The 55,003-nt window shown below is 70.5% G+C and carries 38 protein-coding genes; 24 read left to right on the top strand and 14 right to left on the bottom strand.

Annotation, left to right across the window (positions count from 1 at the left end):
- The 6 genes from ACN469_RS17985 to ACN469_RS17960 form a co-directional block, all read left to right on the top strand.
- Positions 1 to 208 (top strand): hypothetical protein (locus ACN469_RS17985; protein ID WP_498769518.1); only part of this gene is annotated, 208 nt, incomplete at its 5' end.
- 96 nt (positions 209 to 304) lie between these two features.
- Positions 305 to 1,177: a S1 family peptidase gene (locus tag ACN469_RS17980; RefSeq protein ID WP_498769516.1), complete on the top strand. Its 873-nt coding sequence runs from the start codon at positions 305 to 307 to the stop codon at positions 1,175 to 1,177.
- Positions 1,178 to 1,240: 63 nt separating this feature from the next.
- A complete protein-coding gene (locus ACN469_RS17975) occupies positions 1,241 to 1,693 on the top strand; it encodes a deoxycytidylate deaminase (RefSeq protein ID WP_498769514.1) in 453 nt (150 codons plus the stop codon).
- 260 nt (positions 1,694 to 1,953) lie between these two features.
- Positions 1,954 to 2,574, top strand: coding sequence for a sensor histidine kinase (locus ACN469_RS17970; RefSeq protein ID WP_498769513.1), 621 nt, complete (start codon positions 1,954 to 1,956; stop codon positions 2,572 to 2,574).
- 78 nt (positions 2,575 to 2,652) lie between these two features.
- A complete protein-coding gene (gene nla6 / locus ACN469_RS17965; protein WP_498769511.1) occupies positions 2,653 to 4,080 on the top strand; it encodes an enhancer binding protein Nla6 in 1,428 nt (475 codons plus the stop codon).
- Between the two features lie 289 nt (positions 4,081 to 4,369).
- A complete protein-coding gene (locus tag ACN469_RS17960) occupies positions 4,370 to 6,337 on the top strand; it encodes an ArsA family ATPase (protein WP_498769509.1) in 1,968 nt (655 codons plus the stop codon).
- A gap of 201 nt (positions 6,338 to 6,538) precedes the next feature.
- On the opposite strand, the gene ACN469_RS17955 is transcribed toward ACN469_RS17960, so the two are convergent.
- Positions 6,539 to 7,234, bottom strand: coding sequence for a tetratricopeptide repeat protein (locus ACN469_RS17955; RefSeq protein WP_498769507.1), 696 nt, complete (start codon positions 7,232 to 7,234; stop codon positions 6,539 to 6,541).
- A 101-nt stretch (positions 7,235 to 7,335) separates the two neighbouring features.
- On the opposite strand from ACN469_RS17955, the gene ACN469_RS17950 reads away from it, so the two are divergent.
- From ACN469_RS17950 to cmk, 3 genes are read left to right on the top strand one after another with little or no spacing between them, the layout of a single operon-like run.
- A complete protein-coding gene (locus ACN469_RS17950; protein ID WP_498769506.1) occupies positions 7,336 to 8,304 on the top strand; it encodes an acetyl-CoA carboxylase carboxyltransferase subunit alpha in 969 nt (322 codons plus the stop codon).
- 26 nt (positions 8,305 to 8,330) lie between these two features.
- The gene (gene hisC, locus ACN469_RS17945; protein WP_498769504.1) at positions 8,331 to 9,422 is read left to right on the top strand and encodes a histidinol-phosphate transaminase; all 1,092 of its coding nucleotides are present in this window, start codon (positions 8,331 to 8,333) and stop codon (positions 9,420 to 9,422) included.
- On the top strand, positions 9,419 to 10,111 hold the full coding sequence (cmk, locus tag ACN469_RS17940) for a (d)CMP kinase (protein WP_498769502.1): 693 nt from the start codon (positions 9,419 to 9,421) through the stop codon (positions 10,109 to 10,111). The genes hisC and cmk overlap by 4 nt, the downstream gene beginning before the upstream one ends.
- Before the next feature lie 37 nt (positions 10,112 to 10,148).
- Here cmk and ACN469_RS17935 read toward each other — a convergent pair whose 3' ends face one another.
- A complete protein-coding gene (locus ACN469_RS17935; RefSeq protein ID WP_498769500.1) occupies positions 10,149 to 12,287 on the bottom strand; it encodes a lytic transglycosylase domain-containing protein in 2,139 nt (712 codons plus the stop codon).
- A 353-nt stretch (positions 12,288 to 12,640) separates the two neighbouring features.
- Here ACN469_RS17935 and ACN469_RS17930 point away from each other — a divergent pair, with 353 nt between their 5' ends.
- On the top strand, positions 12,641 to 12,874 hold the full coding sequence (locus tag ACN469_RS17930; RefSeq protein WP_141648765.1) for a hypothetical protein: 234 nt from the start codon (positions 12,641 to 12,643) through the stop codon (positions 12,872 to 12,874).
- A 79-nt stretch (positions 12,875 to 12,953) separates the two neighbouring features.
- Here the strand turns inward: ACN469_RS17930 and ACN469_RS17925 are convergent, their stop codons facing one another.
- A complete protein-coding gene (locus ACN469_RS17925) occupies positions 12,954 to 14,552 on the bottom strand; it encodes a CAP domain-containing protein (RefSeq protein WP_498769498.1) in 1,599 nt (532 codons plus the stop codon).
- Positions 14,549 to 14,845, bottom strand: coding sequence for a DciA family protein (locus ACN469_RS17920; RefSeq protein ID WP_498769496.1), 297 nt, complete (start codon positions 14,843 to 14,845; stop codon positions 14,549 to 14,551). The genes ACN469_RS17925 and ACN469_RS17920 overlap by 4 nt, the downstream gene beginning before the upstream one ends.
- Positions 14,846 to 15,028: 183 nt before the next feature.
- On the opposite strand from ACN469_RS17920, the gene ACN469_RS17915 reads away from it, so the two are divergent.
- The gene (locus ACN469_RS17915) at positions 15,029 to 17,632 is read left to right on the top strand and encodes a carboxypeptidase regulatory-like domain-containing protein (protein WP_498769494.1); all 2,604 of its coding nucleotides are present in this window, start codon (positions 15,029 to 15,031) and stop codon (positions 17,630 to 17,632) included.
- A 131-nt stretch (positions 17,633 to 17,763) separates the two neighbouring features.
- On the top strand, positions 17,764 to 18,639 hold the full coding sequence (locus ACN469_RS17910) for a diguanylate cyclase (protein ID WP_498769492.1): 876 nt from the start codon (positions 17,764 to 17,766) through the stop codon (positions 18,637 to 18,639).
- A 27-nt stretch (positions 18,640 to 18,666) separates the two neighbouring features.
- On the opposite strand, the gene ACN469_RS17905 is transcribed toward ACN469_RS17910, so the two are convergent.
- Together ACN469_RS17905 and ACN469_RS17900 are read right to left on the bottom strand one after the other, a co-directional pair.
- Complete coding sequence (locus tag ACN469_RS17905) at positions 18,667 to 20,760, bottom strand: lysophospholipid acyltransferase family protein (RefSeq protein WP_498769490.1); 2,094 nt, start codon at positions 20,758 to 20,760, stop codon at positions 18,667 to 18,669.
- Between the two features lie 2 nt (positions 20,761 to 20,762).
- The gene (locus ACN469_RS17900; RefSeq protein WP_498769488.1) at positions 20,763 to 21,728 is read right to left on the bottom strand and encodes an SDR family oxidoreductase; all 966 of its coding nucleotides are present in this window, start codon (positions 21,726 to 21,728) and stop codon (positions 20,763 to 20,765) included.
- A 102-nt stretch (positions 21,729 to 21,830) separates the two neighbouring features.
- Here ACN469_RS17900 and mutL point away from each other — a divergent pair, with 102 nt between their 5' ends.
- The 5 genes from mutL (at position 21,831) to ACN469_RS17875 (ending at position 26,467) form a co-directional block, all read left to right on the top strand.
- Positions 21,831 to 23,690: a DNA mismatch repair endonuclease MutL gene (mutL, locus tag ACN469_RS17895; RefSeq protein ID WP_498769486.1), complete on the top strand. Its 1,860-nt coding sequence runs from the start codon at positions 21,831 to 21,833 to the stop codon at positions 23,688 to 23,690.
- Positions 23,691 to 23,826: 136 nt separating this feature from the next.
- Positions 23,827 to 23,982, top strand: coding sequence for a hypothetical protein (locus ACN469_RS17890; RefSeq protein ID WP_176437590.1), 156 nt, complete (start codon positions 23,827 to 23,829; stop codon positions 23,980 to 23,982).
- A gap of 25 nt (positions 23,983 to 24,007) precedes the next feature.
- Complete coding sequence (locus ACN469_RS17885; protein WP_498769485.1) at positions 24,008 to 24,730, top strand: outer membrane beta-barrel protein; 723 nt, start codon at positions 24,008 to 24,010, stop codon at positions 24,728 to 24,730.
- 118 nt (positions 24,731 to 24,848) lie between these two features.
- Complete coding sequence (locus ACN469_RS17880; RefSeq protein WP_498769483.1) at positions 24,849 to 25,862, top strand: tetratricopeptide repeat protein; 1,014 nt, start codon at positions 24,849 to 24,851, stop codon at positions 25,860 to 25,862.
- A gap of 89 nt (positions 25,863 to 25,951) precedes the next feature.
- Positions 25,952 to 26,467 (top strand): hypothetical protein, encoded by a 516-nt coding sequence (locus ACN469_RS17875; RefSeq protein WP_498769481.1) that lies wholly within the window; start codon positions 25,952 to 25,954, stop codon positions 26,465 to 26,467.
- Position 26,468: 1 nt separating this feature from the next.
- Here the strand turns inward: ACN469_RS17875 and ACN469_RS17870 are convergent, their stop codons facing one another.
- The 7 genes from ACN469_RS17870 to ACN469_RS17840 form a co-directional block, all read right to left on the bottom strand.
- Positions 26,469 to 28,097, bottom strand: coding sequence for a carboxypeptidase-like regulatory domain-containing protein (locus ACN469_RS17870; RefSeq protein ID WP_498769479.1), 1,629 nt, complete (start codon positions 28,095 to 28,097; stop codon positions 26,469 to 26,471).
- Positions 28,094 to 28,681: a hypothetical protein gene (locus ACN469_RS17865; protein ID WP_498769477.1), complete on the bottom strand. Its 588-nt coding sequence runs from the start codon at positions 28,679 to 28,681 to the stop codon at positions 28,094 to 28,096. The genes ACN469_RS17870 and ACN469_RS17865 overlap by 4 nt, the downstream gene beginning before the upstream one ends.
- A 22-nt stretch (positions 28,682 to 28,703) precedes the next feature.
- Complete coding sequence (locus tag ACN469_RS17860) at positions 28,704 to 30,596, bottom strand: sigma 54-interacting transcriptional regulator (protein WP_498769475.1); 1,893 nt, start codon at positions 30,594 to 30,596, stop codon at positions 28,704 to 28,706.
- A gap of 28 nt (positions 30,597 to 30,624) precedes the next feature.
- Entirely contained in the window at positions 30,625 to 31,644 is a 1,020-nt protein-coding gene (locus ACN469_RS17855) for a hypothetical protein (protein ID WP_498769473.1), read from the bottom strand.
- Entirely contained in the window at positions 31,641 to 33,722 is a 2,082-nt protein-coding gene (locus ACN469_RS17850) for a serine/threonine-protein kinase (RefSeq protein ID WP_498769472.1), read from the bottom strand. Before ACN469_RS17850 ends, ACN469_RS17855 begins: the two co-directional genes overlap by 4 nt.
- 30 nt (positions 33,723 to 33,752) lie before the next feature.
- Entirely contained in the window at positions 33,753 to 34,850 is a 1,098-nt protein-coding gene (locus tag ACN469_RS17845) for a 6-phosphofructokinase (RefSeq protein ID WP_498769471.1), read from the bottom strand.
- Between the two features lie 141 nt (positions 34,851 to 34,991).
- The gene (locus ACN469_RS17840) at positions 34,992 to 35,474 is read right to left on the bottom strand and encodes a hypothetical protein (protein WP_498769469.1); all 483 of its coding nucleotides are present in this window, start codon (positions 35,472 to 35,474) and stop codon (positions 34,992 to 34,994) included.
- 169 nt (positions 35,475 to 35,643) lie between these two features.
- Between ACN469_RS17840 and ACN469_RS17835 the strand changes: the two genes are divergently transcribed.
- From ACN469_RS17835 to ACN469_RS17815, 5 genes are all read left to right on the top strand, one after another.
- On the top strand, positions 35,644 to 36,315 hold the full coding sequence (locus ACN469_RS17835) for a hypothetical protein (RefSeq protein ID WP_498769467.1): 672 nt from the start codon (positions 35,644 to 35,646) through the stop codon (positions 36,313 to 36,315).
- Positions 36,316 to 36,475: 160 nt separating this feature from the next.
- Entirely contained in the window at positions 36,476 to 37,816 is a 1,341-nt protein-coding gene (locus tag ACN469_RS17830) for a S1C family serine protease (protein ID WP_498769465.1), read from the top strand.
- Positions 37,804 to 38,769: an FHA domain-containing protein gene (locus ACN469_RS17825; protein WP_498769463.1), complete on the top strand. Its 966-nt coding sequence runs from the start codon at positions 37,804 to 37,806 to the stop codon at positions 38,767 to 38,769. The genes ACN469_RS17830 and ACN469_RS17825 overlap by 13 nt, the downstream gene beginning before the upstream one ends.
- Positions 38,770 to 38,872: 103 nt before the next feature.
- Complete coding sequence (locus ACN469_RS17820) at positions 38,873 to 40,027, top strand: DUF4130 domain-containing protein (RefSeq protein ID WP_498769461.1); 1,155 nt, start codon at positions 38,873 to 38,875, stop codon at positions 40,025 to 40,027.
- A gap of 123 nt (positions 40,028 to 40,150) precedes the next feature.
- On the top strand, positions 40,151 to 40,969 hold the full coding sequence (locus ACN469_RS17815; RefSeq protein WP_498769459.1) for a hypothetical protein: 819 nt from the start codon (positions 40,151 to 40,153) through the stop codon (positions 40,967 to 40,969).
- 26 nt (positions 40,970 to 40,995) lie between these two features.
- Here the strand turns inward: ACN469_RS17815 and ACN469_RS17810 are convergent, their stop codons facing one another.
- Positions 40,996 to 41,976 (bottom strand): aldo/keto reductase, encoded by a 981-nt coding sequence (locus ACN469_RS17810; RefSeq protein ID WP_498769458.1) that lies wholly within the window; start codon positions 41,974 to 41,976, stop codon positions 40,996 to 40,998.
- Between the two features lie 258 nt (positions 41,977 to 42,234).
- Between ACN469_RS17810 and ACN469_RS17805 the strand changes: the two genes are divergently transcribed.
- The gene (locus tag ACN469_RS17805; protein ID WP_498769456.1) at positions 42,235 to 47,580 is read left to right on the top strand and encodes an amino acid adenylation domain-containing protein; all 5,346 of its coding nucleotides are present in this window, start codon (positions 42,235 to 42,237) and stop codon (positions 47,578 to 47,580) included.
- Positions 47,581 to 47,584: 4 nt separating this feature from the next.
- The coding region (locus ACN469_RS17800; protein WP_498769454.1) for a MupA/Atu3671 family FMN-dependent luciferase-like monooxygenase at positions 47,585 to 55,003 on the top strand (7,419 nt) is incomplete at its 3' end.

The raw sequence follows: 55,003 nt of genomic DNA, 5'->3' as shown, positions 1-55,003 counted from the left end.
GGACCACTACTTCGAGGAGCGCAAGCGGGTGCTGCGCAAGAACAAGGAGAACGTCCTCAAGTACCTCTCCGAGGACCGCAGCCAGCTGTCGTCGCGCGAGCAGACGCAGGTGCAGAGCACGCTGAAGACGATGGCGGAGCGCTACGGCTACTGCGAGTACTGCGCGAAGGACGCCATCCTGTTCCTGATGAAGAAGCGCTACGCGTGAGCGACGAGCGGGCAGGCGACCGGCCCCTGTAGGGCGCCTGCTTTCCAATGGGGACGGGGCTTGGGGAAGATGGGCGTCCTTCATCTCGGAGTGTCGATGACCCGCTTCCTCCTGGGCGCCCCCGTCGCCCTGCTCGCCCTCGCGTCGTGTGCCGGCGCGTCTCCGCCTCCCGCCAGCGCTTCGGCGCCGCCGGTGCCGCCGGAGGTGGTGCGGGTGTCCGCGCCGGAGCCGTCGCGACCGACGCGCAAGGAGATGGTGCGCCGCATCCTCCCGCACAACGTGCGCCTGCAAATCACCGAGGCGGACAAGGTGCGGCGCACGGCCTCCGGCGTGGTGGTGGGCTCCGAGCGGAGTGCGGACGGCGTGGTCGCCTGGGTCGTCACCAATGCGCACGCGGTGGTGATGGATGACTTGAAGGCCCCCACGCTGAACGTGCTGGTGGACCGCCGCGCGGACGTGGAGACGCACGTGGGCCAGGTGGTGGCCACCGGACAGGTGCCGGACCTGGACCTGGCGCTCGTGAAGGTGCCGGGGCTGGCGCTGCCCGCGGTGGAGCTGGCGGACGAGGCGGAGCTGGAGCTCGGCGAGGACGTCGTGGTGGCGGCGTCGCCGTATGGCCGCGCGCTGTCCTTGTCCGGCGGCATGTTGTCCCAGGTAGAGTGGGACCGGGAGTCCCGGCGCCCGAGGATGGTGAAGACGGATGCGCCCATCGGCTACGGCGCGTCTGGCGGCGGCATCTTCAGCCTGGAGACGGGCCGGCTGCTGGCCATCGTGGAGGGCTACCGCACGGCGCAGGTGGACTTCGCGGTGCGTGAGGAGAGCTACAGCTTCGACGTGCCCATGCCGGGCGAGACGTTCGCCGCGCCCAGCACCAAGGTGCGACAGTTCCTGCAAGCCAAGGGCTTCGGGCGACTCCTGGAGCGCAGCCTGCCCGGTGAGGGAGGCGTCGCTCACGCCGCCGGACGCTGAGCCGCCTTTTTGTCGACAGCCGTTCGCTGCGCGCTACACCTGCCCGGGCCAGGAGGCGAGCGGATGTCGGGACGTGTTTCGTGGGATCAGTACTTCATGGATATCGCCAAGCAGGTGGCGACGCGGGCCACGTGTGATCGCAAGCACGTGGGCGCCGTCATCGTCCGTGGAAGAACCATCCTGTCCACTGGCTACAACGGCTCCATCCGAGGCCTGGCCCACTGCGATGACGTGGGCCACATGATGGAGAACGGCCACTGCGTGGCGACGGTGCACGCGGAGGCGAACGCCATCATCCAGTCCGCCACCAACGGCGTGGCCATCGACGGGGCGACCATCTACACCACGGCCAGCCCCTGCTGGCCCTGCTTCAAGTTGATCGCCAACGCGGGCCTCGTGCGCATCGTCTTCGGCGAGTTCTATCGGGACCCGCGCATCTTCGAGGTCGCCTCTCAGCTCAAGCTGGAGCTGGTGGGGCTCGGTGAGGCCGCACGCCCTCCCGCGACGTCGAGCTGAACAGGCCGTCCGGAGCACCTCGGAAAACGTCACCTGCGCAACACTCGGGAGTCATCGCAAGTAGCTGACTCCACTCGGGAATTTGCCGGGTCCGGCAAGAATTACCGACCCAGGGTTGACGTTGTCGAACAGGCTCCCTAACTCTTGCCCGCGGTGGGGTGGCGGCGGGATAGGGAGACGAAAAAACCGAGGAGTTTCCGTTGGTTAGCTCGACGGCTGTGTCCAGTAGCGTGGTGCGTGTCCAGGAAGCGACGGATCCCGTGGTGGGCGCGGCCCGCTATGGCGCCGTGCAGACGCTGATGGACAGCCTGCTGCACGACGTCCGCAACCCACTCAATGCGATGGCCATCCACCTGGAGGTGCTGTCGGAGAAGCTGAAGGCGGAGACCGGACAGGTGCCGCCGTCGCAGGAGAAGAACCTCAAGGCGCTGCGCGACCAGATTCAGCGCGTGGACGGAATCTTGAGGCAGTTCTCCGACTTCATCGTTACTCGGGGTGGCACGGCGGGCGAGGTGGACCTGTCGGACGCGACGACGCGGGCGCTGGCCGTGGTGGCGCACGAGGGCCGCAAGCGGCGGGCCACGGTGCAGGTGGCGGTGGAGGCGGGCGTGCTGGTGCGCCTGGCGGACACCTCGGAGCTGGGCTTCTTCGTCATCCAGGCGTTGCTGCGGGGCTTCCGGCGGGCGGAGGGCGGGGGCTCGGTGCGCGTGACGGTGCGCGCGGAGAGCTCGGTGGCGGTGCTGGAGGTGGAGGACACCGGAGGCGACAGCTCGCCCGAGCATGAGGACGTGGTGGCGGCCCTGGGGCTGCGCTGTTCGCAGTTGGGCGTGGATCTCCATGTCCGTGGTGGTTCCTGCCGCCTCATCTTTCCTCGCGCTTGAGGGCTGTACCGGGCGCCTGGCTTCTCCTTCAGAGTCATCCCCCATTCGCGTCACGACGCAGCACCGGAGGTCTTCATCTTGGGTAGCGCACGAATCCTGGCCGTGGACGACGAACGCGACACGTGCGAGGCGCTGGCGGAGATGCTCAGCTCCTGGGGTCACAAGGTCGAGACGGCCTTCGACGGGCACGATGCCTTGCGCAAGGCGGGCGAGTTCCGACCGGACGTCGTCCTGTCGGACCTGGCGATGCCGGAGACCGACGGGCTGTGGCTGCTGCGCAACCTGAAGGAGGAGCTGCCGGACTGTCCGGTGGTGTTCCTCACGGGCCGCGGCACCATCGACGCGGCGGTGGAGGCCATCCGCGAGGGTGCGTATGACTTCATCGTCAAGCCGCTCGACACCGCGCGCCTGAAGGTCTGCATCGACCGCGCGCTGGAGAAGAAGGAGACCCTGCGCGAGGTGCAGACGCTGCGCCGTCGCCTCAAGCAGCTGGGCTCCTCGGACCTCATCGCCCAGTCGGCGGGCATGCGCAAGGTCATCGAGCTGGTGGAGAAGGTGGCCCCGTCCAAGGCCAGCGTGTCCATCAGCGGCGAGTCCGGCACGGGCAAGGAAGTGGTGGCTCGCGCCGTCCACAACCTGTCCCTGCGCCGCGACAAGCCCTTCATCGCGATCAACTGCGCGTCCATTCCGGCCACGCTGATCGAATCGGAGATCTTCGGCCACGAGCGCGGCGCCTTCACCGGCGCGGATCAGCGCCGTCCGGGTGTGTTCGAGCTGGCCCACGGTGGCACGCTGTTCCTGGACGAGCTGGGCGAGATTCCCGTCGACCTGCAGGCCAAGCTGCTCCGAGTGCTGGAGGAGAGCCGTCTGCGCCGGCTGGGTGGCAAGGTGGAGCTGGAGGTGGACGTGCGCGTGCTGTGCGCCACCAACCGCGACTTGAAGCAGGAGATCAAGAACGGGCGGTTCCGCGAGGACCTCTACTTCCGCCTCAACGTGTTCCAGATCCACCTGCCGCCCCTGCGCGAGCGTCGCGAGGACGTGCCCATCCTGGTCCAGCACTTCGTGGACAAGTTCCGCGGGGACTCGGCCAAGCGCGTGTCCGGGGTGCACCCGGAGGCCATGGAGGTGCTCAAGAACTACGAGTGGCCGGGCAACATCCGCGAGCTGCGCAACGCGGTGGAGCGCGCGGTGATCCTCTGCGACGGGGAGCTGATCACCCGCGAGCACCTGCCGCCGGACATGGCGGGCAAGGGCCCGGAGCGACACACGTTCCGTCTGCCTTTTGGCTTGAGCCTGGACGCCGTGGAGCGCGAGTACATCCTGGGAAGCCTCCAGCGCAATGGCAACAACAAGGCGCGCACGGCGGAGGTGCTCGGGGTGAGCGAGAAGACGCTCTACAACAAGCTCAATCGCTATGCGGCGGAGGCTCGCACCCAGCAGGGCGGACCCATGGGCGGACAGGGAAACGATGGCCCGCTGAGCGCCCACAACCTGGTCGCCCGCTGACCTGACGGGTAGGAAATCCCCTCCGGATTCCGCGCTGTTGGAGCGGCTCGGAGGGGGCGTCAAGGAGGCCTTGGCAGGAGGTGCCGAGAGGGGCCGACCCTCCGCGAAACCCCGCGTCAATTCTTGACTTTTGACCTCTGGACAAGGGATTCTGTGGTCGACTCCCACCCACAGGGATGGCCCGGCCGTACAGGTCGACGCACCGGGCAAACTCCGACGCCTTCTTCACGGCAAATCAGGAGTGTGCATCAGAGTGCCGCCGGGGGGGCACAAGGAAGGCCACAACGCAATGAGCGACGCGCGAGTTCTTCACTTCTTCGGCGGCAAGGGCGGGGTCGGTAAGACTACGCTCGCGGCGGCGTACGCGTTGCGGTTGTCGGAGGAGGTCCCGAAGGAACGGGTGTTGCTCGTTTCGCTGGATCCGGTGCGCTCCCTCTCGGATCTGCTGAAGAAGAAGCTCACCGCGAAGCCCTCGAAGCTGGTGGCGGGCAAGGGCGAGGGTGGCGTCTGGGGCCTGGAGCTGGAGCCGGCCACGCTGCTCAAGCCGTTCCTGGCGGACTACCTGCCCGCGCTGAAGAAGGCCGCCGCGAAGGGCACCCACTTCTCCGAGGAGGAGCTGGGCTCGCTGTATCAGCAGGCGGTTCCCGGGCTGGAGGAGCTGGTGGGGCTCTTCCACGTGGTGTCGCTGCTGGAGGGCAAGGAGTTCGACCGGATCATCGTGGACTGCTCGCCCACGAGCCATACCCTGCGCCTGTTCGACTTGCCGGTGGGGCTGCGCAAGTTCCTGGGCCTGGTGAAGGCGGGAGGCGACAAGACGGCGCCGTCCACGGGCAAGGGCAAGAAGGCGGAGGCCGCCGCGGCGGAGCCGACCTACCTGGAAGCGCTGGGGCAGAAGGCGGAGAAGCTGCTGGGGCTGTTGAAGGACCCCGCGCGCACCGCGTTCCACCTGGTGGCGCTGGCCGAGCCGGTCCCCGAGGCGCAGACGCGCATGCTCTTCACCCAGCTGCGTGAGCGCGGGCTGCCGGTGACGGAGATCGTCGTCAACGAGGTGGAGGACCGCGACGGTTGTCCCGCGTGCCAGGGCCGCCGGGGGCTGCAGGCGCCGCACGTGCGCAAGTTCCAGGCGCTGGACAAGGCCGTGCCGGTCCACCTGCTGGGTCGTCGTGAGGTGGCGCCGCGCGGGCTGGATGGCGTGGGGCTGCTCGCGAAGGCGTGGGCGGGTGGCAAGGAGACGAAGGCGCTGGAGTTCGCCGCCGCGGAGGGCCCTCCGGCCCTGGTGCGCGCGCCGTCCATGCCGCCCATCGCCGCGCCGCCGCTGCCGCCCACCCGGCTCATCTTCTTCGTGGGGCAGGGTGGAGTGGGCAAGAGCTCCTGCGCCGCCGCCGCCGCCGTGACGCTGACGGAGAAGGAGGGGCCGGTGCTCCTCATCTCCACGGATCCGGCGCACTCGCTGTCGGACGTGCTCCAGAGCCGGCTGACGGACACCGAGACGCAGGTGAAGGGCACCAAGGGCCTGTACGCGCGCGAGCTGGACATGGCCGGTTGGTTCAACGCCCTGCGCAAGCGGGTCAAGGAGAAGGCGGAGAAGGCCTTCGAGGGCGCGCCCAAGGCGGGCAACGACGTCCCCGCGGATCTGCTCTACCTGCGAAATCTCTTGGAGTGCGCGCCCCCGGGCATCGACGAGCTGGCGGCGATGAGCGTGCTCACCGACGCGCTGGTGCAGGAGCGCTTCAAGCGCATCGTCGTGGACTCGTCGCCGGTGGTGAACTCCGTGCGCGTCGTCGAGCTGGCGGAGACGGCGAAGACGTGGCTGGGCGCGCTGCACACCGTGCTCACCAAGCACCGGGCCAAGGGCCTGGGTGAGCTGGCGGACGACATCGCGGGGATGATCAAGCACGCGAAGCGCTTCGAGGAGGCGCTGGCGTCTCCCACCGAGGCGCGCTTCGTCGTCGTCACGCGCGGCGAGGAGCTGGCCGCGTCGCGCACCGAGCGCGTGGTGGAGTACCTGAAGGAGCGGAAGCTCCCGGTGGAGCGCATCCTCGTCAACCGCGTGGGCCCCAAGTCCACCTGCGAGAAGTGCGAGAACCGCCGCAAGCTGGAGCTGAACGCGGCGAAGGCCATCGAGAAGAAGCTCGGCCTGCCCGTCACCATGGCGCCCGCCCTCGGTCGGCACCCGGCCGGGCTGCGCGAGCTGAAGGCGTTCCGGACGGCGTGGTACGCGCTGTCTCCGCCGGCCGCGAAGATCAAGGCCGCCTGAAGCAGCGAGGTGGGGGCCCCGCCATGGTGCTGGTGGCCTCCCACCTGAAGAACGCCCGCCGAGGCCCACTCCCGTCCGCCCCCGCTGGCACCTTGGCCCTCTCGAACGAGGGGGCCAAGCACTCTTCTTGGGGTGCCTCTGTAGGCGTGCGAGGCCCGTCATCCCGAGTGGTGGCTGGTCAGCAGTCCGGCGCGTGACGTCTCACGCGTCGCACTCCGAGGGCGCGTCGGTGAACGTTCCGAGCTTGGGGAAGGTGAGCGCCCCGGCTTCCGTGAGCGTGCCGGTGACGGGGGCCTCTCCCTGGAGACGCAGCTCCACCTGGCGGCCTTTCACCGAGTACGTCCCTCCCAGCTCGATTCGCTGGGCCTGGCCGTTCGCGTCCACGGTGCGCGTCTTGAGGACGGCCTTGCCCCGTGTCTGGAAGCGCAGCGCCTGGGTGCTGCCGAGGACGCCGACGCCCGGGCCGTACCAGGAGACAGCACGCAGCAGGACGGGCACGTCCGCCTCACGCTCCGGGACGCGGCCCAGCAGCCGCTGCCAGCCCAGCGTGTCGCGGATGCCGTCCAAGTCCGTGTCCTGGCGGGCACGGGCCAGGCGCCGGGCGTCCAGCCGCACCGCCTGGGAGAGGTGCTCGACGATGACGTCCCGGTGGGCGCCGTACTCGCATACCAGGCCCTTCTTGCGCAGCACGCCCAGCGTGGCGGCGGCGTTGTAGCGGGGCAGGGCGTACGCCGGGTCCTCCTTGGCGGCGGCCTGGAACTTCTCCAGGGCCTCCGGGTAGCGCCCGGCCCGGTACAGGCGGAAGCCCTCGGTGTTGAGGGCCTTGGCGGAGGGGGGCGCCGGAGTGGCCGGGGCGGAGGTCAGCGCCAGGATGAGCAGTGGCAGGGCAAGAAACATGGCGCTCCGAATGGGACGAAGGTGTCCGGCAGAGTGACACGGTGCGGTGCGTAACCGCTTGCGCGTTGAAAGGTGCCTTACCCTGGTGCTAGTTCCGCGCCATGGCAACCGGCATCAGTTACGCGCTCGACTTCGAGCGCCCGCTCATCGAGCTGGAAAAGAAGATCGATGAGCTCAAGGCGTTGTCCACGGGTGGTTCCGCGGACTTCACCTCGGAGATTTCCAAGCTCGAGAAGAAGGCGAAGAAGCTCCAGACGGAGATCTTCAGTGACTTGACGCGGTGGCAGGTGGTGCAGATGTCCCGCCACCCCTTGCGCCCCTACTTCCTGGACTACATCCGCATCCTGTTCACCGACTTCGTGGAGCTGTGCGGAGACCGGCACTTCGGCGAGGACCCGTCGATTGTCGGAGGCTTCGCCCGCTTCGATGGCAAGCCGGTGATGGTGATAGGGCACCAGAAGGGCCGCAACACCAAGGAGAACATGGCGCGCAACTTCGGCATGCCGCGCCCGGAGGGCTACCGCAAGGCCCGCCGTCTCATGGAGCTGGCGGAGCGCTTCGAGAAGCCCATCCTCACCTTCGTGGACACGCCGGGTGCCTACCCAGGCATCGGCGCGGAGGAGCGCGGACAGGCGGAGGCCATCGCCGTCAACCTGGAGGTGATGAGCGGGCTGCGCGTGCCCATCATCTCCACGGTGGTGGGTGAGGGCGGCTCGGGCGGCGCGCTCGCCATCGGGGTGGGCAATCGCGTGCTGATGCTCCAGAACAGTGTCTACTCCGTCATCTCGCCGGAGGGCTGCGCCTCCATCCTCTTCCGCGACGCCAGCAAGGCGGACAAGGCGGCGGACGCGATGAAGCTCACCGCGCCCGATTTGCTCCAGATGAAGATCGTCGACGAGGTGGTGCCCGAGCCCGCCGGTGGCGCGCATCGAGACCCCGCGAAGGCGGCCGAGGCGCTGGGCAAGGTGCTGCGCAAGCACCTGGGCCAGCTCGCCGAGCTGACGCCCGACGGGTTGGTCAAGGACCGCTACGCGAAGTTCCGCGCGCTCGGCGTGTTCTCCGGTCGTTGACGCACCACTCCAGGGCCTCCATCTCCATGCGACCTCTCGTTCCTCCCCATGTCGAGACGCTCAAGCCATACGTGCCGGGCAAGCCCATCGAGGAGACCGAGCGCGAGTTCGGCCTGACGGGTGTCATCAAGCTCGCCTCCAACGAGAACCCGCTCGGGCCTTCCCCGCGCGCGTTGGAGGCCATGCGGCTTGCGGCAACCCAGGTGCATCTGTATCCGGATGCCACCTCGTTCCACCTGGTGCGCCGGCTGGCGGCCTCCCTGGGCGTAGAGCCGCGGGAAGTCGTGCTGGGCAGCGGCTCGAATGAACTCATCGAGCTGCTCATCCGGACGTTCACCACGCCGGAGGATGAGATCCTCCTGTGCAAGAACTCCTTCTCCGCGTACCGCATCTCCGCGCAGGCCCACGGGCGGCCCTTCGTCGAGGTGCCCATGCGCGAGGGCTTCCAGTACGACCTGGAGGCCATGGCGCGCGCGGTGACGCCGCGCACGCGGCTCATCTTCCTGGCCAACCCGGACAACCCCACGGGCACCGCGTTCGGCCGCAAGGAGCTGGAGACCTTCCTGGCGGCGGTGCCTCCCGAGGTGCTGATTGCCTACGACGAGGCCTACTTCGAGTTCGTCGACTGGCCTGACTACGTCAGCGGCGTGGAGCTGTTCCGGCGCCACCCGAACGTCGTGGCGCTGCGCACCTTCAGCAAGATTCACGGCCTGGCGGGCATCCGCCTGGGCTACGGCGTCATGGACGCGAAGCTCTCCATGTACCTGCAGCGCACGCGCATGCCGTTCAACCTGACGGTGGTGGCGCAGGCGGCGGGACTGGCGGCGCTGGAGGACACCGAGCACGTGCGGCGCACGCGGGAGAACAACCGCGCGGGCCTGCGCTACTTCGAGGCGGAGCTGCCCAAGCTGGGCATCACCCTCACGAAGAGCCACGCGAACTTCGTGTTCGCGGACTTCCGCCGCTCCTCCACCGAGCTGTACGAGCTGCTGCTGCGCAAGGGCGTCATCGTCCGGCCCTTCGCGGGCGGGGGCTTCCCCACCTGCCTTCGTATCTCCGTGGGGACGGCGTCGGAGAACGAGCGGTGCGTGAACGCACTGAGAGAGGTGCTCTCGTGAGCGCACGCTGCTTCATCGTCGCCATCGACGGGCCGGCCGGTGCTGGCAAGTCCACGGTGTCCAAGCTGCTGGCGCGCCGGCTCGGCTTCTCCCTCGTCGACACGGGCGCCATCTACCGCTGCGTGGCGCTGATGGCGACGAACGAGCGCATTGCCTACGACGACGACGCGCGCCTGGGCGAGCTGCTCGAGCGCGTGCGCATCCACTTCCAGGTGGTGGGCGAGGAGAACCGCGTCTTCCTCGGCGGCAAGGACGTGTCAGGCGACATCCGCGCGCCCGAAATCTCCATGGCCGCGTCGCAGGTGTCCGGGCGTCCCGTGGTGCGCGCGGGCCTGCTCCAGCTCCAGCGGCGCCTGGCCCTGGAGTCGAGCAAGGGCTCCATCCTGGAAGGCCGCGACATCGGCACGGTGGTGTTCCCGGACGCGGACGCGAAGTTCTTCCTGGAGGCCAACCCCGAGGTGCGCGCCCGGCGCCGCTTCGAGGAGTTGTTCCAGAAGGGCGTGGAGAGCAGCCTCGACGACGTGCTCGCGGACCAGACCAAGCGCGACAAGGATGACTCCGCTCGCGCCGTGGCCCCGCTGAAGGCCGCGGAGGACGCCATCCGCGTGGACTCCAGCAGCCTGCCGCTGTCGGAGGTGGTCCACTCCATGGAGTCGGAGATTCTGCGCCGCATGGCGGCGCGCGGGTAGGGCGCCCAGGCGCTCCACCCGCTCGGGCCTGCTCAGCTCAGAAGGTGACGCCCTCCTTCAAGGGGGCGGGCACCACCAGCGACAGCCGGGGCTGTACGCCCTGCGCGTCGTAGAAGGCGTGGTAGAGGAACAGGTCCGCCACCACCTGCTTGACGTAGCCGCGAGTCTCCCTGAAGGGGATGGACTCCACGAAGAGGTCCAGCGGCAGGTCTCCTCGCTCCTGGGCCCACTTCGCCGCGGCGCTCGGTCCCGCGTTGTAGGCGGCGGCGGCGAGCACCGGATGCGAGAAGCGCTCCATCAACCGCGACAGGTACCAGGCCCCGTAGCGGATGTTCCGGTCCGGCGAGAAGAGGTCCGCGGGCGCGGGGTCCGGCTCCGCGAGCTTGCGTGCAATCTCCGTGGCCGTCTTGGGGATGATCTGCATCAGCCCCCGCGCGTCCGCCGCGCTCATGACCTCCGGCTTGAAGGCGCTCTCCCGCCGCATGATGGCCCAGACGAGGAACGGGTCCACCTTGTGCGCCGTCGCCGCCTGCTCCACCGCGTTCGAGAAGGCCCGAGGGTAGAAGGCCGCGAGCGCATCCGGCTCGCGTGAGCCGAAGGCCCGGCCCCACAGGTGCCGCGCCGCCACCGTGTGCGCGTGGCCGAACTCGCCCAGGCTCATCAGCGCGTGCGCGAAGGGCAGGGCCTGGTCCGCGGAGCGCAGGCGCGCCACGTGCGACTCCACCTCTTCCGCCGCGTCGCGGAACAGCCCCGCGCGCGTCAGCTCCACCGCCAGCCCCAGCTCGGGAGGACGCGGCAACTCCAGCGACAGGGGAGGGCGCGGGAAGCTGGCCGGCGCGGCCCGTCCCAGCTCCTTGAGTCGCTCCGAGGCCAGCAGCGCGTAGAACGACGCGGGCGCCACGGTGATGAGGCGCTCGTACTCCGGGCCGACCTCCGCCACGCCCGCGCCACCCAGCTCGCGGCTGCGCGCCATCCAGTAGCGCGCCTGCGGAGCGAGGCTGCTCTTCGGGAAGGTCGCCACCAGGGACTCCAGCGACGCGCGCGCCTTCGGGTAGTCCTCCAGCCGCAGGTACGCGAGCGAGCGGAACCACAGGCCCTCGTCCCGCCGCCGCGAGCGCGCATAGCGCTCCCCGTGCGCGGTGAAGGCCTTCGCGGCCTCGGCGAAGCGGCCCGCCTGCAAGTCGAGCCAGCCCGCGAAGAAGGCGCCCTCCTCACCCGCCGACTGCGACGCGTACTTCAGGTCCAGCGCCGCCATCAACGTCCGGGCCTTCTCGTTGTCGTCCGCGCGCAGGGCCCGCCGCGCCATGAGCAGCTCCGCGTCGGCCGCGACACCCGGGGGGCCCTTCTCCGCGAGCGCGAGCGCCTGGCGTGCGTCCTCTCCACGGCCCAGCGCGAACAGCGCCTTGGCTCGCAGCAGGGACACCTTCGCCGCCTGGTCCTTGGCGAGCTTGTCGCCCGAGAGCGCCTCCAGCTCCTCCAGGGCGCGCTGCGACGCGCCGCCCCCCAGGAACCCCTCGGTGCGCTGCGCGCGCTCCGCGAAGCCCAGGCGCACCGCGGGACGGCGGACCTCGGTGAGCCACTTCACCGCCTCGTCGCCGTACGGATGCGTGGGGAAGCGCAGCGCCACCATCATCAAATCCGCCTGCTGCCCGGCGCGATTGCCCGACTCGCCTCGCGCCTGGGCCCGCTGGAAGAGCAGCTCCGGGGTGGGCGTGGCCTTCACCGCCGCCTCCAGCACGAGCGCCGCCTGCTTCGCCTTGCCCGCCTTCAGGAGCGACTCGCCCAGCCGCGACCGGGCCCGGGTCACCAGGTCCAGAGGGGCCCCAGGGGCCTCCAGCACGCGCGCGAAGTCCAGCGCGGCCCCCGCGGCGTCCCCCGAGTAGAAGCGTGCCTGACCCAGGTAGAAGGCGCGGTAGGGCTCCAGCAGGGCGGGGGCGGGGCCGGCCGCCAGCATGTCGCGCGCCTCGGCCGCCCGTCCGTCGGACAGGGCCAGCGTGCCCGCCAGCAAGCCGAGCCTCCCCGCGTCCGGGCACTTCTTTTCCACACACGTGGCCCACTCGCGCTGTGCCAGCGAGGTCGCCTCGGTCTGATGAAGTCGCACGGCCTCCAGGGTTGTCGGGGATTGTCCCAGGGACACCCCTAGCGCCCACCCCGCGACCGTCCCCATCCAGCTCATGTGTTCTCCCTTTCACCACGCGGCTTTGCGGCCTGCCAACGAGACGGATCCGGCAATCATTCCCCTCTCATGCCAGGGGGGTGGTTTGACAGCGAGGCCGACAAGTCCTAAATCCGCGCGCCATCGGGCCAGTCCAAAACTGTTCTTGACCTGTCGCATTCGTTGAAAGCGTTCAGGCGATTACGTGCTCTTGGGTCATTGAAGTCGGCCCGTTGCGTCACCCGGGGTGCATCACTACGTTGCGCAGCCGTTGCACGCTACCCCGGTCCGTCGTCGTCCAGGCGGGACCTGTCGTCCGGTAACACTGCTCGTTCACAGCGCTCGGGGGGGAAACAGCACAGAGGGAGGGCTCCATGAAGCCGTGTCCAGCCGATCTGCCGCAAACCATCAATCCCGAGGCCGGGCCGAAGCGTGCCGGCGTCGAGACGCATCGCAATCTGAATTGCCACCAGTATGACAACTGCCTGGACGAAGCCGTCAGGCGTGGGTGGCAGTCCTTCACATGCATGAAGTGCCCGATGTATCAGCACGCCGCGCCGCCGCAGATGGGCCTCGAGGCTTACGCCACCCAGCGCCGTCCCGTCTGATTCACAGCCGCTTCACCGTGTGAGGGGAGGCCCCGTAGTAGAGAGGGGCGCCCCACACGGGCCGCACCCGCCGCCTCACTCATTGGACGGCGGCGTAGATGACGGCGACCCAGTACTGCCGCGCGCCAAATCGCTTCGAGTCCCCCCGCACCACGCCCACGCCCACCCTGTTGTTGGTGGCCTCGGTGACGCTTCGGGACTCGGGGAGCGAGGCAGGGTCCGACACCACGAAGAAATCCACCGAGGCCGTCCCCGCGTCCGGGAGCACCTGGAACACCCGTTCGTGCAGGGGCGCCTCGCCGGGCTGGGCCGCGGGCTGGTCCAGCTTCAGCGCGTGGTTGGCGTGCGCCAGCGCCAGTGACTCCAGCGCCTGACTGCGGGCCAGGGGCGGCAGCTTCTTCGCGGAGCGCCACCGGGCCAGGGCGTCATACGCCTCCTGCTGGGGATTCTGTGTGTCCGCCGTGGAGGGCGACGAGGCGGTGAAGACCTCCGTCACGGTGGCCTCGGAGCGCCCGCCCGCCACCTGGCGCAGGACGATGCCCACGCCCATGAAGCGGAACCCCGGGTCCAACAGGTTGCGACGGTGGCCCGGGCTGTGCTCGATGCCGAAGTGTGCCGCGAGCGGCCCCGCGGCCTGCCCCAGGTTCTCTCCGGCCCGGCCGTAGCGCGAGCCCGGTGGCAGGCGACGGGTGAGGGTGCTCCCGTCCGGCGCGATGTGCGCGAAGAAGTCCTCCGTCGTCATGCGAGTGCTGTAGCCCTGAGCCACGCGCTCCAGCACCGGGTCCGGCATCAGCTCCACCAGCCCGTGCGCCCGGCGCAGGGCGTTGATGCGCTCGTGGAGGGCGCTCCGGGCGTCCTCCTCCGTGGTGGGCTCCACGTTGGACTCGCGCTCACCGCGTCGGCGCACTTCGCCAATCTGCGTGAGGAAGAGAGAGGTGACTTCCGGCCCCGCGTCGCCTCGGGCGACCACCTCCACCGTGTAGGTGCCGGGCTTGAGGAAGTCCAGGCGCGTGCAGAAGTCGGAGCCCTCCGTCCCGCGCCGGGTGAGGGGAACGATGCTCACCTCACCGTCCGGCCGGGTGACGTAGATCTCCGGCGCCTGGAGCGGGGGCGTGAGCCTTCCGCAGAGCGTCTGCACCGCGCGCTCGCCGGGCATGACGCGGGGAAACGGCTTCAGCTCCGCCTTGCGGTCCGTCAGCAGCATCACCAGCGCGGCGCGCTTGTCCACCAGGGCCACGCCCACGCCGAAGTGGGAGGCCCGCTCCGTGTTGATGTCGGTCCGGGCTTTCAGCGACTCGAGCGCATGGGCATGTGCCCAGGCACGGATGACGAGCGCCCGGGGAGCGGGATCCGCCGCGCCCGCGTCGCTGATGACCTCCGTCAGCGTGAACAGGTCCGGCGCCCCCGTGAAGGCACCGCTGAGCGCGTCGCTGGCCAGCCGTCGCGCCGCCGCGCTCAGCGCGGGGTCCTCGGTGGGCGCGCGACGTCCCACGCGCTCGAACTCCCGCACCACATGCTGGGCGGCCTGCCGCTCCATCGACTCCGACGGCGTCAGCGGGGCCTTGCGCTCGGGGGGCTGGGCTCGGGAGTCCGTCGCAGGGCGAGCGGGCGGCGCGGAGGGGGACACGGGTCTGGGCGTGGCGGCCAGCAGCGTCGCCAGCGCGAGCACGGCCATCATCTGTCACACCGGAAGGCGAGCTCCTTCACCGTGCCGGAGCCCAGTCGCTCGTTGAGCTGCGCGCACAGGGAGGTGGCCTCCGCCTCCAGGGTGCGAGCCCACTCGGAGCTGGTGACGGAGATGAGGAGCGTGCCGTCCTCCAGCGCACGGGGAGCGCTGTGGCGGGCGATGTGTGCCCCCACCACCGCGGCCCACACCGGCGCCAGGGCATGCCCACGGCCTGACTCACCAGCGAGGCGTGCCAGGACGCGGGGTAACAGACTTTCCAGGGACTTGGGCTCGCCACGGGCCATCGCGCGCGATGATGATTCGTGAGAACCTGAAAGCCAACCACCTGTTGCGTGACGTGGGCGAAGTGCGGGCGGCCGGGTCCGACGGTGTCCAGCGAGGGGGCTTCAGGGCCCTTGCGCGGCGTCGCGCGACGGGCGTCGTACCTGTATGGTCTTGGGCGTTCCGCCCCCCGGGAGCCGCACCGCATGAGTCCCTCGCTTCGTCCCCTCCTGCTGACAGCCCTCGTGTGTGCCCTGGGCACGCTCGCCGGCTGCGCGATGGGCAGCGACGACATTCCGGGCATCCCAGGCGACAACAAGCCTCTGCCGGGCCCCTGCGCGGTGGACCAGGACTGTCCGGACGCGGCGCTCTTCATCTGCAACACGGCATTGTCCCGCTGTGAGCCCGCCTGTCGGACCCGCTCGGACTGTGAGGACAGACGGCGTCAGCAATACGCGCTGGCGATGTGCGACAACCCGATGGGCTGTCAGTGCGACATGAACCGGTGCGTGGTGGGGCTGTGCGCCACCGACGTGGACTGCGGCGCGGACCAGGTCTGCCGCAATGGCACCTGTGTCGTCCCCCCTGCCGCGACACTTGCCGCGTCGTGCCAGGTGACTCCTGAAGTCGTCGTGGGCAGCCCGGGGTTGTCCGTCGTCTTCGGCGTGTGGGCGAAGGACGCGGCGGGGCAGCCGGTGGTGCCGCGCGAGGGAGCGACGTGGACCGCCCTGTCGCCCATGGTGACGGGGGGCGGCACCGGAGCCCGGGCGGCCTTCACGCTGAAGGACTCCGGCGCGGAGCGCGAGGGGGTGGAGGCGCGGGTCGGCTCGGTGGTTTGCCGTGCCCGCGTCGCCGTGCTCAGCCCGGACGTACCGGCGGGTGGGGTGCGGGTGCTGGTGGTGGATGAGCTGACGGGGCGCCCTGTGCCCCTGACCACCCTCTCGGTGGCCGACGTGAATGGGAAGCTCCACGCCACCGCGCAGACGGGGCTCGACGGGGTCGTGTGGGTGCCCGCCTCGGGCACCGTGGCGCTGTCCGCCTTCCACCCGGACTTCGGCTACCTCACGCTGGCGCGCCATGACGTGGAGGCTCACCCTGACGTCCGCATGACGCTGCGGCGCAACCCGGTGGACTACTCCGGGGGCGTGCGGGTCGACTTCGCCGAGACTCGCACGGGCACCGTCCCGACGCCCACGCTGCGGCTGGGAATGACGGGCCTGTCGGTGCCGGGACTCTTCTCCGAGCTGTCGCAGGGGACCTTGCTGGGCTTCGAGCGCGAGGTGGAGGTGAGCGCGGGCGGCCTGCGGCGCCTGCCCCTTCCGTCCGGCACCTCGCTCTGGTTGGAGGGCGGCACGCCGGCTCCGGCCTTCGCGCCTGGCGCCGCGGGCGTCTGTGATGCGTCCCTGGCCGGGGTGGTGGAGCCGGAGCTGGCCATCTTGACGGGCACGTGTGGCACCCGGTCGGCCTGGGCGCTGACGGGCAGCGTGCCGGTGGCGGAGCTGCCCCTCAATGCGCTGGAGCCCGGAGCGGATCCACTGCTGACGCTGGGGCGCATGTTGCCGCTGTCCCCGCGCTTCTATTCGTCCGTGGCGCGCGACGCCGCGTTCCACCTGGTCCCCACGCCGGGCCTCGTCACCGGAACGCCGAGGCCGGACACCGTGACGTATTCCGAGCGCGTGTCCCTGGACTTCGAGGGCGTGCGGCTGGCGTTCCCCTTCGCCGTCCGCGTCCCGGAGCTTCCTCGCTACCGGGGCACGTACCTGGACCGGGCCTATGTGTTGAGCACGGTGGTGGCGCCGGGACGAGGGCTCGTGCCGCTGGGCCTGGGGGCCGCCGCCAACATCGCGCCCGCGGATCCGAACACGGACGCGGACGCGCGGCTGGGCCGCTCCGGCATCATCGCCCTGCGCATGGCGCCCGCGCACCATGGACTGGAGGGGCAGCCGTACCGACTCCTGGTGGGGGCCACGTCCCGCGCCGCCCGAGACGACGCCGCCGCGGGCACGGCGGCCAGCTTCGTGGTGGCGGACCTGCCGGGCTTGAGCTTCGACCCCCTGGGAGAGCGCCCCGTCGAGCCCTCCGTGGACTTCCTCCCCATTCCGGAGGACGCCCGTTACAACTTCGACGCCAGCGAGTCCCATGGGCTGCGAGGGCGCGAGCTGCGCGCGGACGTCGAGGCCCCCGCCACGCTCGTCCGGGTGGTCTTCACTGATCGCCTCGGGCGCCGCTGGACGGTGCTGGCCACTCCCGACGAGGTGGAGGACGGCATCCGCGTCCCGTCGCCTCCCGTGGGCCTCGAGGACCGGACCTACTTCGGCGACCACCTGGGCTCGCGCGCGCTCCTGCGCGTGGAGGTGCTCCAGGTGACGGGGCGCGATGCGCGGGATGTCCTGGGGCCCTCGCGACTGGCGGCGGCGGATGGCCCGGGGTTGGACCACGTGGGCGACCTGACGCGCGCGGCGTCGTCGCTGGACGTGGGGCGCCCGGAGGTCATGTGGCTCTATCCGGAGCTGGAGGGACAGCGGCTCAGCCGAGGCAGCGCCGTGCGAGTGCGCGTCACCGGCTTCCGCCCGGGCGTGGGCGACGAGGCCGATGGCCGCGTCCGCGTCGTGATACGGGGCGGCGGCAAGGGCTGCGAGGAAGTCCTCGTGAGCGACTCCGCCGTGTCGCCCGTGACGGGCGAAGTGCAGCTCCAACTCCCCGCGAGCTGCTCCGGCATGGGGGTGCTGCTGATTGCCGCGCTCCAGGACGCGGAGGGCTCGCTGCTGCGTCCCCCTGTCTCCGTCGTGAGGGCCGTGGATATCCCTTAGCGGGGGATGAAGGACGACGTCGCTGGTTGGGTGTCGATGGGCGAAGATTCCCTACCTGGAGTCTCGCCCTGTGATTCGCTTTCTGGATTTGCAGGGTGGTAGCGTCTCGTGGGTCGTTCGCTGGAGGAGCGGTGCAGAAGGAGACGGTCGTCACGGTCATCTCGAAGATCTCCGACCGGCCGGTCAACCTCGACGCGGCTCTGGTGGTGATCTACGGATTGGACCTGGGTCGGAAGTTCGATTTGACGAGCGAGGAGACGCTGATTGGTCGCTCGTCGAAGTGTGACATCCAGATTGACCAGGAGTCGGTGAGTCGCAACCACGCGGCCATCGCCAATACCCGCGAGGGCGTGAAGATTCGCGACGCGGGCTCCACCAACGGCACGTTCATCAACGACGAGCTGGTGGAAGGAGATCGCGAGCTGCGCAACGGCGACCTGGTGAAGATTGGCCGCACCATCTTCAAGTACATCGCGGGCGGCAACATCGAGGCCGCGTACCACGATGAGATCTACCGGCTGACCACGATGGACGGCCTGACGCAGATCTACAACCGCCGCTACTTCGACGAGCAGTTGGATCGGGAGATCTCCCGCAGCCGTCGCTACGAGCGCGTGCTGTCGCTGGTGTTGGTGGACATCGACCACTTCAAGAAGGTGAACGACAAGTTCGGGCACCTGGCGGGGGACTCGGTGCTCAAGCAGCTGGCGTCCACGGTGCGCACGCGCATCCGGCGTGAGGACGTCTTCGCCCGCTACGGCGGCGAGGAGTTCGCCATCCTGCTGCCCGAGGTCGCCCTCGTGGGCGCGCGACAGCTCTCCGAGAAGGTGCGGCGCCTGGTGGAGAAGCAGCGCTTCGAGTTCGATCGCCAGTCCATCCCCGTCACCATCTCGCTGGGCGTGGCGATGTTGGAGCCCAACCACCGCGAGCCCGGAGACCTGGTGCGCGCGGCGGACGAGAAGCTCTTCGAGGCGAAGACGGGCGGGCGCAACCGCGTCATCGCCTGACGCGGCTGCCCGAGGCTCGAGTCCGGCTCAGCCGGCGAAGATGGAGCGGCGCTCCCGCAGCAGCGTGTGGATCATCCCCTGGATGGCCTCGCGCGTGCGCTCGGTGAGGCGACCCACTTCGCCCAGGTCATCCGCCGCTTCGGGAGGCAGGCCGTCCATGGCGATGGGCTCGCCGAAGCGGATGCTCCACTTCGCGGGCAGGGGCCCCAGCGGCGTGAGCGGCACGTAGGGCAGCCCGAGGAAGCTCGCGGGGATGCGTCCGAGCAAGGGCGACGTCTCCTCCGCGCCGACGATGGCCACCGGGACGATGGGCGCTCCCGTGCGCAGGGCGAGCTTCACGAAGCCGCCGCGTCCGAAGCGCTTGAGCCGGTAGCGCTCCGCGAAGGGCTTGCTGAGGCCCTGGTAGCCCTCGGGGAAGACCACCAGCGGGCGCTGCTCGTCGAGCAACCGCAGCGCGTTCTCCGGGCACGCTCGCACCGCGCCCAGGCGGTTGAAGAGGGTGCCCAGCACGGGGGCGTGGAAGATCTGATCCTCCACCAGCCAGCGTGATTCACGCAGGTCCGGCCGCTCGCGAGCGAGGGTGAGCGACATCACCAGCCCGTCATAGGGCAGGGCGCCCGAGTGGTTCGCCACGAGGATGACCGCGCCCCCGGGGATGTGGTCCGTGCCCTGGGCGGCGACGCGCCAGTACTGGCCATAGAGGAACTCCAGCACGGGCTCCAGCCGCTGCACGAGCGACGGGTCCTTGCCGTACTCGTCCAGGTGGGAGCCTCCGCCCGTGCCCAGGCCGGCGCGCACGGCGTCCAGCACGCCGCTCATCGCGCCCCAGGCGCGTCCCAGGCCCTCGCTGGCCAGGGCCTGTCCGGCGATCTCCCTCGCCAGGGCCAGCATGCCAGTCGCTCGCTGCGCGAGGGGGCGGGGGGCCTCGGGTGACGGCGCTCCGCGCGTCGCGTCGTCGTCACCGGAGGTGGGAACCAGGGCCAGGGGGCCTCGACGGCCCAGGGGGAACTCGTCGCGCGTCGCGTCTGGCATTTCCACCTCCGGCTCCTGAGAGGAGCGGGTTGTCGAGAGGGGCAGGGCGGAGCGCTCCCACGCGTCGTCGGCTTCGTCCGGCGTCTCGGCGAGGTCGGAGAGCTCCAGCACGGCGCCCGCGAGGTCCTCGTGAGGCGCATCGAGGTCGGAGCGCTCCTCGGCGTCGACCGCGTCCAGGATGGTGTCCGCGGCGCGTTCCTCGAGGGCATCCCTGGCGTGCGGGGCGCTGTCGCGACGATTCATCACTTCCACGACGGCCAGCTCGGCGGCGCTCTCGGCCACCTGCTCGGCCACGGTGGCGGCGAGCTCAAGCTCACGCTCCGGGCGGCGGGTCGACGGGCCGTGGTCCAGGACCTCTTCGACCGCGGCCTCGGCCAACTCGGTGGCCAGCTCCGTGGCGAGGAGCCTGTCCACGGGCTCGTCTCCACCGTCGCGTCGGTCCATCGCCACGTCCACGGCGTGCTTCGCGGTGACCTCGGCCACCTCGGCGCCGAGGGCTTCCGCCAACGCGTGGTCCACTTCGCGCTGCTGGGGCGTTCGCTCCAAGCTCGGATCGACCACGGTCGGAGCGCGAGCGGCGGGTGGTGGCTCGCGCGGCGTCACGGGCGCGGCGGGCTCGCGCAGGGGCTCGACCTCGAGCGAGGGCCTGTCACTGGACGCACTCGCGCCGGCCTTCGAGCTGGGACGAGAAGGCGCCTTCCCTGGGTGGGTGACAGGCGCGTGCTTCGCCCTCGTACCTGGCGGCGCTGCGTTCCTCTGGATGGGTTTCGCGGGAGCACCGACCTTCATGTTCGCGGCGCCGCGCGCGGCCGTTCCCTGCTTCGCTACCGCTGCCGACGACGCGCCCTTCGATGTGCCCGTGGACTTCGCGGGTGCGGGCTTCCCTCGGGTGGGCTTCTTCGCTCGGCCCTTGTCCGAGGTGCCGCCGCTGCTGGCGCGGGCGTTCGCGGCCTTCTTCTTGTCGTCGGAGGTCCCGCGCTCGGAGGGCGAGCGGTCCTGCTTCGCCGGGGTGCCGGGCTTCGCGGGCGCGCCATCGCGGGAGGCGGCGCCGCGCTGGAAGGGATCGTTCCCGAGGACACCCTTGGCCATCGCTAGCTCCTCTTGAGCGCCGCCGCGGCGTCTCTGACGTGGTGGAAGGGGATGAAGCCGAGGGCGGTCTCGGCACGTTCGCCGTCCGCCACCCACGAGTAATGGATGTAGTCGAGAAGGGCTACGGGCAACGTGCCCGCTCCCACCACATCCAGCGTGTGGAGTGCGCCACGGAACAAAGGCCCTGGGAGGGGGAGCGGGCGAGCACCCGCCTGTCGGATGAGGCCGGACAGCGGCAGCACGCCCCGGCCCACGATGTTGAACTCCCCGGACGCCTCCGCCCGCAGAGACAGGTGCAGCGCGCGCCCCGCGTCCTCCTCGTGCAGTCCCTGCCACAACGGATCGAACCCCAGCAGCGTGGGGACCACGGAGGTGCGCGTCAGCAGTCGCGTGACGGGGTTCTCGATGGTCGGCCCGAGCACCGGCGCGAAGCGCAGCACCAGCACGCGCATGTCCGGGTGCCGCTCGCGGAAGGCTCGGACCTGTCCCTCCACCTCCACCTTGTCGGTGACGAAGCGGCTCAGCGGACAGCCCTGCAGCGGCGAGTCCTCGCGCAGGAGCGCCGGATTGTTTCCGCGCGCGCCGTACACGGCCGTCATCGACGGCACCACGAGCCTGGGCAGCTTCGCCCGGCCCGCCGCCGTCAGCACGTTCATGGTGCCGATGACCTCCAGCTCGTGCGCCAGGGAGCCGTTGCGGATGGGCCCGAAGAGGAACGCCAGGTGGTAGAGCGCGTCCACGGGGCGCTCGGCCAATGCGTCGGTGAGCTCGCTCTCGGCGTCGTGCCGGGTGAGGTCCACCTGATGGAACTCCACCTTCGCACCCTCTGGACGGGCCACGTCCAACACGAGGATGCTCTCCACGTCGGGATCCCGCTCGAGCAGGGGCAGCAATAGCTTCCCGTACTCGCCGCTGGCTCCGGTCACCGCGACGCGCAACCGCCCCTTGCCTGGTCGTGACACGTCCATACGCAAGGCCTCCTGTTAGCCCAGCCGTCCCGGAATGTCAGCCTGCACCCGTCGGGTGTTGCTGGACAACGTCCGCTGCGTGGCGGAGGGTGGACGATTGCCATGGCTCGCATCGCACGTCTCAGTGACGTCCTCATCAACAAGATCGCCGCCGGTGAGGTGGTGGAGCGCCCCGCGTCCGTCGTGAAGGAGCTGGTGGAGAACTCGCTGGATGCGGGCTCCAGCACCATCCGCGTCGACCTGTCGGGTGGGGGCGTGGACCGCATCATCGTGTCCGACGATGGACATGGCATGGGCCGCCACGACGCCACCCTGTGTCTGGAGCGTCACGCCACCAGCAAGCTGCGGGAGCTGGACGACCTCTTCCACATCGACTCCATGGGCTTCCGGGGTGAGGCCGTGCCCGCCATCGCCTCCGTCTCCCGCTTCTCCCTCCACACCGCGGAGGTGGGCGCGGACGTGGGCACGCGGGTGTCGCTGGAGGGTGGGGTGGACCCGCTCATCGAGGACGCCCCTCCGCGCACCGGCACCGTCATCACCGTGGAGGACCTCTTCTTCAACGTGCCCGCGCGCCGCAAGTTCCTGCGCCGGGGCGACACCGAGCTGAAGCACGCCGAGGAGGCCGTCGTCCGCCTGGCCCTGGCGAACCCGGAGGTGGGCTTCTTCGCCACCCACGAGGGCAACGAGCTGTTCTCCAGCGCCGCCTGCCCGGAAGACCCCCGCGAGCGCATCGCCGCCGCGCTGGGCCCGGCCGCCCACCCGCACCTGTTCCCCGTGGAGGAGCGACGGCTGGGCGTCAGCGTCACCGGCTACGCGGCCTCGCCCGAGTTCACCTTCCCCAACGCGCGCGGCCTCTACACGTTCGTCAACCGCCGCTACGTGCGGGACAGGGGCCTCATCGGCACCATCCAGCGCGCCTACCAGGACTTCCTCGCCGCGGGCCGGCAGCCCGTCGTCGTGCTGCACATCGACGTGGACCCCATCGCGGTGGACGTCAACGTGCACCCGCAGAAGCTGGAGGTCCGCTTCTCCGACGCCCGGGGTGTGCAGGAGGCCATCAGCGCCGCGCTCAACCGGATGCTGCGCGCCTCCCCGTGGCTGGGCGCGGGCGCGGACCCGAACGGCCCCGGCGGCAATCAGCCGAGGGATGCCGCGCACTACGCGCACGCCGTGGAGCGCTTCCTCACCCGCGCGCAGGAGGCCTCCTGGGGCGCGCCGCTGCCCACCACGCTGGACGCGGCCGGCGGCCCGCCGTCGTCGGCCCTGTTCGGCGCGCCCGGGCCCATGGTTGGGATTCCCTCGTCGCTGCCCTTTGGCGCGGTGGGGCGCCCTCCCGCGTTCGGCGAGGCCCAGCCCCAGCTCAACGAGGCCCCTCCGCCGGGCTACTTCGCGGCGCTGCGCCCCATGGGCCTGCTCGGGGGGCGCTTCCACTTGTGCGAGGGCCCCGGCGGCACGCTGGTGGTGCTGGACCCGCACGCGGCGCTGGAGCGGACCCGGCTGACGTCGTACCTGCGCGCGCTGGACGACGCGAAGGGGCCTCCGGCGCCCTCGCTCTTCGGCACCACGCTGGAGTTCCCGGTGCAGGTCGCCAAGGCGCTCGTGGAGGGACGCGAGGCCCTGGCGCGGCTGGGCGTGGACGTGGAGCCCTTCGGTGGCACGACGGTGGCGTTGAAGACGGTGCCTCCGGGCCTGGAGGGCGCGGATGCGCGCTCGCTCCTGGAGGCCCTGGCGCGCGCGTTGCCGCCCAAGGGCGCGGCGTTGGATTCCGTCACGCTCGCGGAGGCCGTGCGGGTGATGGCGTGCCATGCCGCGCGCAAGGCCGGCGCCGTGCCGCTCACGGACGCGCAGCTGCGCGGGCTCCTGGGCGAGCTGGACAGGGCCGACTTCCACCCGCCCTGCATCCACGGCACGGTGGTGGTGCTGGAGATGCCCCTGCTGGAGCTGGAGCGCCGCGCCCGCTGAAGGGGAATCTCCCAGTCACTCCGCGCCCTTGCGTGGCCGGAAAATTGACCCGTGGGAGGTCGCTGCTACGGTGCGCCACACGCCTGTAGCACACGCGGCGGACCGGGCATGGACGGCCGGGAACGGGAGCGACCCCATGCGCGGAGTCATCACCCTGCGGGACGTGGTGTGCAACCTGGGCGTGGTGCTCCGTGAGTTCGGCGCGCTGTGTGTCGTCCGCTGTCTGGTCGCCTCGCTGCGCCGCCAGCGGACGACGTTCCTCGAAATCGCCGTGCGCCCCAAGCGCCCCTGACCTTCGCCCCCGAGTCCCTGCTTCGATGCTCCGTCGACTCCCGCCGCTGCTCGCCCTGTTGTTCGCCGCCCCCGCCTTCGCCCAGGAGGACGACGGTGACTCCGTGCCCTCGTCGATGGATGGCGTGGGCCGCATCACCGTGCAGGCCGGCTGGCGCGTCACCTCCAACGAGACCTTCTACGAGAGCTGGTACGGCGCCCCCGCCAACGCCGGCCTGTCTCGCGCTCGAAAGACGGCGGGCGGTCCGTTCGGCGTCGCCACCTTCGCGTACTCGCTGTCGGACCTCCTGGAGCTGGGCATCGACGTGTTCGGCACCGGCTCGCGCCTGTACGTCACCGAGCCTGGGCTGGAGGGACAGGCGCCCTTCGAGCGGCGCATCGACACCCTGGCCTATGGCGCGATGCTGGGCCTGCGCTTCCAGACGGTGCTCCCCGAGGTCGGCCCCTACGGGCTGGTTCCCTTCCTGGGCCTGTCCACCGGGCCCACGCTCATCAGCTCGGAGCGCGAGGGAGAGGCCGTGCGGGAGAAGACAACGCAGGCCTGGGCGGGCGTGTTGGGCGCGACGTGGCGCTTGTCTCCTCGCTGGGGCCTCACCGCTGAATACCGGTTCATGTTCCTGCGCGGACCGGTGGGCCCCGAGGCGGCCAAGCTCGGCTCGTTCAACATCGGCGGGAACTGGATGTCGCTGGGCGTGACGTACACTTTTCCGCCCGAGCCATCACGCGGACTGCCGGGCTCGGGCTTGTAACCTCGTAGAGCGAGCAGGCGTGGACATTGGAAGGTTGTTTGCTCCCGGAAATGTGACAGAGCCTCCGTGTTGTTCCGGTGCGGAAATTGTCGCCGTATGACCGGGAGAACTCCTTACGATGCGCGAATCGGCCGAGATCGTTACCGGGCCCAGGAAGATGTCCATGCCAGAGCATGCGAAGACCGAGATTGATAAGGAACTGGCGGACCTCCGCCGCGAAGTCGTCGAGGCCCGTAACCTCGTCATCAAGAGTGACAACCTGCTGAAGAACCTCCATGCGGAGGTGAAGGCCGTAGGCAAGCGTCACGAGGACTTCCAGAAGCGGCAGTGGATTTCGTCCGCCGCGGCCTACGTGCTGTTCGCGGTCATCGCGGTGGGCGCGGCGGTGATGATCACCAGCGCTCGCAGCTCCAGCGCCACCGGTGAGCGGGAGCGGCTGGAGAAGATGGTGGCGGACCTGACGGGCCAGCTGGAGAAGCAGCGCTCGGACACCTCCGCGCACCAGACGGCGCAGCGTGGCGCTTCGGAGGTCTACAAGATGATGACCTCGCTGCCCGGCGACGAGCGGCTCAAGGGCATCGACGCGCTGATGAAGCTGGACACCTCGCGCTTGAGCACCCTGGAGCGCCAGGCCCTCAATGACCGCGCCACGTCCCTGCGCCGCGAGACGGGCGACGCCGCCTTCGAGCGCGGCAAGATCGCCTTCCGCAAGAACGAGATGGACCAGGTCGTCTCTGAGATGGAGCGCTTCCTGGCGATGAACCCGCCGCAGGAGCAGTCGCTGGACGCGTCCTTCTTCCTGGGGACCGCGTACAACCAGCTCCGCAAGCACGACAAGGCCGTGCCGCTGCTGGCGCGCTTCGTGGAGGGAGACCGCAGCTCCAAGACGCGTGACTACGCCATGCTGCTGCTGGCCCAGTCGTACCAGGAGGTCGGCCAGATGGAGAAGGCGCTGGAGACCGCGCGCGACGCGGCCGGCGCCTACCTGAACAGCCAGTACCAGCCCCAGTTCCGCAGCCGCATCGCCATGGTGAAGCGCGCCATGAGCGGCAACACGGAGGCCGCTGGCCCCGCGCCCGTCCCGGCCGCTCCCGCCGCCCCCGCCCAGGTGGCGAGCCCCACGGGTCAGTAGTCCATTGCCGCACCCCCGCCCGTCCCTGGACGGGTGGGGAACACGGAAGCGTTGCCACGCGGGGTCCACAGTCATAAGACCTGGACCCCGTGTCCGCTCCCGACCCCCGGAAAGATCCTCGCTTCCGCCGCTACCGTGGTGCCGCGTATGGGATCTACATCGCGCTCACCACGCTCTTCTCGCTGTGGATCATCGTGAACGTGAGCCGCTCGGTGGCGGCCATGACGCCGGAGGCACTGCCCCCGGCGGCCCGAATCCTGAGCTACCAGGAGTGCCTGGCTGGTGCCCGGACCCTCTGGAACGAGCTGGAGGCGGGGCGCGAGAAGCTGGTGCGCGTGTCACCCGCGCGGGACACGGACCAGGAATGGATGCGCTTCCGGACGTCCTGGCTGGCGCGGCTGCGCGAGCGCGAGTCCGAGTGCGACCTCAAGGCCCGCGAGCGCGCCCCGCTGCGCACCGTGTACCGCCGCCTGGAGGTGGTGCTGGACCTCTACACCACACACGCGGTGCAGTACGCGGACGAGGTGGGCGGCACGGTGGACTCGTTCCACGCGGCCTTCCAGGCCGCCAGCGCCAGCCCCGCGGCGAAGGCCTCCCAGCCGTGAGTCAGCGCACGGGCAAGAGCGCGGTGTAGCGGCCGAGCGTGTCCGTCACCGACTGGGCCAGCAGCACGGAGGAGGGACGGCCCTCCACGTTCACCACTCGATAGAAGCGGATGGACGCGAAGGGCAGGCCTGGAGGCACGCCCGGCTCCCGCGTCGACGACAGCACGCGCCCGCGCAGGGTGCGCCCGCGCTGGAGGGCGAAGGCCGTCACGGGCTGCTCGGTCCCATCGTCGGTGGGGAGGACGGACACGAAGCGGCTGACGCGGGGCAGGTTCTCTCCCGGCACGACGTCCAGGCGGTACAGCGCGGGGTCCAACCGCAGCACGTATTCGCCGTTGGCATCGGTGATGGTCTCCGAGGCCAGGTCGGGCGGCAGCAGCCGGCCGGGGACGACGTCCACGGGCTCCACCACCAGCCGCACGCCTGGCGCGGGAGTCTCGTTGTCCGCCTGCAGCAGTCGTCCGCGCGCCACGCGCCGGTTGACGCACACCACGTCCGGCAACACGGTGTCCTCGCGCGGCACCACGGCGGAGGCCGTGGTGAGCCCCGAGGAGGAAGCGGCTGGCGGCACCACCACCAGCCCCAACGGCGCCTCGGTGGCGCTGGGCAGGGAGCGCAGCTCGAAGCGGCCCTCGGTGTCCGTCGTCGTCACCGCGCTCTGGAAGCTCCCGCCTCCGCCCACGCGCCCCTGGAGCGACACGGTGGCGGCCACCACGGGGCGACCGTCCAGGGCCACCACGCGCCCCGACACCCGCACCGGCGCGCCGAAGTCACCCAGCTCCAGCGGGCCGGGCAGCGGGGCGCCCGGGCTCACCGGGAAGGTCTGCTGCGGCAACAGCGCGTCCGCGGTTCGGGCCGTCACGCGCAGCAGCACCGTGGAGGCGCTCGCGGCCTCCGGGGGCAGCGCCAGCGCGAAGGCGCCCGTGCTCGGGTTGACGGCCACGCGCTGCGACAGCGGCTTCAGCTCGGTGTCCAGCGCCTCCACATCGAGCCCCGCGCCCGGCGGGGCGCCTCCGAAGCGCGTCACCGTTCCCTGCATGGGCAGCACGCTGTCGGCGGAGGGCAACAGCCACTCCAGGGCCAGCGCCGCGCCCGGGAGCACCGTGCCGGACGTCGTGACGGGCGGCACCAGCGGATCCTCGGGCATCACCGTCACCGCGTACTGGCCGCTGGCCACGGGCAGCGTCCACTGGCCGTTGTCCGGCACCAGCTTCGCCTCGTGGTAGCGGGCCACGCCGGGGATGAGGGCGCTCGAGCCGATGGCGCGCACGACGATGGGCTCGGAGTAGGGGCGGGACGGGGTGCTCGACGACGCGGGCGGCACCGTGGAGCGCAGCGTCATCCCCCGCAGCGAGGCCATGTTGAACAGCTGCAGGTTCTGCTCGGCGCGCAGCTTGCCCACCGGGAAGTCCTGCGCGTACAGGCCGAGCGCGGGGTTGGGCGTCACCTCCACGACGATGTCCTGGCCCGGGTCTCCGCAGCCGTCGACGAAGCACACCTCATTGGCGGCGCAGTCGGCATCCGAGCGACAGACGAGCACCGAGTCTCCGGGCTCCTCCTCCAGCAGCGCGCAGCCGGAGGCGCAGAGCAGCGTCAGCGCGACGAGGAGCCGCGCGTGGCGGCCCTTCATCGGCAGTCTCCCTGCACCGTGTTCACCACCCAGGCGTAGCTGATGACGAACCCCGGGTCGATGATGGAGCCTCCGTCGGGCAGGTTCACCACCCGCGACTCGGGCTGGCGGTCCGTCAGCTCCGCGTCGCTCACCAGCGCCTCCACCACGTGCTGTCCCGGCGTGCTCAGCACCGAGTTCGCGGAGGCCAGGTTGATGCGCAGCGTGCCCCGGTCCGGACGGCGGGCCTCGCCGTTGTTCGTGAGGGCTATCTCCCGGTACGGCCCGCGCGGGTCCTGCGGGCTGTAGTCGATGAACCAGTGCACCTTGATGCGGTCATCGACGTCCGGGTCCTCGACGGCGACCTCGAACGTCAGCTCGCACCGGCTCCCGCCGAAGTCCTGGATGATGTGCTCCTGGGGGAGCACCAGCGACTCGATGATGCGCGGCGAGCGGTTCATGAAGCGCGGAGGCTCGTCGAGCAGGGTGTCGTCCTGAGGCAACAGACAGCCGACGAGCAGGCCCAGGCTCACGGCCAGGGCACACGTCGTCCAGCCCTGGCCGGAGCGCGTGTCCCTGACGTGTCGCCGCGTCGTCGAGTCCATCACCAGTGCGTCTGGGGCCGCGTCAGAGCAGCTCGTCGCCCTCCTCGGGGGGCAGGGGCCGGCCGGTCTTCTCCGCTTCCAGTTTCTCCAGGTGGCGGAAGATGGTGCGAGGATCCACGCCCAGGTCCTTGGCCGTCTTCGTCCGGTTGCCGTTGTTTCGTGCGAGCACTTCGTTGATGTAACGCTTCTGGAATTCTTCCTTGGCCTGGAGCAGCGGCATGATGGGCTCCAGGTTCTCCGGCTTCAGGTCCAGGTCGTCGGGGCCCAGGATCGGCTTGTCCGACAGGACGACCGCCTTCTTGATGCGGTTCTCCAGCTCGCGGATGTTGCCGGGCCAGCCGTACTTCTTCATGGACACGGCGGCGGACGGGGTGAAGCCCTTGGCCCGGGAGCTGAACTCGCGCGAGTACTTGTGGAGGAAGAACTTGCCCAGCACGACGACGTCCTCGCCGCGCTCGCGCAGGGGCGGCAGCTTCAGGGTGACGACGTTGAGCCGGTAGTAGAGGTCCTCGCGGAAGGTGTTCCGCTTCACCTCGTCCTCGAGCACCTTGTTGGTGGCGGCCACGACGCGGATGTCCACCGGCTCGCCCCGGTTGTCGCCGACCTTGTAGACGATCTTCTCCTGGAGCGCCCGCAGGAGCTTCACCTGGAGCTGGAGGGGCATCTCTCCAATCTCGTCCAGGAAGAGGGTGCCGCCGATGGCCGCCTGGAACTTGCCCGCCTTGGTGGCCACCGCGCCGGTGAAGGCGCCCTTCACGTGGCCGAACAGCTCGCTCTCCAGCAGGTTCTCCGGAATGGCGCCGCAGTTGATGGTGATGAAGGGGCCCTTCACGCGGGGCGAGCGGCGGTGGAGCTCCCGGGCGATCAGCTCCTTGCCGGTGCCCGTCTCGCCGGTGATCAGCACGGAGATGTCCGTGGGGGCGATCTTGTCGATGCGCTTGTACACGTCGCGCATGCCCTGACAGGCCCCGACGATGTCGCCATAGCGCTGGTCCTCCAGCTTGCGGCGCAGCTCCGTCACGTCGAGCTTGAGGTCGTTGACCAGCATCGCGTTCTGCAGGACGAGTGACGCCTGCGCCGCGAAGATGGTGAGCATGTCCGCGCTCTTGGGCTCGAACCGGTTCACCAGCCGGTCATTGCCCACGTAGATGACGCCGAACAGGTCGCCCTTGTGCATCAGCGGCACGCACATGACGGAGTGCACGCGCAGGTTGACCACGGACTCGCTGGCCTTGAACTCGGGCGCGTCCACCGCGTCCGCGACGATGAGGGGCTTCTGGTCCTTGACCACCTTGGCGATGATGGAGTCGGACAGCTTCTCCACCGCGTCCTCGATGTTCTCCCGGGCCACGTTGCGCGCGACCTTCACGCGCGGATCCCCGCTCTCCATGAGGATGAGGAAGCCCTTGTCGGCGCGCGTCACCTCGATGGCCTCGTCCATCAGGCTCTCGAGGATGCGCTCCACGTCGTAGAGCGCCAGCAGCCGCTCGCTGAACGCGGTGAGCCGGCGCAGCATGGCCAGCTCGCGGCCGGGCACGCCGGGCAGCTCCGTGGTGTGCGAGTCCGCGGTCTCCGGACTGGCCACCGCGTCGCGGTGGGGCGTGAGGGCGGACGGCGGTGGGGCGCGCGGGGCGTCCTCGCGGGCGAACGTCAGCTCGGTGCCACCCACGCGCACCACGTCACCGGTGGCGAGCGCGTGCGAGTCGCGCTTCTTGCCGTTGACCTGGAACGTCGCGCCCAGGCTGCCGACCTCGTAGCGCGTGCCGTCGAACGTGACGTGCAGGGCGCTGTCGGGCACGCCGGAGTCTTCGAGCGGGATGTCGTTGTCCGGACCGCGGCCGACGCTGGTGATGCGCTTGTGCAGGGCGACCGCGCGGACCTTGCCATCAGGACTGCGGACGGTGAGGCTGGCCATAGGGCTTCACGTACCTGGAGAAAAAGGCTCAGAAGGAGAGGGTGAGTCCGGCGCCGAGTCCGCCGGAGGTGGGGTACAGCCCCAACCGCGCGGTGGGACGGGGTGCGGCGGCGCGGGGCTGGAGCTGGAGCTGCGACTCCGAGCGGGGCGTATTGGAGGAGGGCGTGTCGCGCGTCTCCACGGAGGTGCGTACCACCTGGTCCTCGTGGTGGTACAGCGCGTCCACCACGCCCAGCGCATAGATGGTGTAGAAGCCGGCGGCCGAGGCCAGCTTGAGCAACTGCCACGTGTCCCGCTGACGCTCGCGGCTGGTGGGGATGTAGCGGATGGTGATGGATGCCCTGCCATCCTCGTCGAGCACGTTGTCCAGCTCGATGGGTCGCTCCTCGAAGAGGGACTCGTAGGCGAAGTAGGAGATGATGCTCGTCACCGCGAGCACGCCCTCGGTGGCGGCGAAGACGATGCCCAGGCTGTTGCGGCCCTGCTGGAACTGGCCCGCGCCGAACGGCACGAAGTTGACCAGGAAGTTGCGCTTCTCCACCGTGCGGACGTTGACCTGACTGGCCAGCTCCTCGGCGCGGCGACGGAGGACCTCGGCTTCCATGCGCTCACGTTCGCGGCGCTCGGCCTCGGCCTTCTCGCGCTCCTGGCGCAGTCGGCGCTCCTGCCGGAGGAATTCCAGCTCATTGGTCATGTCGTCCTTGATGCTCTCCAGGAAGGTCACCGCCGGGGGCGGGACGACGAAGGGGTCCAGGCTGAAATCGGGGTCCAACCGGAGCAGGGCGCGCAGGTGACGCGAGGCCTCATCGGTGCGCCCCAGGTTGAAGGCGGCGAGTCCGGCCAGCTTGTGCAGCTCCACCAACTCGTCCTCGTTGAGCCCGCCACGGTCGATGCGGGCACCCGCGCGGTCCAGGACCTCGGCGTACTTGCCGTACTCGAAGCTGGCGCGCAGGGCGGCGACCTCCGGGTCTCCAGCCTCCTGCGCGAGCGAGGCGGCCGGGGTCCACAGCACGAGCCAGAGCGAGATGAACGCGAACCTTCGACTCATTCGGGGCGCAGGCTCCCGTGCAGAAGGGTGGGCTCGCCGGGACGCAGGTGCACCACGCGTCGCTCCGTCTTGAAGCCCGGATGGGAGATCTCCACCGTGACGGTGTGCTGGAAGCCCGCGGGCCCGCGTGGCGAGCGAATCTCGAACGGATGCTGGACGCTGTCGCGCGCGGTGCGCACCTGGTCGCCCACGCGCACGGTGGCCTCGGCGGGCTCGTACTCGAGCGACAGCGGCGCCGACTTGGGCTGGGCGCGCAGGTGGAAGGTGTTCTCCCCGTCGGGCTGCACGTCGATGGTCTCCACCACGTCCTCGCAGTAGTCGCAAGAGATGGTGATGGCGTGTGGGCCGGGGGCCAGCTCCACGTCGTGCTTCTGGAGGGCCTGGGCGCTGGGGAGGCCATCGTCCACGCGGATGAGCCCGAAGGGCCGCACGAGGATGGAAACCAGGATCTTCTTCGACGCGGATTTCCGGCCGACGACGCGGTCCTCGCCTGGACCTCCCGTCAGGGCGCGGGCGTCCTCCTGGGCGCCCCCGGTGGGACGTACCGCGCTCGCGCGCGCCGCGCTTCCGGCCACGGCGGGGGCCTGCCGGCTGTCGGGACGGCCGACGAGGGACTCCATGCGGGACGAGACGGTTCCGGGGGTGTAGCCCGGGAGGAGTCGCGACGGCTCGGCGCTTCTCGTGCGCGCATCGTCGGTCGGCGTGGCGTGAGGAGGGTTCGGGCGGGGAGCCGTGTCCACGGTGCCGGAGCCGGGAGGCTCGCGCGGGTCCGGGCCCGGGTTTCCCGAGCCGAGTGTTCCCTCGGGGCTGGAGTTTCCAACACCGGCGTTCGCGCCATCATGACCGATGTCGACCGAGCCCGCGTTGACGCTCTCGCCGCCCTGGGGAGGTCTGTCGGTGCCCGCCCCGAGGGCCGCCGCATCCGCGCGTGTGTGGTACGCCTTGTAGGCGCCCAGGCTCATGGCCGTGGCGGTGGCCAGTCCCACCGCCAGCCGGATGCCGCGCCGACGCCAGGTCTTCACGCGCTGCGCGCGCTGGATGCCCTTGAGCAACCCGAGCGCCCGCGCGTTCTGTGCGTCCAGCGCCAGCACATGATTGAGACTGCCGAGCGCCCTCGACGTGCGCTTCTCCGAGAGCATCCGCTCCCCGCGCTCCAGCAGCCCGGCGACGATGCGCTGCCTGGCCAGCTTCCGGTACGACGGCGGGTCCGCGAAGAACGACACCAGCTCCTCGCCCACGCGCGAGAAGCCCAGGCCCGCGAGGTAGTCCGCCAGCGCGTCACGCAGCTTGCCGGCATCCGGGTAGCGGTGCTGCGGATCTCTCTGGAGACACCGCGCGCAGATGTCCGCCAGCTCGTCCGACAGGGCGGGGAGGCGACGGCGCGGGTCCTCGTAGTCACCGTCGAGGATGCGCTTGAGCGTGGCCGTGGTGTTGGGCGCGGAGAAGGGCAGCCGCCCCGTCATGGCCGCGTAGAACATGATGCCCACGCTGAAGACGTCCGCCTCGGGACCGGCCTCCAGGCCCTCGATGATCTCCGGGGCCATGTGCGCGGGCGAGCCCACGAGCGAGCCCGTCACCGTCATCCGCTCCTCGATGTCGAGCAGCCGGGCGATGCCGAAGTCCATGAGCTTGAGGATGCCGTCCTCGCGCACCATGACGTTCTCGGGCTTGAGGTCTCGGTGGATGACGCCGGCCTCGTGGGCGTGCGCGAGGGCCGCGGCCAGCTCGTGGATGATCATCGCCGCCAGCTCGGGTGGATCCAGCGGGCCTTCGTCGAGGACCGTCTTCAGCGTCTGGCCCCGGATGTACTCGGTGACGATGAACGCGTCCTGCGCGTCCGCGGCGGAGAAGTCGAACACCTCCAGGATGTTGGGGTGGTGGAGCTTCGCCACCGCGCGGGCCTCGCGGGCCAGCCGCCTGCGCGACTCGTCCTTGCCGGCCAGGTGCGGGTGCAGCACCTTCACCGCGACTTCACGGTCCAGGGCGGTGTCGAGCCCCTTGTACACGACGCTCATGCCCCCCGAGCCGAGTTGCTCGAGGATGCGATAACGACCGATATGGCGGCCGACGAGCGTCATGACGTGCGGCGGTACGTGCCTCCCCCTCCCTCAGTCCCCGAAGCTGATGCCCATGCTCTTGGCGAAGCGCACCAGTTCGCCGGATGGGTCCACCCGGCGCTCCTTTCGCGACTCGCTCAGCGGTACCGCGACAAGCTGCCCGGCGCGCAGGGCCACCATGTGGTCCCACTGTCCGTCACGCACCAGGTCCAGCACTCCGCAACCATAGCGCGTCGCCAGCACGCGGTCCGCCGCGCTCGGACTTCCTCCTCGCTGGAGATGGCCCAGCACATTCACGCGAATCTCCGCCTCGATGTGCTGCGCCAGCAGCTCCGCGCACACCTTGCCGGAGCCGCCCAGCCGCACCACGCCTCGCCCGGGGACGTCCTCGGCCTTGTCCAACACGGCCAGCGTGCCGCCCACCGGGAACGCGCCCTCGGAGATGGCGATGATGGAGAAGCTGCGGCGGCGGGTGGCTCGGCGGCGCAGCTTCTCGACGATGGCCTCCACCCGGTACGGAATCTCCGGGAGGAGGATGACGTCGGCTCCGCCCGCCAGGCCGCTCTCCAGCGTGAGGAAGCCCGCGTGGCGGCCCATGATCTCCACCAGCATGACCCGGTCATGTGACTCGGCGGTGGAGTGCAGCCGATCCAACGCCTCCGTGACGATGAGGCGCGCGGTGTCGAAGCCGAACGTCTGGTCCGTCCCGCTCAAGTCGTTGTCGATGGTCTTCGGACAGCCGACCACCTTGAGGCCCTTCTCACTCAGCCGGTGGGCAATCGACAGCGTGCCGTCGCCGCCCACCGCGATGACCCCGTCGAGCTTCAGCGCCTCGCAGCGCCGCAGCACCGCGTCCGACACGTCGCGCTCCACCCAGCGCTCGCCTTCACGGAAGGCATAGAGGAACGGGTTGGCGCGGTTGGACGTGCCGATGATGGTGCCGCCCTTGGGGAGGATTCCGCGCGTGTCCTCCTCGGTGAGGGGACGCGTGAGGTCTGGCTCCACCAGCCCCATGTAACCGTTCTCGATGCCCACGAACTCATGACCGAACTCATGCGTGCCCCGCTTGACGAGGCCACGGATGAGCGCGTTGAGCCCGGGGCAGTCTCCGCCACCGGTGAGGACTCCGAGTCTCAGGGAACGGGCCATAGGGGTCGGACGCGGGTGTCAGAGGGGGGGTGGACCACCATGACAGCGACGTCGGACCTGATGATAGGAGGCCCCGGAGTCGGGGTGCAACGCGCGAATCAAATCAGAGGTCGGATTTCCGAGTGGAAACGCGAGCTTCCATCAGTCCCGCTTGAGGCGGCGACGTGAGGCGACCCGGTCCAGGAGGGCCTGGAGACGGGGTTGAGGGGCCTTGGGGAGCGCCTTGTCTGTCGGGGACTGTAGGGGCATCTCCCGCGCCATGTGGAAGATCTCCAGCAGCCGCTCCTTGAAGAGCTCGTTGTCCGGGCGTTCCTGGAGGGCGCGGCGGTAGGCGGCGGCTGCCCCCACGTAGTCCCCGAGGGCGAACAGGCGCTCACCCTCCTGAGCGGGTGAGGAGGGACCGAGCGGGAGGTCCGGCTCCTCGGGCGGTCGGATGGCTTCCAGCTTCTGGAGTTCCAGCGGGAGGAGGGACTCGCGCACGTTGGCGAGCTTGTCCGCGAGCGAGGCGTCACCCGGGAAGGCGTGGGTGAGCGTCTCGTAGAGGTCCACCGCCTCGACGAGCTCGCCACGGCGCAGGGCTCGGTCGGCGCGTGCCTCCATCTCCAACCGGGCTGCGGGAGTCATCTGGCGCGAGGTTACCCGCGCCGCCGAGGGATGTCACAACGAAGGCACGTGAGCGGTGACTTCGTCGCGACCCGGGGCCGAGACAGGCACGGGGTATTCGTGGGTTCGTCGTTCTTCGCGACCCACGGAGCGGCCAGCGGGCGCCGCGCGGGAGCCCTATGCTCGTGGCGTGAATCTCTCCTGGGTGGCTGGAGGCTGGTTGCTGCTGTCGGGCGCGCTCGGCTCCGAGCTGCGTCGAGACGGTTACGTGCTGCGACCGCCGGAGAGTTTTCACATGGTGCGGTGGGAGCCGTATGCCGGGTCGGTGGCGGGAGCGGTGTCTCTCGATGCGGAGGCGACGCGGAGTCTGTCAGCGGCGCTGGCGGACGGAGAGGGGCCCGAGGCGGCGACGATGTTGGTCTCGGTGGTGGAGCGGAGCTTCTCCGCCAGTCCCTCCGACCGGGATGACTTCGCTTCGGCGGTGATGCAGCACTTCCAGCGGGAGCTGGGCGTGACGCTGTCTCCGGAGCGCGTGGACCGGGTGGGTGGAGTCGTTCCGCGCGTGGAGGTGCTGGGCACGCTGAGAGATTCGGGACAGGTCCGCACGGTGCTGGTGGCGGGGCTCGCGTCCGAGGGCCGTCACGCGGTGGTGGTGGTGAGCGCGCCCGCGGTGCGCTGGGAGGTGCTGGCTCCAGGGGTGCGCGCGTCGCTGGACACGTTCCGGTTGGAGGCGACGACCGCGCCGGGGGTGGTGCCGCGCCGGGTGCTGGGCGCGCTCGCGGGAGCCCTGGCGGGTGCGCTGGTGGCGTCGTACGCGGCGTGGCGTCGGATGCGAGCGGGGAAGGGCGCCTCCGAGGCGTGAATCCGGCCCGCCCCCGCGAGGCACCTTCAGCGGGGCGGAGCCTGGCCGCTGGCGGGCACGCCGCCAACAGGGCAGGTGGGGCGGCGAGCGCACGCGGGCTCCGCTTCTGTCGCGACTCGGTGCCCACGCGCGCGGCGCTGGGATAGCGTGCGCGGCATCCATGTTCGTCCTCTTCCTCGTCGCCGTGCTGGGGCAGGCGCCGTCGGTCGCTCCCTCGGAACCGGGTGTGCTGTCTCCCGCCGAAAGCGAACCCGCCGTCGCGCCTGTTCCCGCGCCCGAGTCCCCACCAGCCGTGCTGCCTCCAGCCACCCACGAGCTGTTCCAGCGCATCCAGAACCGCGTCGCCCAGGTGCGCATCATCGAGCGACGCTCCGGCACGCGCTCGTCCATCGGCTCGGCCTTCTTCGTCTCGGCCACCGGGCACGCCATCACCAACTACCACGTGGTCTCAGACGTGGTGCTCCACCCGGAGGACTACACCGCGGAGCTCGTCCTGCGCAGCGGCGGCGAGCCCGTGCCGGTGCGACTGGTGGACGTGGACGTCGTGCATGACCTGGCCGTCATCCGGATGGAAGGCGCGGTGAAGGAGTTCTTCGCCCTGGAGGACCGCGAGCCGCCGCAGGGCGCGCGCCTGTACGCCATGGGCAACCCGCACGACCTGGGGACCACCATCGTCGAGGGCACCTACAACGGCTTCATCCAGGACTCGCTCTACGAGCGCATCCACTTCAGCGGCGCCATCAACCCCGGCATGAGCGGTGGGCCCACGCTCACGGGGCAGGGCCGCGTGGTGGGCGTCAACGTCGCCACCATGGGCAACCAGCTCGGCTTCCTCGTCCCGGTGAAGCACGCGAGCGCGCTCCTGACGCGGGCGCTGGAGGCGAAGCCGGACGACGCGCTCATCCTGGTGGACCGCGTGCGCGCGCAGCTCGTCGAGAACCAGCAGCGCCTCACCGAGCAGATGCTGGCGGCGCCGGTGCCGAAGCAGAAGCTGGGCGCCTACCAGGTCCCGGGCCGGTGGATTCCCTTCCTCAAGTGCTGGGGCGACACGCCGCATGACCCGGAGGTTCCGTACACGGTGACGAACTACCAGTGCTCCTCGGAGGAGGACATCTACCTGTCCTCGCATCACCGCACGGGCGTGGTGACGTTCCTGCACCAGCAGGCCTCCAGCCAGAAGCTGGGCGCGCTGCGCTTCTCCTCCCTGTACAGCGCGCTGTACGCGCAGGACCCGGACACGGTGGAGGCCTCGCGCGAGGACGTCACCAACTTCCGCTGCGCCACGGAGTTCGTGGACGTGGCGGGCCTGCCGGTGCGCGCCGCGATGTGCCTGCGCGCGTACAAGCGCTTCCCCGGCCTCTACGACCTGGTGCTGCGCGCCGCCGCGCTCAACGCCAGCACCAGCGGAGTCGACACCAGCCTCACGCTGGGCGGCTTCACGGCGGACAACGCGCGCAAGCTGGCGCGCCGCTACCTGGAGGGGCTGTCGTGGACGAAATGATCTTCCTGGAGGTGCTGGAAGGCGACTCCGTCCACGAGCGCCACCGTCTGGAGCGCTTCCCCGCGACGATTGGCCGGGCGTACTCGAACGACGTCATCCTCGACGACCCCAAGGTCTCCCCCGAACACCTGCGCATCGAGCGGCGCGAGGACGGCGCGCTCGTGGTGCGCGACGTGGGCAGTCACAACGGCACCTGGCGGGTGGACCCCTGGGCCCCGCTCGCGGAGCTGGAGCTGGCGCCTGATACGCGCGTGGCCGTGGGTGACACGGTGCTGCGCTTCCGGCGAAGAGATCACGCGGTGCCCGGCACCGTCATCACCGCGCCCGTCGCGCCCAGGGAGCGCGTGTTCGAGCACGCCCGCGCCTTCCCCGTGGCGCTGCTGGCGCTGCTCTGCGTCAGCACCCTGGAGACGCACCTGGGCAACTACGGCCGCACGGACTGGGGCGATTTGACGGTGGCGGTGGTGACGCCGCTCACCCTGACGCTGCTGTGGGCGGGCGGCTGGGCCGTCGCCAGTCGCATCTCCCGCCGCCGGTTCCACTACCGCACGCACGCCACCATCGGCAGCCTGGTGTTGCTGGGCGCGGTGTCGCTGCCGCCGCTCATGTCGGCGCTCGGCTTCAGCCTGGGGCTGGGCGCGGGCCTGACCTGGCTGTACCACGCGGCGTTCCTGCTGCTCATGGGCTGGGGCCTGTTCTGGCACCTGCGCTACGTGGCGCGGTGGGAGCCCGGGCGGCTGGTGAGGGTGCTCGCCGTGGTGACGCTGAGCTTCGGCGCCCTGTCCCGGGCGAATGACCTGCTGGGCAACGAGCCCTTCAGCACGTCGCTGGACTTCCCTCGCACGCTGTTGCCCCCCGCGTTCCGCCTGGCCCGTGCCCAGCCCGTGGACTCCTTCTTCGAGGAGCTGGAGGGACTCCAGGAGCAGGTGGACGTGCTCGCGAAGGAGGAATAGCCGCGAGGAAGCTGGGAGACGTCACGGGTGGGATGGTGATGTCAGACCTGGAGGGTAGAACCCCTCCACGCGCGCGAGCACCCTCGGAGGTGGCTCGCGGCGTGTGTCGCTGAGCGACCAGGAGGTCCAGGTGCGGGTGAGTGTGGCGCCGGAGCTGGCGGTGTTTCGGGAAGTGGCGCGGGGGCTGTTGGCGCGGGGACTGCCTCCGGAGCGGGTGTCCTTCGAGGAAGCGCCGGGCCCGTGGAATGGACGGGTGGATGCGCTGTTGAGCGGCATGGCGGCGGGGGCTCTACCGGTGGTGCCCCGGGACTTCCTGGGGCTGGCGGAGAAGGTGGTGTGTCACCGGGAGCCGGAGCGCTGGGCGCTGCTGTACCGCGTGCTCTGGCGGCTGACGCACGGGGAGCGGCGCCTGCTGGAGCGGGAGGTGGACCGGGACGTCCAGCGTCTGCGGCGGATGGAGCGCGCGGTGCGGCGGGACATGCGCGGCCTCGTGATTCGCGTCCGCTTCCGGCGCGGGCTGTCGGACGGCGCGGAGCGGTATGTCGCGTGGTACCGGCCGGAGCACCACGTCGTCAGGCTGGCGGCGCCCTTCCTCGTGGGGCGGTTTCCCACGCTGCGCTGGAGCCTCTTCACTCCGGACGTCAGCGCGCACTGGGACCTGGCGCGGCTCAGCTATGGCGCGGGGCTGGCGTGGGAAGCGCCGCCACGAACCGGAGGCACGGCGCGAAGCGTGCTCTCACGGAGATCGCCGACCCCACTGGAAGGGCCCCAGGTGGGCGCGCCAGTGATGATGGTGGGAGACGTGCCCGACACGCGGGAGGACGGGGACGTGCCGGGCTTCGTGGGGCCGGCGGGGCGACTGCTGGAGGTGGTGCTCTCGCGTGCGGGGCTGAAGCCCACGGACCTTCATGTCTCGCGGGGGCCCTGGTCAGAAGGGGACACGGAGGTGCCGGGCTGGAGAGAGGCACAGGCGTTCCGCGAAGCGCTGGCGTCGGAGGTGGCCTCGGTGCGCCCGCTGTTGATGCTCGCGCTGGGCGGCGTCGCGGGGCAGGCCGTGCTGGGGCCGGGGTTCCGCCTTCACTTGAACCGGGGACAGTTCGTCCAGACGCCCTGGGCACGTGGCGCCATGGCCACCTTCGCGCCCTCGGACGTCCTGAGCCGGGTGGACCCTCGGGAGCGCGCGGAGCTGCGCATCCACTTCGAGGCGGACCTGCGCTCAGCGGCGCAGTGGCTCAGGCATGCCGGGGCTCGTGGGTAACGTCTGGGGGGCACGTCCATATCGGCCCGCCCGGGGATGCTTGCTCCCTGGGCCCGCGGTGCACCGGCTTGTCGCGACGGTGGTATTTTGCGGGGAAGGCAAAACCCACCAAGGGGACTCTTGATGCGTCGCTCCGCGCTGACCCTGTTGCTGCTCTTCTCCGCCGGGTGCTCTCGGTCCACCCTGGTGCGTCAGGGGCCGCCCGTCATCGTCGCCACCCCGGAGCTGGCGAAGCAGTCCGGCTTCGAGCCCTGGGCCATCTCCATGCCCTTCGGCCACGCGCAGGACGGCAGCGCGCTGGTGCTGAGGTTCCTGGAGCGCGCGGAGACGTCGGGGGCGCGCTACATCAGCAACGTCCAGGTGGTGTTCATGGCGAACGACGCGGGCACGGAGCTGGAGTGCCGCACGCAGCTGATGCCGGAGGGCCCTCTTCCGCCGTGGAAGGCCCTGGTTCGCACCGCCATGTCGGCGGGGAAGTACGCCCCGCTGCGGCTCGTCGCTCGCCCCGTGCCGGACGTGATGACGGTGTGTCAGCAGGTCATGGTGTCCCAGACGATGACGCAGGCCATCCGCAGTGGTGTCCACCCCTCCCAGGGCGGCTCCAACGCGCTGAGCAGCGCCACCTTCACGGTGTCGAGGCCCGAGACCCGCTGTGGGACAGCGACGGTGACGCGCATGCTCACCCGCTATGCGTTCGAGGACGCCGTCAATTACGTCCCGCCGCGCATCGACCGGATCGCGCAGTCCCGCACGGAGCTGAAGCTCCAGGAGTCGGAGGCCGAGTGCCTGCCGAGGGACCCGCGCGCCCCGCGCACCAACCGCATCGAGGCGGTGGCCTACGGCGGCTCTGGTCCTCGGGCCGCCTTCCTGGAGCTGCCCACGCCCGCTCCGGCGGAGGCTCCGGTGGAGGCGTCGCAACCCTCCAGCCGGGTGGACCTCTGAGTTTCTCGCGGTACCGCTGCCGCGGCCTACATGCCGCGCAGCGCGTGGGGCTGGTAGGGCGCCTCCAGGGCCTGGAGCTCCTCGGGCCGGAGCTCGAGGTCCACGGCGCGCAGGGCATCCTCCAGGTGCTCCATCTTCGTGGCGCCGATGATGGGCGCCGTCACCACGGGACGTGACAGCAGCCACGCCAGGGCGACCTGGGCGGGAGCCACGTTGCGCGCCTCCGCCACCCGTCGCGTGGCCTCCACCACGTCCCAGTCTCCCGGCTGGTCATACAGCACCGGCGCGTAGGCATCCGTCTTCGCGCGCGGCGTCGCGTCCCGGTCTCCTAGGGACTTGCGCGTCCCCGCGAGCAGGCCGCGCGCGAGCGGAGACCAGGGGAGCACGCCAATGCCCTCCGCCTCGCACAGGGGCAGCATCTCCCGCTCCTCCTCGCGATAGACGAGGTTGTAGTGGTCCTGCATGGACACGAAGCGGGACCAGCCCTTCAGGTCCGCCACGCCCAGGGCCCGCGCGAACTGCCACGCATACGTGGACGACGCGCCCAGGTAGCGCACCTTTCCCTGGCGGACGAGCTGCTCCAGCGCGGACAGCGTCTCCTCCAGCGGCGTGTGCGGGTCCATCCGGTGGATCTGATAGAGGTCGATGGTCTCCATGCCCAGGCGCTTCAGGCTGGCCTCGCACGCCTGGACGATGTGCTTGCGGGACAGCCCTCGCATGTTGGGCCCGTCCGCCATGGGGAAGTACACCTTGGTGGCGACCACCACCTCTTCCATCTTCGCGTAGCGTCGCAGCGCACGGCCCGTCACCTCTTCGCTGACACCGAGCGAGTACATGTCCGCCGTGTCGAAGAAGTTGATGCCCATCTCCACCGCGCGGCGGAAGAACGGCTGCGAGGCTTCCTCGTCGAGGACCCATGGGCGCCACGAGGGCGTGCCGTAGCTCATGCAGCCCAGGCACAGCCGTGAGACGCGCAGGCCGGTGCGGCCCAGTTGCGTGTACTTCATGGAAGTGGCTCCTCTCGTCGGGGGTCGACGCCGCACATCGTCACGAACGTTCGTGAATATGCAACCGGTCAACACCGATGTGCTGGGTCATTCGTGATGACGCGCCTTTTCTGCATGGCGAGAATCCATTAAAAGTACGGCGAATCCAGGGGGCGTCGGTCGGAGCAGCAGGGACTTCGCGCCCGGATTCACGGGACGCGTGTGTGCCGAGCTGAAACGGCCGCCGTCTCGCTGAAAAACCCCCTCGGGACATTCGACATGCACCTGCCGACTCGCGCTGCCCCCGCCTCCGCGTTCGTTCGTCCAGAGACAGCCACCCTCGTCGACGTGTGCCGCTCCCGGGCTGTGTCTCAGCCAACGGATCCCATCTTCACGTTCGTCGACGAAGAGGGGGAGCACACTGTCACCTACGCGGAGCTGGACGCGCAGGTGCGCGCGGTGGCGGCGCGGCTCCAGCGGGAGATGGCGCCCGGAGACAGGGCGTTGCTCATGTATTCACCGGGGCGTGAGTACGTGGTGGGTTTCCTCGCGTGCCTTTATGCGGGCGTGGTGGCGGTGCCCGCATATCCGCCGGATGTGATGCGACTGGGGCGCACGCTGCCCCGGCTCCAGGCGCTGGTGGCGGACTGCGGCGCGCGCGTGGCGCTCACGACGTCCGGAATCTCGGAGCTGGTGGGACCGCTCACCGAGGGACTGGAGGACCTGCGCGCGCTGCGCTGGTTGTCGACGGACACGGTGCCCCTCGACGAGGCCGCGTCGTGGCGTGAGGCGGGCGTGCGCGACGACACGGTGGCGTTCCTCCAGTACACGTCGGGCTCCACCGGCTCGCCGCGCGGCGTGGTGCTGGCCCACAAGCAGTTGATGCACAACTGCGAGCTCATCGCCCTGGGGTTCGACGCGAAGCCGAACCCGAGGTTCGTCTCGTGGCTGCCGCCGTACCACGACATGGGGCTCATCGGCGGCATCGTCCATCCGCTGTATCGGGACATGCATGCGTCGCTGATGGCGCCGTTGTTCTTCCTCCAGCGGCCCATGCGGTGGCTGGAGATCATCTCGCGCCACGGCGGCACGGTGAGCGGAGGGCCCAACTTCGCGTTCGACTTGTGCGTGCGCAAGAGCACGCCGGAGGAGCGGGCCGCGCTGGACCTCAGTCGCTGGGAGGTCGCGTTCTGTGGCGCGGAGCCAGTGCGCGCGGAGACGATGGCGCGCTTCGAGGAGGCGTTCGCGCCCGCGGGCTTTCGACGTCACGCGCTCTATCCCTGTTACGGGCTCGCGGAGGGCACGCTCATCGTCACGGGCCGTCAGCGCGTCGCGGAGCGTCCGGTGGACCTGGTGGTGCGCGGCTTCTCCCGCGAGGGCCTGGAGCGGGGCGAGGCGCGGTCGCCCGCTCATACCGACGACAGCGCGGTCCTGGTGGGCAGCGGCGAGGTGCTGGGCGCGCAGGAGCTGCGCGTGGTGGACCCCCAGACACGCGAGCCGAAGGCCCCGGGGCAGGTGGGCGAGCTGTGGGTGCGCGGGCCCAGCGTCGCGGAGGGCTACTGGCAGCGTCCCGAGGAGACGGAGCGCGACTTCCAGGGACGACTCGCTGGGACGGGAGAGGGGCCCTTCCTGCGCACGGGAGACCTGGGCATCGTCGAGGGCGGAGAGGTCTTCGTCACGGGGCGCTTGAAGGACGTGCTCATCCTGCGCGGGCGCAACCTGTACCCGCAGGACCTGGAGCTGACGGTGGAGCGCGGCCACTCGGCCCTGCGTCCGGGGTGTGGCGTCGCGTTCTCGGTCGAGGCGGAGGGCGAGGAGCGGCTCGTCATCGTTCAGGAGGTCTCCGGGAGGGCTGCCGAAGGGAGCGTCATCGACGAGGCGCTCGCGCGCATCCGGGCCACGCTCGTCGAAGAGCACGGCGTGGCGGCGCACGCGGTGGTGCTCATCACCTCGGGGAGTCTGCCCAAGACGTCCAGCGGCAAGGTGCAGCGGCGCGTGACGAAGCAGGCGTTCCTCGCCGGGGACCTGGAGGTCGTGAGGGAGTGGCGGGAGAGCCGCGCGGACGTGCTCGCGCGGGACGGGGTTGCGCTCGCGTCGGAGGCGCCGACTTCTGGAGACGTGTTCTCGTGGCTCGCGAGCGAGGTGGCGCGGAGGCTCGGTGTCGCCGCGAGCACGCTGGACGCCGATGCTCCGCTCACGCAGTACGGCCTGGACTCGCTGCGCGGGCTGGATGTGATGCATGCGGTGCAGCAGACGTGGCGCGTGTCGTTGCCGCCCACGCTCCTGCTCCAGGGGCCGAGTCTGCGCGATGTGGCCGCGTGGGTGGAGCGCGTGCGCGGCGCGGGAGCAGAGCCCTCTGATTCGTCGGCCGACGCTCCGGACGTCGGGGACGCGGTGCCTCATGTCTCGGACGGACAGCGCGCGCTCTGGTTCCTTCAGCGACTGGCGCCGGGGAGCACCGCGTATCACATCGCGCGCGCGATGCGCCTGTCGCGGGACGTGGACCTGGACGTCCTGGCGCAGGCGTTCTCCGGGCTCGTCACCCGTCATCCCGCGCTCGCGTGCGCGTTCCCCGAGGAGCGGGGTGAGCCGGTGCTCCGTCCCGCCGCCGCGCCCGTGCTGGAGCAGGAGTCCGCTCGGGGCTGGACGGAAGCGGCCCTGCGCGAGCGACTGGACGCGGAGACGCACCGTCCCTTCGACCTGGCGAGCGGGCCGATGATGCGCATGCGGGTCTTCACCGACGTCGAGGGTGGCCCGGTGCTCCTGCTCGTCTTCCACCACCTCATCACCGACTTCTGGTCGCTGGAGGTGATGGCCGAGGAGCTGGGGGTCCTCTACACCGCCGGCCTTCAAGGCGTCCCCGCGGCGCTGCCGCCACCCCCGGCCCCTGTCGCCCCCATCCTCCGCGCGCAAGAGGTGCTCCATGCGGGGACGCGAGGCGACGGGCTCCAGGCGTGGTGGCGCGAGAAGCTGAGCGGCGAGCTGCCAGTGCTGGAGCTGCCCACGTCGGGCCCACGCCCCCGGCTCCAGTCCTTCCGAGGCGCCGCCGTGCCCTTCCGCGTGGAAGAGGAGACTGCCTCGCGCTTGCTGTCGCTGGGGACCACTCGCGGCGCCACGCCCTTCATGGTGCTCCTTGCGGGCTACCTCGCCTTCCTGCGCCGCTACACCGGACACGAGGACTTGCTGGTGGGGACGCCGACAGCGGGCCGGGCGCGCGCGGACCTGGCGCGCCAGGTGGGCTACTTCGTCAACCCCGTGCCCCTTCGCGCCACTGTGACGAAGGGGATGTCGTTCTCCGCGCTGCTGGCGGAGGTGCGCGGCGTGGTGTTGGAGGCGCTGGAGCGCCAGGAGCTGCCCTTCGCGCGGCTCGTCGAGCGGCTCCAGCCTCGGCGGGATGCGTCGCGCGCGCCCGTGTTCCAGACGATGTTCGTGCTGCACTCCGGGCGTCCGGGGCGCGAAGCCCTCGCGCCCTTCGCGCTCGGAGGCGAGGGGACACAAGTCCGGCTGGGCGCACTGGAGCTGGAGTCCTTCCCGCTTCAAAACCAGGCCGCGGCCTTCGACCTGACGTTGTCGATGGCGGAGTCGCGAGGAGGCTTCGCGGCGAGCCTGGAGTACTGCACGGACCTGTTCGACACGCAGGTTGCCCAGCGCATGGCCCGTCACCTGGCGGCACTGCTGGACGCAGCGTCGCGGACTCCCGACGTGCCCCTGTTGGAGCTGCCCCTGCTGGACGAAGTAGAGCGACGCGCGGCGCTGGCGGCAGGTCGCGGGCGAGCGACGTCCGAGCCCCTGGCGCTGACAGGTCTGCACGAGGCCTTCGAGTCCTGGGTGGCCCGGACGCCAGAAGCCGAGGCGCTGGTGGCGGGCGCGTCGCGGTGGACGTATCGCGAGGTGAATGACTGGTCGGACCGGGTCGCGGCGAGACTGCGCCGCCAGGGTGTGGGCCCCGAGTGTCGAGTCGGCGTGCAGTTGGAGCGCGGAGGGCCCGAGGCGCTCATCGCCTTCCTGGCGGTGCTGAAGGCCGGTGGAACGGTGGTGCCGTTCGATCAGGGCTACCCCTCGGAGCGGGTCTCCTGGATGTTGAGCGATTCCGGCGCGCGCTGGCTGCTCGTCCAGGAGCGGTTCGCACGGCGACTGACGCTGCCACCGGAAGTGACGACGCTCCCATGGGAGGAGCACGGCGCTCGTGACGCACGAGACGGAGACTCTCCGCACGAACCGCACACGCTGCCCACGTCGGACTGCACGGCGTACATCATCTACACCTCCGGCAGCACGGGACGTCCGAAGGGCGTGATGATCTCGCATCGGAGCGCCCTGCAACTGGTCGAGACGATTCGACAGGGTTTCGCGTTGGCCCCTGGAGCGAGGGTGCTTCAGTTCGCCTCACCGGCCTTCGACGTCTCCGTCTGGGAATACATCCAGGGCTTGATGACGGGAGCGACGCTGGTCCTGCCTCCTCCGGGCGAGGTGCTCGCGGGTGAGACGCTGCACCGGGTGCTGCGCGAGGAACGCATCAACCTGGTGACGCTCCCTCCGTCTGCCTGCGCGTTGTTGCCGGACACACCCCTTCCAGATTTGAAGACGCTCGTCTCCGCGGGCGAGCCCTGTCCGGAGGACCTGGTGTCCCGCTTCGCCCCGGGGCGGGTGATGCTGAACGCCTATGGCCCCACCGAAGTCACCGTCTGCTCGGCGTGGTCCACGTGTGTCGTGGGAACCGGAGCGCCGGACATCGGCCCGCCCTTGCCGCATGTCGAGGCCTACGTGCTCGACGAGTCCCTGCGACCTGTTCCTCCTGGCGTGACGGGAGAGCTGTTCCTGGGAGGACTGGCCGTCGCGCGCGGCTACGAAGGGCGCCCGGACCTGACCGCCGAGCGCTTCATCCCGGACCCGTATGGCACCGTGCCGGGGGCGCGCCTGTATCGCACTGGCGACCTGGCGCGTTGGCGTCCGTCCGGTCACCTCGACTTGCTGGGCCGGTTGGATGCGCAGGTGAAGCTGCGCGGGTTCCGCATCGAGCCAGGCGAGGTGGAGGTGGCCCTGCGCGAACTGGCGGGGATGCGGCAGGCCCATGTCCGGGTGTGGCGCCCGCCGGCGGGAGGAGAGCCTCGACTGGTCGCGTACGTGGTGCCGCCCGAAGGCGGGATGCCGACTCCAGGAGAGGTGCGAGCGAGTCTCCGCGCGCGCCTGCCGGAGCACCTCATCCCCGCGGACCTCGTCCCGTTGGAGGCGCTGCCGTTGTTGTCCAGCGGCAAGGTGGACACGCGGGCCCTGCCGGCTCCGGCGCGAGCGGCTCCCTCGGAGGGCTCGCCGCGCACGCCCTTGGAGGAGACGCTGGTGCAGGCGTGGGCGGAGACGCTCGGGTATCCGACGGTGAGCGTGCACGCCCACTTCTTCGATGACCTGGGCGGCAGCTCGCTGTCGGCGGTGCGCGCGTGCGCCCGGCTGCGCGAGGTGCTCGGCCGGGAGGTCCCCGTCACCCATTTCTTCGAGCATCCCACGGTCCACGCGCTGGCGCGGAGGCTGACCTCCGAGTCGGAGCCGGGGACGCAGAGCGTAAAGCACCAGGAGCGTGCGGAGGCCCGTCGTCAGGCTCTCCAGCGTCGCGGCGGAAGGAACACCTGAGATCATGGCGGACCAGGACCTGACGAACGGTAGCGGCAACGACATCGCCATCATCGGTATGGCCGGGCGGTTTCCCGGCGCGGCGAATGTGCGGGAGCTCTGGCGCAATCTCCTCGACGGCGTGGAGTCGGTCTCCCGCCTGTCGCCTGTGTCGCTGGAAGCCTCGCCACTGGTGCCCGAAGCGCTGCGCAAGCACCCGGACTTCGTGCCCGTGGCGGGGGTGCTGGAGGGGGCGGATACCTTCGACGCGGACTTCTTCGACGTGCCCCCGCGCGAGGCGTTGTGGATGGACCCGCAGCAGCGGGTGTTCTTGGAATGCGCCTGGGCCGCGCTCGAGGACGCGGCCTATGACCCGACTCGCTACGCGGGGAAGATCTCCCTGTACGCGGGCGCGTCGCCGTCGCTGCACACGCTGGGCATGCTGGGACAGGGACAACTGGACCCCGCCTCGCTGTACGAGGTGATGGGCACGTCCGGCGAGAACCTGGCCACCAAGGCGTCCTTCAAGCTGCGGCTGCGGGGTGAGAGCCTCGCCGTCTACACGGCATGTTCCACCGGCCTGGTCGCGGTGCACATGGCCTGTCAAAGCTTGCTGCTGCGCCAGTCCGACATCGCGCTGGCGGGCGCGGTGCGTGTCTCGTTGCCACAGCGCACCGGCTACCTCTTCCAGGAGGGGATGATCCTCTCTCCGGATGGACACTGCCGTGCCTTCGACGCGCGCGCGGCCGGCACGGTGCCGGGCAATGGCGTCGCGGCGGTGGTGCTCAAGCCGCTGGCGGACGCGCTGCGGGATGGAGACCACATCCACGCCGTCATCCGAGGCTCCGCGCTGAACAACGATGGTGGCCTGAAGGTGGGCTACACGGCGCCCAGCGTGGAGGGACAGGCGGACGTCGTCGGCGAGGCGCTCGCCTATGCGGGGCTGACGGCGGACGACATCGGCTACGTCGAGGCGCATGGCACCGGCACGGCGCTGGGAGACCCCATCGAGGTCGCGGCGCTGACGCGGGCCTTCCGGCGGGACACGGACCGCAAGGGCTACTGCGGCCTGGGCTCGGTGAAGACGAACCTCGGACACCTCGACACCGCGGCCGGGCTCGTGGGGTTCATCAAGGCGGCCCTGGTGCTCTCCGAGGAGGTGATACCTCCCACGCTCCACTTCACGTCGCCCAACCCCGCCATCGACTTCGCGAACAGTCCCTTCTCCGTCGTCGCGGAGAAGCGCGCCTGGCCGCGTGGCGAAGTGCCCCGGCGCGCGGGAGTGAGCTCGTTCGGGATTGGCGGCACCAACGCGCATGCGGTGCTGGAGGAGGCGCCGAAGAAGGCGGCCTCGGGCCCGAGTGCTCGGCCCGCGCAGCTCGTCACCGTGTCCGCGCGCACGGCGCAAGCGCTCACCACGTCGGTGCATGAGCTGGCGGAGTGGCTGGAGTCGGCCCCCGCGGACGTGTCGCTCGCGGACGTGGCCTTCACGCGCAACCTGGGGCGGGGCGCCTTCGAGCATCGGCTCGCGGTGGTGGCGAAGGACCGGGCGGAGCTGCTCGCGCGACTGCGGACGCCGAGCAACGGGCGCGTGCTGGAGGACATGGCCGCCGCGCGAGAGCGGCGCGTGGCCTTCCTGTTTCCAGGGCAGGGCGCGCAGTCGCTGGGGATGGGGCGCGAGCTGTACGGCGCGGAGCCGCTCTTCCGCGAAACGGTGGACACCTGTCTGCGCGAGCTGGGGCCCGCGCTGGAGAAGGTGCTGCGCGACGTGCTGCTGCCCGGTCCGGGCGCGGAGGCCGTGGCACGCGAGGCGCTGGGCGACCCACGTCACGCGCTGCCCGCGCTGTTCTGCGTGGAGTACGCGCTGGCGAAGCTCTGGGTATCGTGGGGCATCCAGCCGGGGGCGCTGCTGGGACACAGCTTCGGCGAGTACACGGCGGCCTGCCTCGCGGGAGTCCTGCCGTTGGAGGACGCGCTGACGTTGGTGGTGGCGCGCGGACGGCTGATGTCGCGACTGCCTCCGGGAAGCATGACGGCGGTGGGCTGCGCGGAAGAGGTGGTGCGCCCGTTGCTGACGGGAGCGCTCGCCCTGGCGGCGGTGAACGGGCCCGAGCGGTGCGTGGTGTCCGGGCCCACGGCGGAAGTCGAAGCCCTGGAGCGTGAGCTGGTGGCCCGAGGTGTGGGCGTGCTGCGACTGCCCGCCGGACATGCCTTCCATTCGGATGCCGTGGAGCCGCTGAAGGAGGAGCTGTCGCGCGTGGTGGCGGGCCTGCGCCTCTCCGCGCCACGGGCGCCGTATGTCTCCAGCGTCACGGGCACGTGGATTCGTCCGGAGGAGGCCACGGACCCCGCTTACTGGGCGCGACAGATGCGGGCCCCGGTGCGCTTCGGGGATGGACTGGAGACGCTGAAGGAGGGCGGCTTCACCCTCTTCCTGGAGGTGGGACCGGACCAGGCGCTCACCTCGCTGGCGCGGCTGGGCCTGCGTGGACACGCGGGGCGCGCGGTGGCCTCACTGCCTCGTGCCGGCTCGAAGGTCAGTGAACACGGCGTGCTCATGGAGGCGCTGGGCGCGCTCTGGGAGTCGGGTCTGGAGCCTGACTGGACGCGCGTCTATGCGAACGAGCGACGCCGCAGGGTGTCGTTGCCCACGTATCCGTTTCAGCGTCGGCGCTTCGCGTTGGACTCGCCCGCGGTGCTCGTGACGACGCCTGTCATCTCGGTGTCGCCCGGCGTGGCCTCCGCGCCCGTCCGTGCCGAGCCACCCGTGGCGGTGGAAGTCCCCGCGAACAAGGCGGGGCCGCGAACGGATGTGGAGCGAGGCGTGCTCGCGATCTGGCGCGAGCGACTGGGCCGTTCGGACTTCGGCATCCACGATGACTTCCTGGAGCTGGGTGGCAACTCGCTGATGGCGGCGCAGATGCTCACGCGGCTGCGCGAGGCCTTCCCGGTTCAGCTCCCGCTGAGCGACTTGTTCGAGGCGCCCACCGTGGCGGGCGTGTCGGCGCGAATCCAGGCGCGACTGGGAGCCGAGGGCCTGGGCGCGAAGGAAGGCGCGCTGCCGCCCCTGGTGCGCATTGCTCGTGATGGAGTGCTGCCCCTGTCCGTGGTGCAGGAGCGCGTCTGCGCGCTGGAGGACTCGCTCCCGGGCAACCCCGCGCTGAACATGTCGGTGGCCCTGCGGCTGTCGGGCCTGCTCGACGTCGCGGTGTTGCGGCGGAGCTTGGAGGAAGTCGCGCGGCGTCACGAGGCCCTGCGCACGACGTATCCACACGTGGATGGACACAGGGTTCAGCGCGTCTCCTCAGAGGTGCGAGTCCCCCTGGCCATCGACTCCCTCGTGGGGATGGCGGCGGAGGCGCGCGAAGTGGAGTGGCGTCACCGGGTCTTCGCGGAGATGTCCCATCCGTTCGACCTCACGCACGGGCCGGTGGTGCGCGCCCGGTTGTTGAAGCTGGAGGAGCAGGAGCACCTGCTCGTCATCTCGGTCCACCATGTCGTGTGTGACACGTGGTCGCTGGTGGTGTTCAGCAGCGAGCTGGGGACGCTCTACGGCGCCTTCTCGCGAGGCGAGGCCTCACCCCTGCCGGAGCTGGCGATCCAGTACATCGACTACGCGGCCTGGCAGCGGAAGGCCCTGGAGTCAGGGGCCTTCTCCTCGCAAGCGGCGGCCTGGCGTGAGCGGTTGGCCGGCCTGCCCGGACGGCTGGACCTGCCCGTGGACCTTCCTCCGGGTGAGGGGCCCGCGTTGAGCGGAGTCCGACGCGCTGTCGGCTTCTCGGAGTCACTGACGAGCGCGGTCCATGCCCTGGCGCGCCGTGAGGGAATTACTCCCTTCATGGTGCTGCTCGCTTCGTGGCAGGCGCTGCTGGCGCGCTGGGCGGGACGCGACGACATCGTGGTCGGGACGCCCATTGGCAACAGGACCCGTCCGGAGCTGGAGCCGTTGATCGGCTACGTCGCGCATGCGGTGCCCCTGCGCACGGACCTGTCCGGGGACCCCACGTTCCGCGAGCTGCTCGGGCGCGTGCGGGATGTCACGCTGGACGCGTACTCACAGCCGGATGTGCCCTACGAGCACCTCATCCATGAGGTGGAGCCCACGCGCGCCCCGGGCCGTGAGCGCGTGTTCGATGCGCTCTTCGTCCTGCACCCCCGCTTCGATGCGACCCTGCAGGCGCCCGGGCTGCGGATGCAGTTGGTGGAAGTGGAGGAGGGGCCGCCTCGCTTCGGCGCGGTACTGTCGCCCCTGTCAGTGTCGATGGGTGAGGACGCCGGAGGCTTCGCGGGCACGCTCGACTACGCGGTGGAGCGCTTCGCGCCGCAGACCATCGACCGGCTGCTGTCGCACTGGACGTCGTTGCTCACGTCGGCCCTCGCGGACCCCGAGCAGCCGCTCTCCGGCCTGCGTCTGGAGGCCGACGGACCCAAGGCCCTTCCGCATCCTTCTTCCGAGGCTTCGGCGCCGCCGCGCACGGTCTCCGCGCTGCTGGAGCTTCGCGCCATGCAGACGCCGGAGGCTGTGGCGCTGTCGATGGAGGGGCAGGGGGATGTCTCGTGGCGGAGCTTGTACGCGGAGGCGACTCGCTTCGCGTCCGAGCTGCGCACGAGGGGCGTGGGCCCCGAGGTGCTCGTGGCCGTGTGCCTGGAGCCGTCGGTCGAGCGCGTGGTGACGCTCTGGGCGGTCCTGGAGGCGGGCGGTGCCTACGTGCTGCTCTCCGTGCCGCAGCTCCGAGAGCTGGCCACCCTCGCACCCGAGGGAGGGGCTCCCCCCTTGTTGCTGACGCACGCGCGTCTGCACACGAGCGTGCCGTTGGACCCGGCTCGCGTCATCCACGTCCCGGCGCTCTCGACGTGGGTGGATTCAGAGGTCGGACTCTCGGCGCGGGATTCCACCTCGCGCCCCGCGACGGAGTCTTCACCAGAGGCGATGGTCTGCCTGGAGTCGCTGGTGGGGCCCACGGGCGCGCGACTGCGTGCCATGCACACGGCGCGCACGGTGGACGCGCTGTTCCGGCGGCTCGACGCGGCTGGCGAGGTGACGGCGGGGACGTGGCTCTCCGCGGAGGAAGCGGGGGCGCCGGGAGCGGGACTGGAGCTGCTATGGGCGCTGACGCGCGGGCTTCGAGTGGTGCTGCCATCGGAGCGCGCCCGGCTCGTGCTGACCACGTCGAGCGTCGCGGGGGGCCGCCCCGGACCTGACTTCAGCCTGTCCTTCTTCGCCAACGACGAGGACTCCCTGGGCGGGCGGAAGTACCGCTTGCTGTTGGAGGCAGCGAAGTACGCCGACACGCGGGGCTTCTCCGCGGTGTGGACGCCTGAGCGGCACTTCCATTCGTTCGGCGGGCTGTACCCCCGGCCGGCGGTGGTCGGCGCGGGCGTGGCCACGGTGACGGAGAAGTTGGGGATTCGCGCCGGCAGCGTGGTGCTTCCGCTGCATGACCCCATCCTCGTGGCGGAGGAGTGGTCGGTGCTGGACAACCTGTCCAACGGCCGCGTGGGCGTGTCGTTCGCCTCCGGCTGGCACGCGAATGACTTCGTCTTCGCGCCGGACCGGTATGCGCGGCGCAAGGAGGTCATGTTCAAGGGCATCGAGGAGGTGCGCACGCTGTGGCGTGGCGGCTCGGTGCTCCGGCGCAACGGCACGGGTGACGAGGTGGAGGTGTTCCTTCGTCCGCGCCCCGTGCAGAAGGAGCTTCCGTTCTGGCTCACGGCGGCGGGGAGCCCCGACACGTTCCGCATGGCGGGTGAGCTGGGGGCGTATGTCCTCACGAACCTGATGGGGCAGAACCTGGACGACCTGGCGTCGAAGGTGGCGCTCTATCGCGAGGCCTGGCGGCAGCACGGCCACGCGGGGCGCGGACACGTGAGCCTCATGCTCCACGCGTTCATGGGAGAGGACGAGGCGGAGGTCCGCCGTCGCGTGCGCAAACCCCTGCTCGAGTACTTCCGCAGCTCGGTGGACATCCTCCAGGCCTTCGTGGCCAGCCTGGGTCTCAAGGGGGACTTCCGCTCGCTGACGCCGGGGGACATGGACTCCCTGCTGGAACACGGGCTGACGCGCTACGTGGAGGAGGGTGGCCTCTTCGGAACACCGGACACGTGTGGACCGGTGGTGGAGCGCGTGAAGCGCCTGGATGTGGATGAGGTGGCCTGCCTCGTGGACTTCGGCGTGGAGGTGGAGGCGACGCTCGACTCACTCACGCAACTGGACGTGTTGCGAGGACGCTTCGCGCCACCGTCGACGTCGCCCGTGCCCACCGTGACGCTCCACGAAGGGCCGAGCGCCGCCGAGGCGTTGCTGTCGCTGGTGCGCCAGACAGGCGCCACGCACCTGCACCTCACCGCGACGCTGGCGCGAGCCCTGTCCGCGCTGCCCGAGGCTCCGGAGGCGTTGCGTCCGGTTCAGCACGTCCTGCTCGAAGAGGCGAAGGAGGAGGTCGCGGAGGCGCTGTCGCGGACGCTGTCGGCCGGGGTATCGCGCCGCGAGCCGATGCTCGGGCTGGGAGCCTGGCTGCGGTCCGGAGCGGCTTCGCCTTCAACGAAGGACGCCGTGTCGTGGGACGTGGTGGACGCGCGAGGCCGCTCCGTGCCCGTGGGCGTCGTAGGAGAGCTGGTGGTGACGGGAGGTCAGGCGCCGCGCAAGCTCTGGAATGCGCCGACCTCCGTCGCGCTCCGCCTGCTCGCGGACGGTGAAGCGGGGCCTCGCCTCGCGATGGGACGCAGGGCGCGCCGCCGCCTGGATGGCTCGCTGGAGTTGCTGCCTCCGCTGCCCGTGTCGACGCGTCGTCCGACCCCGCCCCGTGCCGTGGTGCAGTCGGGTGGGACAGCTCGGCGCGAGGGCCCACCGCCCATTCAACGCGTCTCCCGCGAGCGCCCGCTGCCGCTCTCCTTCGCGCAGCAGCGGCTCTGGTACATGGACCGGCTGGAGCCGGGAAATGTGGCCAACAACAACGCGGTGATGCTCTCGCTGAAGGGCACCCTCGACGTGGCCGCGCTCGAGCGCGCGCTCAACGAGGTGGTGCGCCGTCACGAGGTCCTGCGGACCCGATTCTCCATGTCCGATACGGGCGGGGTGCAACACATCGCGGAGTCGCTCGAGGTGCCGCTCCTCCTCTGCGCGCTGGACGAGGAGGGCAAGGCGGGCGTGGAGCGTTGGGCTCGAGAAGAGGCGCGCAAGAACTTCGACCTGGAGACGGGGCCGCTGCTGCGCACCTCGTTGCTGCGCGTCCGTGAGGACGAGCACGTGCTGTTGATCGCGATGCACCACATCGTGTCGGACGGCTGGTCCTCCGGTGTGATGTTCCACGAGCTGGCGAGCCTCTATGCCGCGTTCCTCGCGGGCCAGCCGTCTCCCCTCGCGCCCGTCACGGTGCAGTACGCGGACTACGCGGCCTGGCAGCTCGAATGGATGCGAGGCCCGGAGCTGGCGGCCGAGCAGGCC

Source organism: Corallococcus terminator (assembly GCF_049194865.1).
In the GTDB taxonomy this organism is placed as follows: Bacteria; Myxococcota; Myxococcia; order Myxococcales; family Myxococcaceae; genus Myxococcus; species Myxococcus terminator_A.
The sequence above is the reverse complement of the archived record's forward strand: the minus strand, read 5'-3'. Positions and strand labels throughout refer to the sequence as shown.

Excerpts from the sequence above, each read along its gene's own strand:
- ACN469_RS17980 (WP_498769516.1), top strand. The coding sequence starts at position 305 with ATGACCCGCTTCCTCCTGGGCGCCCCCGTCGCCCTGCTCGCCCTCGCG.
- ACN469_RS17975 (WP_498769514.1), top strand. The coding sequence starts at position 1,241 with ATGTCGGGACGTGTTTCGTGGGATCAGTACTTCATGGATATCGCCAAG.
- ACN469_RS17960 (WP_498769509.1), top strand. The coding sequence starts at position 4,370 with ATGAGCGACGCGCGAGTTCTTCACTTCTTCGGCGGCAAGGGCGGGGTC.
- ACN469_RS17955 (WP_498769507.1), bottom strand. The coding sequence starts at position 7,234 with ATGTTTCTTGCCCTGCCACTGCTCATCCTGGCGCTGACCTCCGCCCCG.
- ACN469_RS17950 (WP_498769506.1), top strand. The coding sequence starts at position 7,336 with ATGGCAACCGGCATCAGTTACGCGCTCGACTTCGAGCGCCCGCTCATC.
- hisC (WP_498769504.1), top strand. The coding sequence starts at position 8,331 with ATGCGACCTCTCGTTCCTCCCCATGTCGAGACGCTCAAGCCATACGTG.
- ACN469_RS17935 (WP_498769500.1), bottom strand. The coding sequence starts at position 12,287 with ATGAGCTGGATGGGGACGGTCGCGGGGTGGGCGCTAGGGGTGTCCCTG.
- ACN469_RS17930 (WP_141648765.1), top strand. The coding sequence starts at position 12,641 with ATGAAGCCGTGTCCAGCCGATCTGCCGCAAACCATCAATCCCGAGGCC.
- ACN469_RS17925 (WP_498769498.1), bottom strand. The coding sequence starts at position 14,552 with ATGATGGCCGTGCTCGCGCTGGCGACGCTGCTGGCCGCCACGCCCAGA.
- ACN469_RS17920 (WP_498769496.1), bottom strand. The coding sequence starts at position 14,845 with ATGGCCCGTGGCGAGCCCAAGTCCCTGGAAAGTCTGTTACCCCGCGTC.
- ACN469_RS17915 (WP_498769494.1), top strand. The coding sequence starts at position 15,029 with ATGAGTCCCTCGCTTCGTCCCCTCCTGCTGACAGCCCTCGTGTGTGCC.
- ACN469_RS17905 (WP_498769490.1), bottom strand. The coding sequence starts at position 20,760 with ATGGCCAAGGGTGTCCTCGGGAACGATCCCTTCCAGCGCGGCGCCGCC.
- ACN469_RS17900 (WP_498769488.1), bottom strand. The coding sequence starts at position 21,728 with ATGGACGTGTCACGACCAGGCAAGGGGCGGTTGCGCGTCGCGGTGACC.
- mutL (WP_498769486.1), top strand. The coding sequence starts at position 21,831 with ATGGCTCGCATCGCACGTCTCAGTGACGTCCTCATCAACAAGATCGCC.
- ACN469_RS17890 (WP_176437590.1), top strand. The coding sequence starts at position 23,827 with ATGCGCGGAGTCATCACCCTGCGGGACGTGGTGTGCAACCTGGGCGTG.
- ACN469_RS17885 (WP_498769485.1), top strand. The coding sequence starts at position 24,008 with ATGCTCCGTCGACTCCCGCCGCTGCTCGCCCTGTTGTTCGCCGCCCCC.
- ACN469_RS17880 (WP_498769483.1), top strand. The coding sequence starts at position 24,849 with ATGCGCGAATCGGCCGAGATCGTTACCGGGCCCAGGAAGATGTCCATG.
- ACN469_RS17870 (WP_498769479.1), bottom strand. The coding sequence starts at position 28,097 with ATGAAGGGCCGCCACGCGCGGCTCCTCGTCGCGCTGACGCTGCTCTGC.
- ACN469_RS17865 (WP_498769477.1), bottom strand. The coding sequence starts at position 28,681 with ATGGACTCGACGACGCGGCGACACGTCAGGGACACGCGCTCCGGCCAG.
- ACN469_RS17860 (WP_498769475.1), bottom strand. The coding sequence starts at position 30,596 with ATGGCCAGCCTCACCGTCCGCAGTCCTGATGGCAAGGTCCGCGCGGTC.
- ACN469_RS17855 (WP_498769473.1), bottom strand. The coding sequence starts at position 31,644 with ATGAGTCGAAGGTTCGCGTTCATCTCGCTCTGGCTCGTGCTGTGGACC.
- ACN469_RS17850 (WP_498769472.1), bottom strand. The coding sequence starts at position 33,722 with ATGACGCTCGTCGGCCGCCATATCGGTCGTTATCGCATCCTCGAGCAA.
- ACN469_RS17845 (WP_498769471.1), bottom strand. The coding sequence starts at position 34,850 with ATGGCCCGTTCCCTGAGACTCGGAGTCCTCACCGGTGGCGGAGACTGC.
- ACN469_RS17840 (WP_498769469.1), bottom strand. The coding sequence starts at position 35,474 with ATGACTCCCGCAGCCCGGTTGGAGATGGAGGCACGCGCCGACCGAGCC.
- ACN469_RS17830 (WP_498769465.1), top strand. The coding sequence starts at position 36,476 with ATGTTCGTCCTCTTCCTCGTCGCCGTGCTGGGGCAGGCGCCGTCGGTC.
- ACN469_RS17815 (WP_498769459.1), top strand. The coding sequence starts at position 40,151 with ATGCGTCGCTCCGCGCTGACCCTGTTGCTGCTCTTCTCCGCCGGGTGC.
- ACN469_RS17810 (WP_498769458.1), bottom strand. The coding sequence starts at position 41,976 with ATGAAGTACACGCAACTGGGCCGCACCGGCCTGCGCGTCTCACGGCTG.
- ACN469_RS17805 (WP_498769456.1), top strand. The coding sequence starts at position 42,235 with ATGCACCTGCCGACTCGCGCTGCCCCCGCCTCCGCGTTCGTTCGTCCA.